Origin of the sequence: Winogradskyella sp., assembly GCF_025210595.1 — a bacterium.
Taxonomy (GTDB): domain Bacteria; phylum Bacteroidota; class Bacteroidia; order Flavobacteriales; family Flavobacteriaceae; genus Winogradskyella.
On sequence record NZ_JAOARH010000013.1, the window covers coordinates 1 to 50,156 of the forward strand.

Annotated in this window: 41 protein-coding genes; 19 read left to right on the top strand and 22 right to left on the bottom strand. The window is 32.6% G+C overall.

Annotation, left to right across the window (positions count from 1 at the left end; genetic code table 11):
• From N4A42_RS00955 to N4A42_RS00965, 3 genes are all read left to right on the top strand, one after another.
• On the top strand, positions 1 to 870 hold an 870-nt coding region (locus tag N4A42_RS00955; RefSeq protein WP_294068644.1), incomplete at its 5' end, for a branched-chain amino acid aminotransferase.
• On the top strand, positions 870 to 2,933 hold the full coding sequence (locus tag N4A42_RS00960) for a thiamine pyrophosphate-dependent enzyme (protein WP_294068646.1): 2,064 nt from the start codon (positions 870 to 872) through the stop codon (positions 2,931 to 2,933). The genes N4A42_RS00955 and N4A42_RS00960, both read left to right, overlap by 1 nt.
• Positions 2,934 to 2,962: 29 nt before the next feature.
• Positions 2,963 to 3,298, top strand: a complete 336-nt coding sequence (locus N4A42_RS00965) for a thermonuclease family protein (protein WP_294068648.1) — start codon at positions 2,963 to 2,965, stop codon at positions 3,296 to 3,298.
• A 9-nt stretch (positions 3,299 to 3,307) separates the two neighbouring features.
• Here N4A42_RS00965 and N4A42_RS00970 read toward each other — a convergent pair whose 3' ends face one another.
• The 4 genes from N4A42_RS00970 to N4A42_RS00985 all read right to left on the bottom strand — a co-directional run bounded on the left by N4A42_RS00970 (position 3,308) and on the right by N4A42_RS00985 (position 7,805).
• Positions 3,308 to 4,951 (bottom strand): SulP family inorganic anion transporter, encoded by a 1,644-nt coding sequence (locus tag N4A42_RS00970; RefSeq protein ID WP_294068650.1) that lies wholly within the window; start codon positions 4,949 to 4,951, stop codon positions 3,308 to 3,310.
• Between the two features lie 117 nt (positions 4,952 to 5,068).
• Complete coding sequence (locus N4A42_RS00975) at positions 5,069 to 5,623, bottom strand: DUF4136 domain-containing protein (RefSeq protein WP_294068652.1); 555 nt, start codon at positions 5,621 to 5,623, stop codon at positions 5,069 to 5,071.
• An 11-nt stretch (positions 5,624 to 5,634) separates the two neighbouring features.
• Positions 5,635 to 7,644 (bottom strand): urocanate hydratase, encoded by a 2,010-nt coding sequence (locus N4A42_RS00980; protein WP_294068654.1) that lies wholly within the window; start codon positions 7,642 to 7,644, stop codon positions 5,635 to 5,637.
• A complete protein-coding gene (locus tag N4A42_RS00985) occupies positions 7,644 to 7,805 on the bottom strand; it encodes a DUF5522 domain-containing protein (RefSeq protein WP_294068656.1) in 162 nt (53 codons plus the stop codon). The genes N4A42_RS00980 and N4A42_RS00985 overlap by 1 nt, the downstream gene beginning before the upstream one ends.
• Positions 7,806 to 7,920: 115 nt before the next feature.
• Here N4A42_RS00985 and N4A42_RS00990 point away from each other — a divergent pair, with 115 nt between their 5' ends.
• On the top strand, positions 7,921 to 8,250 hold the full coding sequence (locus N4A42_RS00990) for a hypothetical protein (RefSeq protein ID WP_294068658.1): 330 nt from the start codon (positions 7,921 to 7,923) through the stop codon (positions 8,248 to 8,250).
• On the opposite strand, the gene N4A42_RS00995 is transcribed toward N4A42_RS00990, so the two are convergent.
• Positions 8,240 to 11,821, bottom strand: a complete 3,582-nt coding sequence (locus N4A42_RS00995; RefSeq protein ID WP_294068660.1) for a hypothetical protein — start codon at positions 11,819 to 11,821, stop codon at positions 8,240 to 8,242. The two genes, N4A42_RS00990 and N4A42_RS00995, sit on opposite strands and share 11 nt — an antisense overlap.
• A gap of 127 nt (positions 11,822 to 11,948) precedes the next feature.
• Between N4A42_RS00995 and N4A42_RS01000 the strand changes: the two genes are divergently transcribed.
• From N4A42_RS01000 to hemL, 3 genes are read left to right on the top strand one after another with little or no spacing between them, the layout of a single operon-like run.
• A complete protein-coding gene (locus N4A42_RS01000; protein WP_294068662.1) occupies positions 11,949 to 12,845 on the top strand; it encodes a 1-aminocyclopropane-1-carboxylate deaminase/D-cysteine desulfhydrase in 897 nt (298 codons plus the stop codon).
• On the top strand, positions 12,842 to 13,645 hold the full coding sequence (locus N4A42_RS01005) for a glucosaminidase domain-containing protein (RefSeq protein ID WP_294068664.1): 804 nt from the start codon (positions 12,842 to 12,844) through the stop codon (positions 13,643 to 13,645). Before N4A42_RS01000 ends, N4A42_RS01005 begins: the two co-directional genes overlap by 4 nt.
• A 3-nt stretch (positions 13,646 to 13,648) precedes the next feature.
• The gene (gene hemL, locus N4A42_RS01010; protein ID WP_294068666.1) at positions 13,649 to 14,935 is read left to right on the top strand and encodes a glutamate-1-semialdehyde 2,1-aminomutase; all 1,287 of its coding nucleotides are present in this window, start codon (positions 13,649 to 13,651) and stop codon (positions 14,933 to 14,935) included.
• A gap of 55 nt (positions 14,936 to 14,990) precedes the next feature.
• Here the strand turns inward: hemL and N4A42_RS01015 are convergent, their stop codons facing one another.
• The 3 genes from N4A42_RS01015 to N4A42_RS01025 form a co-directional block, all read right to left on the bottom strand.
• Positions 14,991 to 15,329: a hypothetical protein gene (locus N4A42_RS01015; RefSeq protein ID WP_294068668.1), complete on the bottom strand. Its 339-nt coding sequence runs from the start codon at positions 15,327 to 15,329 to the stop codon at positions 14,991 to 14,993.
• Positions 15,330 to 15,409: 80 nt separating this feature from the next.
• Positions 15,410 to 15,823, bottom strand: coding sequence for a hypothetical protein (locus tag N4A42_RS01020; protein WP_294068670.1), 414 nt, complete (start codon positions 15,821 to 15,823; stop codon positions 15,410 to 15,412).
• A gap of 63 nt (positions 15,824 to 15,886) precedes the next feature.
• Positions 15,887 to 17,383 carry a hypothetical protein gene (locus N4A42_RS01025; RefSeq protein WP_294068672.1) on the bottom strand — a complete coding sequence of 499 codons (1,497 nt, stop codon included), beginning with the start codon at positions 17,381 to 17,383 and terminating at the stop codon, positions 15,887 to 15,889.
• A 151-nt stretch (positions 17,384 to 17,534) separates the two neighbouring features.
• Between N4A42_RS01025 and yiaA the strand changes: the two genes are divergently transcribed.
• The 3 genes from yiaA to N4A42_RS01040 all read left to right on the top strand — a co-directional run bounded on the left by yiaA (position 17,535) and on the right by N4A42_RS01040 (position 19,890).
• Positions 17,535 to 18,020, top strand: coding sequence for an inner membrane protein YiaA (gene yiaA, locus N4A42_RS01030; RefSeq protein WP_294068674.1), 486 nt, complete (start codon positions 17,535 to 17,537; stop codon positions 18,018 to 18,020).
• A 102-nt stretch (positions 18,021 to 18,122) separates the two neighbouring features.
• The gene (locus N4A42_RS01035; RefSeq protein WP_294068676.1) at positions 18,123 to 19,208 is read left to right on the top strand and encodes a toxin-antitoxin system YwqK family antitoxin; all 1,086 of its coding nucleotides are present in this window, start codon (positions 18,123 to 18,125) and stop codon (positions 19,206 to 19,208) included.
• On the top strand, positions 19,198 to 19,890 hold the full coding sequence (locus tag N4A42_RS01040) for a CPBP family intramembrane glutamic endopeptidase (RefSeq protein ID WP_294068678.1): 693 nt from the start codon (positions 19,198 to 19,200) through the stop codon (positions 19,888 to 19,890). Before N4A42_RS01035 ends, N4A42_RS01040 begins: the two co-directional genes overlap by 11 nt.
• A gap of 105 nt (positions 19,891 to 19,995) precedes the next feature.
• Here the strand turns inward: N4A42_RS01040 and N4A42_RS01045 are convergent, their stop codons facing one another.
• Both N4A42_RS01045 and N4A42_RS01050 read right to left on the bottom strand, forming a co-directional pair.
• Complete coding sequence (locus tag N4A42_RS01045; protein ID WP_294068680.1) at positions 19,996 to 22,488, bottom strand: zinc-dependent metalloprotease; 2,493 nt, start codon at positions 22,486 to 22,488, stop codon at positions 19,996 to 19,998.
• A gap of 94 nt (positions 22,489 to 22,582) precedes the next feature.
• Positions 22,583 to 23,860, bottom strand: a complete 1,278-nt coding sequence (locus N4A42_RS01050; protein WP_294068682.1) for a fibronectin type III domain-containing protein — start codon at positions 23,858 to 23,860, stop codon at positions 22,583 to 22,585.
• 199 nt (positions 23,861 to 24,059) lie between these two features.
• Between N4A42_RS01050 and N4A42_RS01055 the strand changes: the two genes are divergently transcribed.
• The gene (locus N4A42_RS01055) at positions 24,060 to 25,463 is read left to right on the top strand and encodes a hypothetical protein (protein WP_294068684.1); all 1,404 of its coding nucleotides are present in this window, start codon (positions 24,060 to 24,062) and stop codon (positions 25,461 to 25,463) included.
• A gap of 80 nt (positions 25,464 to 25,543) precedes the next feature.
• On the opposite strand, the gene lysS is transcribed toward N4A42_RS01055, so the two are convergent.
• From lysS to N4A42_RS01075, 4 genes are all read right to left on the bottom strand, one after another.
• The gene (gene lysS / locus N4A42_RS01060; RefSeq protein ID WP_294068686.1) at positions 25,544 to 27,232 is read right to left on the bottom strand and encodes a lysine--tRNA ligase; all 1,689 of its coding nucleotides are present in this window, start codon (positions 27,230 to 27,232) and stop codon (positions 25,544 to 25,546) included.
• An 82-nt stretch (positions 27,233 to 27,314) separates the two neighbouring features.
• Complete coding sequence (locus N4A42_RS01065; RefSeq protein ID WP_294068688.1) at positions 27,315 to 28,205, bottom strand: thioredoxin family protein; 891 nt, start codon at positions 28,203 to 28,205, stop codon at positions 27,315 to 27,317.
• A 213-nt stretch (positions 28,206 to 28,418) separates the two neighbouring features.
• Positions 28,419 to 28,826 (bottom strand): DUF1573 domain-containing protein, encoded by a 408-nt coding sequence (locus tag N4A42_RS01070; RefSeq protein WP_294068690.1) that lies wholly within the window; start codon positions 28,824 to 28,826, stop codon positions 28,419 to 28,421.
• Positions 28,827 to 28,933: 107 nt separating this feature from the next.
• The gene (locus N4A42_RS01075) at positions 28,934 to 29,992 is read right to left on the bottom strand and encodes a LuxR C-terminal-related transcriptional regulator (protein WP_294068692.1); all 1,059 of its coding nucleotides are present in this window, start codon (positions 29,990 to 29,992) and stop codon (positions 28,934 to 28,936) included.
• A 107-nt stretch (positions 29,993 to 30,099) separates the two neighbouring features.
• Here N4A42_RS01075 and N4A42_RS01080 point away from each other — a divergent pair, with 107 nt between their 5' ends.
• From N4A42_RS01080 to lipB, 3 genes are read left to right on the top strand one after another with little or no spacing between them, the layout of a single operon-like run.
• On the top strand, positions 30,100 to 30,258 hold the full coding sequence (locus N4A42_RS01080) for a YqaE/Pmp3 family membrane protein (protein ID WP_294068694.1): 159 nt from the start codon (positions 30,100 to 30,102) through the stop codon (positions 30,256 to 30,258).
• Between the two features lie 39 nt (positions 30,259 to 30,297).
• Positions 30,298 to 31,104, top strand: a complete 807-nt coding sequence (locus N4A42_RS01085; RefSeq protein ID WP_294068696.1) for a hypothetical protein — start codon at positions 30,298 to 30,300, stop codon at positions 31,102 to 31,104.
• A 3-nt stretch (positions 31,105 to 31,107) separates the two neighbouring features.
• Positions 31,108 to 31,809, top strand: a complete 702-nt coding sequence (gene lipB, locus N4A42_RS01090; protein ID WP_294068698.1) for a lipoyl(octanoyl) transferase LipB — start codon at positions 31,108 to 31,110, stop codon at positions 31,807 to 31,809.
• Here lipB and N4A42_RS01095 read toward each other — a convergent pair.
• From N4A42_RS01095 to N4A42_RS01130, 8 genes are all read right to left on the bottom strand, one after another.
• Positions 31,802 to 32,734: an ion channel gene (locus N4A42_RS01095; protein WP_294068700.1), complete on the bottom strand. Its 933-nt coding sequence runs from the start codon at positions 32,732 to 32,734 to the stop codon at positions 31,802 to 31,804. The genes lipB and N4A42_RS01095 overlap by 8 nt on opposite strands.
• 102 nt (positions 32,735 to 32,836) lie before the next feature.
• Positions 32,837 to 33,178: an AraC family ligand binding domain-containing protein gene (locus N4A42_RS01100; protein WP_294068702.1), complete on the bottom strand. Its 342-nt coding sequence runs from the start codon at positions 33,176 to 33,178 to the stop codon at positions 32,837 to 32,839.
• On the bottom strand, positions 33,178 to 33,558 hold the full coding sequence (locus N4A42_RS01105; protein ID WP_294068704.1) for a group III truncated hemoglobin: 381 nt from the start codon (positions 33,556 to 33,558) through the stop codon (positions 33,178 to 33,180). The genes N4A42_RS01100 and N4A42_RS01105 overlap by 1 nt, the downstream gene beginning before the upstream one ends.
• Before the next feature lie 161 nt (positions 33,559 to 33,719).
• Positions 33,720 to 34,373, bottom strand: a complete 654-nt coding sequence (locus N4A42_RS01110; RefSeq protein ID WP_294068706.1) for a hypothetical protein — start codon at positions 34,371 to 34,373, stop codon at positions 33,720 to 33,722.
• Between the two features lie 84 nt (positions 34,374 to 34,457).
• Complete coding sequence (locus tag N4A42_RS01115; RefSeq protein WP_294068708.1) at positions 34,458 to 35,507, bottom strand: nucleoid-associated protein; 1,050 nt, start codon at positions 35,505 to 35,507, stop codon at positions 34,458 to 34,460.
• A gap of 109 nt (positions 35,508 to 35,616) precedes the next feature.
• On the bottom strand, positions 35,617 to 37,170 hold the full coding sequence (locus tag N4A42_RS01120) for an OmpA family protein (protein WP_294068710.1): 1,554 nt from the start codon (positions 37,168 to 37,170) through the stop codon (positions 35,617 to 35,619).
• Between the two features lie 81 nt (positions 37,171 to 37,251).
• Positions 37,252 to 39,609, bottom strand: coding sequence for a ribonuclease HII (locus N4A42_RS01125; RefSeq protein WP_294068712.1), 2,358 nt, complete (start codon positions 39,607 to 39,609; stop codon positions 37,252 to 37,254).
• A gap of 31 nt (positions 39,610 to 39,640) precedes the next feature.
• Positions 39,641 to 40,243, bottom strand: a complete 603-nt coding sequence (locus tag N4A42_RS01130) for a ribonuclease HII (protein ID WP_294068714.1) — start codon at positions 40,241 to 40,243, stop codon at positions 39,641 to 39,643.
• A gap of 215 nt (positions 40,244 to 40,458) precedes the next feature.
• On the opposite strand from N4A42_RS01130, the gene N4A42_RS01135 reads away from it, so the two are divergent.
• The 5 genes from N4A42_RS01135 to N4A42_RS01155 all read left to right on the top strand — a co-directional run bounded on the left by N4A42_RS01135 (position 40,459) and on the right by N4A42_RS01155 (position 49,972).
• Positions 40,459 to 43,497, top strand: coding sequence for a SusC/RagA family TonB-linked outer membrane protein (locus N4A42_RS01135; protein ID WP_294068716.1), 3,039 nt, complete (start codon positions 40,459 to 40,461; stop codon positions 43,495 to 43,497).
• 12 nt (positions 43,498 to 43,509) lie between these two features.
• A complete protein-coding gene (locus N4A42_RS01140; RefSeq protein ID WP_294068718.1) occupies positions 43,510 to 44,997 on the top strand; it encodes a RagB/SusD family nutrient uptake outer membrane protein in 1,488 nt (495 codons plus the stop codon).
• A gap of 13 nt (positions 44,998 to 45,010) precedes the next feature.
• Positions 45,011 to 45,820, top strand: coding sequence for a hypothetical protein (locus tag N4A42_RS01145; RefSeq protein ID WP_294068720.1), 810 nt, complete (start codon positions 45,011 to 45,013; stop codon positions 45,818 to 45,820).
• A 91-nt stretch (positions 45,821 to 45,911) separates the two neighbouring features.
• Positions 45,912 to 47,882, top strand: coding sequence for a S8 family serine peptidase (locus N4A42_RS01150; protein WP_294068722.1), 1,971 nt, complete (start codon positions 45,912 to 45,914; stop codon positions 47,880 to 47,882).
• A 128-nt stretch (positions 47,883 to 48,010) separates the two neighbouring features.
• Positions 48,011 to 49,972 carry a putative porin gene (locus N4A42_RS01155; RefSeq protein ID WP_294068724.1) on the top strand — a complete coding sequence of 654 codons (1,962 nt, stop codon included), beginning with the start codon at positions 48,011 to 48,013 and terminating at the stop codon, positions 49,970 to 49,972.
• Positions 49,973 to 50,156 lie beyond the last annotated feature (184 nt).

Genomic DNA, 50,156 nt, shown 5'->3' on the forward strand with positions numbered 1-50,156 from the left:
CAAGCTATTTTTGAAGGTATGAAAGCCACTGTTGATGTAGATGGTTCACCAATGCTTTTTAGACCAAAGAAGAATGCAACACGTTTAAACTTTAGTGCAGATCGTATGGGAATGCCACATTTTCCAGAAGATTTATTTGTAGAAGGTTTAAAGCAATTAGTAGCCATGGAGCAAGCGTGGATTCCTCCTCAAGAAGGAAGTGCCTTGTATTTGCGTCCATTTATGTATGCCGATGAGCCTTTTATAGGGATGCGAGCTGCAACTAGCTATAAGTTTATCATTATGGCATCTCCAGCTGGTACTTTCTTTAGTAACCGTATAAAATTATATGCTGAAACGAAATATATAAGAGCTGTTGATGGCGGAACAGGAGAAGCTAAAGCAGCAGGGAATTATGCTGCAGCAATCAGACCAACCGAATTAGCTAAAGCTAAAGGTTATGATCAAGTATTGTGGTTAGATGCTGTAGAACATAGATATATTCAAGAAGTAGGAACGATGAATATCTTTTTTAAGATCGATGGAAAGTTCATTACTCCGCGACGTGATGGCGCTATTTTAGATGGTATTACCCGAATGAGCGTGATAGACTTATTACGTCATAAAGGATTTGAAGTTACTGAACGTGCGATTACTATTGATGAAATTATTGAAGCTTCAAATAATGGCACTTTAGAAGAAGCTTTTGGTACAGGAACTGCAGTAGGTATTGCGTACATTCAAGAAATAGGTTATAAAGATCAGGTAATCCATGTATCTGATGAAAGTCCGGTTGGACTTGATGTTAATGATACATTGAATGGGATTAAAACAGGTCAAATAGAGGATCCATTTAATTGGATGGTTAAAATTGAAAAAGAGCTAGCTTAATGAAAAAAGAGATTCTAAAAAAAGGGTTTTCCAATTTGTGTACTGCCAAAGCTATGGCAGAATTATATGAAGCAAATTTTAAGCAAGTATCAAAATATGTACATGCGACTTCTCGAGGTCATGAAGCAGTACAAACTGCTTTAGGATTACAATTATTACCACAAGATTATGCCTTTCCGTATTATCGTGATGATGCTATGCTTTTAGCTTTCGGAATGCAGCCTTATGATTTAATGTTGCAATTATTAGCTAAAAAGAACGATCCATTTTCTGGAGGGCGTACCTATTATTCGCATCCGAGTTTAAAAGATGTAGATAAGCCAAAAATCCCACACCAATCTTCAGCAACAGGAATGCAAGCGATTCCTGCAACTGGTGTTGCTATGGGAATGCAGTACTTGGAAAAGCAAAACCTTGAAAATACTATTCTTAGCGGAAACGAGGACTCTAAAGAAAATCCAATAGCAGTATGTTCTCTTGGAGATGCTTCTGTTACAGAAGGTGAGATTGCAGAAGCCTTTCAAATGGCAGCTTTAAAGCAAATGCCAATTTTATATTTAGTACAAGATAACGGTTGGGATATTTCGGCAAATGAAGCAGAAACAAGAGCACAAAATGCCTATGAATATGCAAGAGGATTTAATGGATTAGATGCGATTTCTATTGATGGTGCAAACTTTATGGAAAGTTACAAAGCCATAGAAGAAGTCATTGCAACGATTAGAAAAGAACGACGTCCATTTGTAGTACATGCAAAAGTTCCTTTATTAAATCACCATACCTCTGGTGTTCGTATGGAGTGGTATAGAGATGACCTAGAAGAAGCACGCTCTAGAGATCCATACCCAGTTTTAAAGCAACAATTATTAGATAACGGATTTACTTTAGAAGAAGTAGAAGCGATTGAAAAAGACGCCCAAGGCAAAGTGGCTTCAGATTTCGAAAACGCTTTAAAAGAAGACGATCCAACTTCTGAAGACTTATTTACCCACGATTTTGCACCAACACCAATTACTGAAGAAGCAGGAGAACGTTCTCCAGAAGATGGCGAGCGTGTCGTGATGGTAGATTGTGCATTACATGCTATTGAAGAATTAATGCGAGACAATCCACGTTGTTTATTGTACGGACAAGATGTTGGTGGACGTTTAGGAGGAGTGTTTAGAGAAGCGGCAACCTTAGCGCAAAAGTTTGGAGATGATCGTGTATTTAATACACCAATCCAAGAAGCCTTTATTGTAGGATCAACAGTTGGGATGAGTGCTGTAGGTTTAAAACCTATAGTTGAGGTACAATTCGCTGATTATATATGGCCAGGACTGAATCAGTTATTTACAGAGGTGAGTCGTAGTTGCTATTTATCAAATGGGAAATGGCCAGTAAGCATGATACTTCGTGTGCCTATTGGAGCATATGGTAGTGGAGGACCTTACCATTCGTCATCGGTAGAAAGTGTGGTGACTAATATTCGCGGTATAAAAATAGCTTACCCAAGTAATGGAGCGGATTTAAAAGGATTGATGAAAGCAGCGTACCATGATCCAAATCCAGTAGTGATTTTAGAGCATAAAGGTTTATATTGGTCTAAGGTAGCAGGAACAGAAGGCGCAACATCTATAGAGCCTTCAGAAGACTATGTGTTGCCTTTTGGTAAAGCTTGGGTCTTACAAGAAATTTGGAAGCAGGAAGAAGTAGAAACTGCAACTATTGTTACTTATGGAATGGGTGTACATTGGGCATATAATGCAACAGAAGACATGAGAGATCAGGTTGAGATTATTGACTTAAGAACTTTAGCGCCTTTAGATGAAAATACGATTATGAATTCTGTTAGGAAAACAGGAAAGTGTTTAGTAGTTACTGAAGAACCTTCAAACAATAGTTTTGCGAGAGCTTTAGCAGGAAAGATTCAAGAAGAATGTTTCCAGAGCTTGGATGCACCAGTAATGGTTATTGGTAGTGAAAATATGCCAGCAATCCCATTAAATTCAACCTTGGAACAAACCATGATTCCATCCACAGAAAAAGTTAAAGCTAAATTAATGCAACTGATTAATTATTAGTTTATATTTAGTCTGTAATAAATTATATTATGGATTTCAGATATCAATACAAAGCAAAAATTATCGATGTTTATGATGGTGATACGATTACAGCTCTAGTAGATTTAGGTTTTTTGGTTTCTCGTGAAATGAAATTTAGACTCTATGGTATAGATACACCAGAGTTGCGTGGTGTTGAACGCGAAGAAGGAATTAAGGTTAGGGATATTTTACGAGAACGTATACTAGATAAAGAAGTTGTTATCTATTCATTTAAAGATAAACAAGGTAAGTATGGTAGATATCTAGCATCTGTTTTATTAGATGGTGAAGATATAAACCAATGGCTTGTAGGCAACGGTTATGCTAAGCCTTATTTTCCTTAAGGTTATAACTTATAACTGATATTCGGATAGTGGTTTTGTGAAACTTTCTGGGTCTTCGGCTAGGTGATATCTTGGGTCATCAACATCTTCAACAATAACATCTTCAAATTTCGAATTTGCTTTTCTAAGTAGCACTTTACAATCTTTGCTTAGGTGTTTAAGCTTTATGGATTTGCCTTCAGCTTCATACTTGTTAACAAGATTAAAGATAGCTTCCAGAGCAGAATGGTCGCTTACGCGAGATTCTACAAAATCAATTTCAACGTTATCAGGATCATTTTTTACATCAAACTTTGAGTTGAAATTTTGGATAGAACCAAAAAATAGTGGGCCCCAAATTTCATAAGTTTTTGTTCCGTCAGGTTGCATACGCTTTCGAGCTCTAATCATAGTGGCATTTTTCCATGCAAATACCAATGCAGATATTATAACACCAGCAATTACAGCTACTGCTAAATCTTTCCAAACTGTAATTGCGGAAACAGCAATAAGTACGATGGCGTCTGAAATAGGTATTTTTCTTAGGATTCTAAAGCTAGACCATGCAAACGTGCCAATTACTACCATGAACATTACACCAACTAAAGCAGCAATAGGGATTTGTTCAATTAATGGTGCGCCAAATAAAACAAAACAAAGTAATGCTGTAGCTGCTATTGCTCCAGATAAACGACCACGTCCTCCAGAATCAACATTTATAATGGACTGGCCAATCATGGCACAGCCGCCCATACCTCCGAATAAACCATTTAAAATATTAGCACCACCTTGTGCTATGCATTCGCGATTACCGTTACCTCTGGTTTCGGTAATTTCATCCACAAGATTTAAGGTCATTAAAGATTCTATTAAACCAACTGCAGCAAGTATAAATGCTGTTGATAGAATAGTGTCCCAATGTCCTTGAAGCGTTCCGAATAAGCCAAAAATTTGATCTTGAAATGTTGGAAGGCTTCCTTGCAGACCTTCACCGCCTCCATCTTTAATAAATGAACCCACTGTGCTTACATCTAAATTACCAAATATTGTAATTGCAGCTACTATAATGATAGCTGTTAATGCTGCTGGGATTTTTTTAGTTAGTTTAGGTAATCCAAACATAATGCCCATGGTTAATGCAATAAGCCCAAGCATTGTCCAAAGCGATACGCCTGTCATAAATACTTTTTCGCCATTAACAGTTTCTTTAAATAGACCAAGTTGAGATAAGAAAATAACAATTGCTAAGCCATTAACAAATCCCATCATTACTGGGTGTGGAATGAGCCTCACAAACTTACCTAGTTTAAAAATACCAGCTAAAATTTGTATGCCACCAACAAAAAGTAAAGTGATAAATAACCATTGTAATCCCAGATTATCTATAGGTGTATCTAGAGCTAAGCCAACTTCATTTCCTTTTTGTATAAGATGCACCATTACTACAGCCATAGCGCCTGTAGCTCCAGAAATCATGCCAGGTCGTCCACCAAATAAAGCGGTTACAATTCCCATCATAAAAGCACCGTAGAGACCAACTAAAGGGTCTACTCCAGCTACAAATGCAAAAGCTACAGCTTCAGGAACTAATGCTAAAGCAACGGTTAATCCTGAAAGGATGTCATTCTTTGGGTTTTGAGTAAAATTCTTTCTTGTAGTGTGACCTAATATCATAATATTTTACCTTTTAAAAGTCGGCAAATATATGATATTTAGAATAATCTAATATTTTTAAATAGTAAACAAAAAAGCACTGAAAAACCAGTGCTTTAAAATATGATGTGATATTTATTATTTTGATGGAGGAAATTGCTCCATAGTTTTAGCAACAAATTCTTTTATTCTTGCTTCTTTCTTCTCTACATTTTTAGTTACGAGATAACCAGTGCCAGAGCCTTGCCATATTAATTCTTTTTTTTCAGTATCAATTAAATCAATGAAAAGCATACCTTCTGTAGATGTAGAGACGCTGTTTCCGCTCCATCCAAATCCAGATCCCCAGCCCCAACGATTAAAACCTCCCCAGCCCCAGCCACCATAGCCCCAGGCATTATTGTAAACGTCTACACGTTGATTGGATTTTGTGAAAATGCTAACTAACATATCTGGGTTTTCAGATTTTGTCATTCCTTTTGCTAATAATTCAGCTTCTATTGCACGTAGTATTCTACGTTTATCTATGTCGCTAATTTCTGCTTTATCAATGCCTGGCTTAAAGAAAGCAAAGGTTTTGTATTTGTCAAAATTAGCTTCTCTATCATAATCTGCAGCAACTCTAACAGAACTGCATGAAGATAAGATGAAGGCTAGTATTAAAATCGGAATTTGTTTAATTAACGTTTTCATAAGGCTTTTTTTTAAATGGTTTCAAATAAGCTGTCATCAACACTATTTGGTAATGTAACTTTAAGCTTGGGTTCATTTTTCATGGCGCGTTCTATTGCAAAAATAGCACCTTCATTTCTAGCCCAGCTTCGTCTAGATATTCCATTGTTGACATCCCAAAAAAGCATTGATTTTAAGCGTCTTTCAGCATCTAAACTACCATCAAGAACCATGCCGAAACCTCCATTTATAACTTCTCCCCAGCCAACACCACCACCATTGTGTATGCTAACCCAAGTTGCTCCTCTAAAACTATCACCAATAACATTATGAATTGCCATATCTGCTGTGAATCTAGATCCATCATAAATGTTGCTTGTTTCTCTGTATGGTGAATCTGTTCCAGAAACATCATGATGATCACGTCCTAATACCACATAACCAATATCACCTTTATTTATGGCGTTATTAAATGCTTCAGCAATTTTCATTCTGCCCTCTGCATCAGCATACAAAATTCTTGCTTGCGAGCCAACTACTAATTTGTTTTCTTGAGCTCCTTTTATCCATTGAATATTGTCTGCCATTTGTTGTTGGACTTCTTTAGGGGAATTTTTCATGATTTCCTCTAAAACTTGGCATGCAATTTCATCTGTTTTTAATAAGTCTTCAGGTTTGCCAGAAGCACATACCCAACGGAAAGGTCCAAAACCATAATCGAAACACATAGGTCCCATAATATCTTGTACATAACTTGGGTATTTAAATTCTCGGCCAATACTTGGGTTTTCTGACATTACATCTGCACCAGCCCTTGATGCTTCAAGTAAAAAGGCATTACCATAATCAAAGAAATATGTGCCTTTAGCAGTATGTTTATTAATGGCTTTAGCGTGCGCTCGTAAACTTCTTTGAACTTCTTCTTTGAATTTTTCGGGCTCATTAGCCATCATTTCATTTGAATCTTCAAAAGATAAGCCAACAGGATAATAACCACCAGCCCAAGGGTTATGTAGCGATGTTTGGTCGCTTCCTAAATCTATATGAATATTTGCTTCATCAAATTTTTCCCAAACATCAACAATGTTACCTAAGTAGGCAATAGATACAGTTTCGCTATTTAATTTTGCTGTTTTTACTCTTTCAACGAGAAGATCTAAATCGGTGATTTTTTCATCAATCCAACCTTGATCTAATCTTACCTGAGTTATTTTAGGGTTCACTTCTGCGCAAACAGTTATACAACCTGCAATGTTTCCTGCTTTTGGTTGTGCACCCGACATACCACCTAAACCAGAAGTTACAAAAAGGTGTCCTTTAGGTGATTTGCCAATTTTTCTAAAGCCATTTAATACTGTGATTGTTGTGCCATGTACAATGCCTTGAGGGCCAATGTACATATAACTACCAGCAGTCATCTGCCCGTATTGTGTAACACCAAGTGCATTAAATTTTTCCCAATCATCTGGTTTAGAGTAGTTAGGAATCATCATGCCGTTAGTAACAACAACTCTTGGTGCATCTTTATGAGATGGAAATAATCCCATTGGGTGTCCAGAATACATTACTAAAGTTTGTTCATCAGTCATTTCTGCCAGATATTTCATAGTTAATCTGTACTGTGCCCAATTAGAAAATACACCACCATTTCCACCGTAAGTTATAAGCTCATGAGGATGTTGCGCAACAGCATAGTCTAAGTTGTTTTGAATCATTAACATTATAGCTGCAGCTTGCTTGGATTTTGCAGGATAATCCTCAATTGGTCTAGCGTACATTTTATAGTCTGGACGTAAGCGATACATATAAATACGACCATAAGTATCTAGCTCATTCTTAAACTCTGGTAATAAAATCTCGTGATGCTTTTTGTCAAAATAGCGTAATGCATTTTTAAGAGCTAACTTTTCTTCTTCAACATTAAGTATAGCTTTTCGTTTTGGGGCATGATTTATACTAGATTCGTAAGGTTTTGGTTGTGGTAAAATTTCTGGTATGCCTTCTAATATTTGATTTTTAAATGATAATTCTGTTGTTTGCATTACTTCTTTTTTAAATTTTGTTTATTAAAACCATAAGGGCAATGTCTGCATCCGCTTTCGCAACAATAGCCACGTTTTAAGTGGTACTGTTCTGTAAAACAGCGATAGCCTTCAGGTGTTAAATAGTAATCTCCTTCTTCTATTGGGACATATTTTTTCATGTTTTACAAAGATAGCGTAAATTAGAGAAAAGATTCCTTAACAAAAATTGAGGTTATAGATTAGTTATTGTGTAGATGAAAGAGAGTGTGGTTTGATTTTTGAATAGAATGATTTGTGATATTGATTTCGAAATATTTAGTGCCTAAAGGTTATTTAGGAATGGTGGTTTTTCCTTTTATTTTTTTAAAGAATACAACTTTGAAAAATAATAAGGTTTTGATTAATCATGAAAAGATTCATTTAAAGCAGCAGATAGAGTTGTTAATTATACCCTTTTTTATAGTTTATTTTTTTGAGTTTTTAATCCGAATGCTCCAATATAAAAATTGGCAATTAGCATATCTAAATATTTCATTTGAGCGTGAGGCTTATAAAAATGAAAAAAGCCTTGATTATTTAAAATCAAGGCCTTTATGGAATTTTGTAAACTATTTTAAAAAATAATTTTCACAATTTTTTGTTTACTATCAATTAATCGAATTTTTAAGAAAAGTGTTAATTCGCTAGGTGTAATAGCATCAATATTAAACCTGTTAGAGTTGATGGACTTGCCCGAGAAAAGCGTTCTTCCTAAAATGTCGTAAACTTCAATAGATTCAATAATTTCATGGTTAGATTTTACTACAATTTTATTATTATCTTCAAAAACCTGAATTCCATTTAATGAATCAATATCTTCAATACTTAGAGTAGTGTTTGTGTATCTCAATATGAATCGATCATTAATAAGGCCTAATTCACTTGTAAATGTATAAGGTGCATTTTTGAGATTATGAATTAATCCTGTTAGTAAATCTTCAATAAAAATATCTTGATTAGAGTTATTAAATAACCCTTGTAATGTATTTATTGCAATGGTTTGTGTACCAGATTCTGTAATATTTACTCCAATAGGAACTAAATCTGCATCATTAAAAGGTAATTGACGTCCTTGAATAAGGTATGTTTCTTCATTTATTAAAGAATAAAGATTTAGCCCATTACCAGTTGTTGTAGATGCATCAAACATTCTGTCTTCATCATTAGTAGCTCCATCAATATAGGCTACTAAAGTTGTGTTGGTTTCACCTGAAGGAGTAATAAAATCTAGCCATATTCTATTAGCAGAAGAAGTGTTGGTGTTAGATGTATTACTATTTCTGAAAAACTGATTATTGGCATAGGCACTACTTCTCATTGAGTTATCAAAAGTTATGGTTTCATTAGTAGTTGCTGTGTCAGTCATTAAAACAAAAAAGCCCTGACCAGATCCTATATTTCCATTAAATCCAGAAGGTGTTGAGACACCACTAGAGTTGTATGCAATGTAATCAGCAACATTATAATTATAGGCATAATCTTCATAGAATGGATCTGTGTTTAAAGTGCCAATGTCAGTACCATGAGTCCATAAATAAACACTGCCAGAAATATTACTGTTATTAATGTGGGTTAAAAAGTCAATAGCATTAATAGCCGAAGGGTAAGGATTGCCTACTAGGTTCCAGTTGTCATCATCACTTGTTACTTGTAAATTATCTCCGCCTGGATTTGGTTGGTAGAAATAATTAGCACCTGTGTAACCACCTCTTTCTATGGGTTGTGTTATTAACCCATTGTTTGGCGATCCTGTAAAAGTAGCTGTGTAATTTGTAGGAGTAGCTGGATGTCCTGTAGGACCTTTTACAATGTAGCCTTTACCAATATCCATAGTGCCTGTATTGTGCGCTTGCCATTCTCCAAAAACCATATTTCCAGGAGGGCCAATACCTTGAAATAAAGTTGGTATCCATTCATATTTATACCCGTTTGGTGTTAGAGGTGAAACGTTTTCAATATTAAAACTTGTAGTAGGAGAAGACCAATATACATAATCGTTTGCTCTAATGTTGGTGTTTCTGTCCATGGTAAAGGTACCATTAACAGTGTTGGCTATATTATCAACTTGAATTAAACTAGAACTATCTTCCATGTTATATGTGCCACCAGCTTGAACATCTATAAAGTTAACTATAGTTAGAGTTGAGTTTGGTTGTTGGGTTAATGTAGCTCCATTTTCTATGGTTAGGTTAAGGCCATCACCATCATTTGCTGCGTATATTACTGGATCGTTTCCGGTATTAGGAATAACTACACAATCGGCTGGAGTAGGAATTGCATCATCAGACCAATTAAGTGGATCCATCCAGTTGTCATTAGGTTGAGAACCGTCCCAAATTTTCGCTCCACTAGATGTAACAATAACATCATCTGTAATAACTAACGTGCTAGCATTACATAGGTTGTATGTGACTTGAGCAGTATATGTTGTCGTTGATGCAGGATTAATGGATATTGTAGTTTGTCCATCGTATGAAGCGTCTAATGTTCCATTAACAAGCCATTGAATGTTGGCTATAGAGCTGCCGCCAGAAGGAGTAAATCTCCATGCTTCATCCGTTGTTGACCAATTGTCATCTAAGCCATTTCTACATGGTGGAACTACAGCGGCTGTTGCTCCAGGGTTTTGTATACCGACAATTGCATTGCCTCCATTCCAAGGGCCACCACCATCAATTACTTTTTCTTCAATATGGACTTCAATAATATTTGTGTTTTCATACATAACAATCATTGAGGTGTGAAGTAATGAGTTATTGGAGAACATTGGTATATCTTCCCAAAGAATAACTAAGGCATTACATCCATTAACCATGGTTGAGCCATAGCTTATTGTGCCACCTTCACTCGGATCTATATCGTGGTAAACACCATAGATAGCATTTTCAAACAAAGCTCCCGTTGTGCTTGGGAGGTTGTTGCTGAATGAGTATCCAGATCCATTACCAGATAGGCTAGCATCAAAAGAAATTGCTCCATTAGCACCAATAACAAAATTGGTGACTGTATTGCCATAAAAACAAAAATCAAAAGGGATAGAGTAAGAAGCGTTAGACCATGTGTCATCTAATGAAAGAGGTACTGTGTTTGTGGCAGCAGCGGCAAAAGTGTTAAACACAGTTTGGTCATAAGTAATTAAATCTACGTTATAATCTGAAGTATCTCCAAGATCTGTGTAAGTAGCTGTTAAATCAACAGGACTTGATCCTGATCCACACGAACTAACTGTAGCGGAATCTGGTGAAATATCTACTATTGGGCAAGCCAATGTTGTTATTGGAGTGGGTAAAACGCATGGTTGATCTGTGCCTATACAAACATCAAATGTTGTTGCGTCTGATGCGCTGCTAAACCAGCCGTAAACTCTTACATAATATAAATTGCCAACAGTTAGACCAGTTAAGTTTAAAGTATTAGGGTCACTGTCGTCAACAAAAGTGAGTGCGCCACATCCTGAAGAGCCATTATAGACGCCAATTCCCATGTCTGTACTGCCATTAATTAAAACAACATTAAGTAAGGAAACTACATGAGCTGTTTCTGTTGCTGTAAAACTAAACCACACATCATTGTTAGGGGTTCCGGTAACATCATCTGCTTGAGATGATGCTGTTGCACCTAGGGTGGTTCCTGCTGTAGTCACTCCGCAATTTAAATCAGGGTTTACGGTAAGCGTAATGGCATCTGCACATTCATCATTACTTAAAGGTGGAGGAGGATCTGCGATTAGTGTAACGGTAATATCTCCAGTTTCGTTAAAGGAAGGAGTAGTTGCACAATTATATTCATTAACTTGAATACGATAATCTCCATCAGCAGGAGGTATAAAGTCTATTGAAGCAGCTGTTCCTGTACATGCTGGTCCGTTGTCATCATTGTAAGCAACAACTCCGCCAGCTATATTTCTAATAGTCATTTGTGTGTCAACACCAGCGCCACAATTTGAAATTCTATATGTAGCATTGGCAATCATATTATTTACTCTAAAATTGTTTCTTCCGGCATTGTTTAGAGGAGGGTTGCAGTAAATAGAATTTCCTATAATTGTTGGTGCTGGTGTTGTGCATGCGTTAGTTGGGAAGTTAGCACATTGTGCAATAACATTAGTTGTAAATAATAATAAAACAATTATTGGAGCTAGTAAAGTTTTCGTCATAATCTATATTTTTGACAAGCAACAATAACGTATGAGTTATGTGTTGGTCTAGGTAAGATAAATAATAGATTATGTAGGGAATACAATCTAAATGTATAAAAATTAATATTAATTTAATGTTATTTTAATGGATTTGTTAAAAAAAATAGATTCAAGTAATATTTTTCTTGGTGATCAGGTGTTTATGAAGTCAGAATATCTGATACATCCTTTTATTTCGGGTAATAAATACAGGAAACTTAAATACAATGTTTTAGAAGCAAAAAAGAATAAACAAACAAAGTTGCTAACTTTTGGCGGAGCTTACTCTAATCATATTGCAGCAACAGCTTATGCAGGAGAAGCTTTTGGTTTTAAAACTATTGGAATTATTAGAGGTGATGAGTTAAAAGGGGAAATCGCTACTAATCCAACTTTAAAATTTGCAAATTCTTGTGGAATGCGTTTTAAGTTTATTTCTAGAGAAGATTATAGAAAAAAAACAGAATTAGATTTTATAGATAAATTGAGGTCTGAGTTTGGCGATTTTTATTTAATTCCAGAGGGAGGAACTAATTCTTTGGCTGTTAAAGGTTGTGAAGAAATACTAACTAAAAATGACCAAGATTTTGATTTTATTTGTTGTTGTGTTGGTACAGGTGGCACGATTTCTGGATTAATAAATGCATCTGCATCTCATCAGAAAATTTTAGGTTTTCCGGCATTGAAAGGTGATTTTTTACGTGAAGATATTCGTAAATTCGCAACTAATAATAATTGGGATTTAATAACGGATTATCATTTTGGTGGTTATGGAAAAATAAAGCCAGAATTAATTACGTTTATTAATAAGTTTAAAAAAGAACATAATATTCCTTTAGACCCTGTTTATACAGGTAAAATGATGTATGGTGTGTTTGATTTATTAGATAAAGGATGTTTTTCTGAAAATTCAAAAATACTAGTAATACATACTGGTGGTTTGCAAGGAATTTCAGGAATGAACATTAAATTAAAACAAAAAGGGTTACCTATAATAGAATGAAATTAAAGCTAAAATATATTGTATTAATTCTGTCTGTGCTTGCTTTCGGTTGCGGACCTAAAAAAGGTATTGTAACTAAAGAGAAGAAGCAAAAAAGTAAAACGGAAACTGTTGAAATCTCAGAAACTAAAACAAAAGATACAAAGGTTGAAGAAACGGTTGAAATAAGGCCGCCTTCATCTACAGATATGTATATTGAAACGTATGCAGAAATTGCCAAAGATGAAATGCGGAAATCTAAAATACCAGCAAGTATTACCTTAGCTCAAGGTATTTTAGAGTCAGGATCTGGTAAGGGAAGGCTTGCTGTAAAAGCTAATAATCACTTTGGAATTAAATGCCATGGCTGGAAAGGAGCAAAAATTTATCATGATGATGATCGTTCTCAAGAATGTTTTAGAAAGTACAACGAAGCAAGAACGTCATATGAAGATCATTCTAAATTTTTAACTGGTCGTGGTCGTTATGCAGGTTTGTTTAAATTAAAGCCAGATGATTATAAAGGCTGGGCAAGAGGATTGAAAAAAGCAGGATATGCTACTGATAAAAAGTATCCGCAAAAACTTATTAGTTTAATAGAACGATATAGGTTGTATGAGTATGATAATGAAGTTCTAGGTAATGAAAATGTTAAAGTTGTGCGTGTTAATAGTGGAGTTGTACGACATATTATTGAAAAAGGGGATACGCTTTATTCTTTAGCAAAACGTTACAATACTACTGTAAAAGCTATAAAAGATTTAAATAATCTAAGTTCTAATAACCTGGCTTTAGGTCAGGAAATAATGATTCCTAATTAATTTATGTTATATCAAAGAAGTAGTGCTTTGTTTAAAGAGGCACAACAAGTAATACCAGGTGGTGTAAACTCTCCTGTAAGAGCATTTAAAGCTGTAGGTGGTACACCTATTTTTGCAAAATCAGCTAAAGGAGCTTATGTCTATGACGAGGATGGAAACCGATTTATTGATTATATTAATTCTTGGGGACCTATGTTGTTAGGTCATGCATTTCCGCCTGTTGTAGATGCAGTTATAGAAAAAACCAAAGAAGGGACTTCTTTTGGAATGCCAACAGCCTTAGAAACTGAAATTGCGGAATTAGCAGTGTCTATGGTTCCTAATATTGATAAGATTCGTTTTGTTAATTCTGGTACAGAAGCTTGTATGAGTGCAATACGTTTGGCTCGTGGTTATACCAAAAAAGATAAGATTATAAAATTTGCTGGTTGCTATCATGGGCATAGCGATTCTTTTTTAATTGCTGCCGGAAGTGGTGCTGTAACTTTTGGGACTCCAAATAGTCCTGGTGTAACACAAGGAACCGCAAAGGATACTTTGTTAGCAAGATACAATGATCTAGAAAATGTAAAAGAATTAGTTGAGGCTAACTCTAGTGAAATAGCAGCGATAATTATTGAGCCAGTTGCAGGTAATATGGGTTGTATTCCGCCTATTGAAGGGTTTTTAGAAGGGTTGAAAGCAATTTGTGATGCTAATAACATGCTTTTGATTTTTGATGAAGTAATGACTGGTTTTAGATTGGCTAAAGGTGGTGTGCAAGAATTAAAAAGTATTGATGCTGATATTGTTTGTTTTGGAAAGGTTGTAGGTGGTGGATTGCCAGTTGGAGCATTTGCATCGAGAAACGAAATAATGAATCATTTAGCTCCTTTAGGGCCAGTTTACCAAGCAGGAACATTAAGTGGTAATCCATTAGCAATGGCGGCTGGTTTATCTATGCTCAGAGCTATTAATAATGATAGTGGTTTAATGAGTAGGTTAGAAGAGAAGACGAAATACCTACATAATGGTATTGCTCTTGCGCTGAGTAAGAATAACATAACACATTCTATTAATAGAGTAGGTTCTATGATTTCAGTTCATTTTTCTGAAGATCCAGTTGTTGATTTTGAAAGTGCAGCAAAAGGGAATAATGATACATTTAAGAAATTCTTTCACGGATTGTTAGATAAAGGTATTTATATCGCGCCTAGTGCATTTGAAACATGGTTTATAACAGATGCGTTAACTTACGAAGATTTAAATGAAACCATTGCAGCAATAGAGGAAGTTGCCAAAACATTATAAATAAAAAAAGCTTCGCGTTTAGCGAAGCTTTTTTTTGTGATTTAATTTTTATCGACTATTCTTCAAGTGATTTATATTTAGAGAATTGTTCGTCAGTTAAAATCTCTTTCATTTTATTCTCAAGTCTCGTTTTATTTTTTTCTATTTCAGCTGGTAAAGTATTTTCGTTTCTAGATAAACTAAGCTCAGTGTTAAGATATAATTTAAAAGCTTCGTAAACTTCATCCTTTTGGTTGTTATAAAGTTTTAAGCTTCTTCCTAAAGTTTCAGTTTTTTCTAATGCTTTACCATTAATTTCTAATTTGTCTTCTAATTTGTTGCTTTGAGCGGTAAGCGTTTGGTTGCCAATGAACATTGCAAAAACAAATAATGCAAGCGTAATTATCTTCTTCATGTTGGATTGTTTAATTATTTAGGTTACTAAAATAATAATTTTATTTAAACTCTGTAAAGGTTTTCTGTTATATGGAATATTTAATTCTTTAATTGTAGCTTTTTCTTGTTTTGTTTTTTACTGAAAGGTTCTTTGTTAATGTAACTTGTGTATTGTTCTGTGGTTAAAACTTCTTTAAGCTTAGTATTTAAAGCTGTTGTTTTAGCACTTTTTAGTTTGGCTGTTTTTTCTTTACTGCTTTTATCTTTTAAAGTGATTAGCTTTTTTGTTTTTAGTTCATTCTCAAAATGATCTATATAGATGTCGTAAACTCTTTTTTGTTGTTCATATGAAAGCTCTAGTTGTTTGGTGAGTTTTTGAGTTTCTTTATTGGCTAAAGCTTCAGCGTTATTATTTTTTATTGACAACTGCTGTTCTTTTTTAGGTTGCGTTTTTTCTTGTGCGTTAATGTTAAATACTAAAAACGATAAAATGATTAAAAGTAATTGTTTCATTGTTTCTGAATGATTAATTTGAAATCTAAAAATAATGATTTTTATGTTGCATCTGTATAATATTTAGGATTTTATGAGTTTAAGCGTGGTGTGGTAAAGGTTGTTTTTCTCTGTTTTGTTTTTAAGCCAAGCATAAAAACTTATGACAAAAATGTCTTCTTTTTGAATAGAAGTTTCCTCAAAAGTTGTTCTTAATTGTAACGAGAAACCATTGTTTTTAATAAGATTAGGATTGTAATATATGCGTTCTACATAGCTTATAAATGTAAGTATTCTCGATTGATTAATTTGTTTAAGGTAAGAGGTGTATTTGCGTTTAAAGCTTTTTAATCTTGAGTAAAATAAATCGTCATCTTCTAATTCAATATAGAGTAAGATTTCGGCTAAGTTTTTTTTAATTACCCAATCTATTCCAGCTTTTTCAATGTAGTATTTGTCTGTGTGGTAAAATTTAGAGAGTATGTGTTTGGCTTTAGTAAAATCTTCTTTTTGAAAATAAAACATTAAAAGTGATAAGTGTAAATCCAAAAAAGATTCAATATCGTTATGTTTATTGTTAATTAGATTTTCTGCCAGCTGAATAGCTTTGTTTTGTTGGTTGTTGTAGTTGTAATTTAAAGCTTCAACTAAGGTTTTCTTTAAAATGAATTGTTTGTAATAAGTGCTTTTTTTCAATTGCATTAGCCCTTCCATTTCATTAATATATTTCAGTGATTTTTTAAATTTTTTGTTTCTGAAAAGCGTATTTGCAATAATGTAAACAATATGAATTTGATAAAACAGCTGTTTGTTTGTGTCTTTCTTTTCCTTTAGAATTTTATAGCTTTTTAATACAAAATTTTCAATTTCAAAATACCTGTTAGTAACCAATGCAGAAATATTTACAATGGCTAAAATCTGATATAAAGACTTAAAGGAAAGGGATTCGTTAAGTTCAATGTCGTAGTCTTTTAGGATGGTTTTAAGTTCACTTTCAAAATTGATGGCTTTGCTTTGGTGATTAATGGAGTTTAAAACGGATTTTAATTTGGCGTAGACCATATTTAGCTGGTCTTCTAGCAGATGTTTTTTACGATTTTCGTTTTGTTTAATAATGAGTTTTTCTAGATTTATTTTCGGATAATTAGGAGCGTACTGAATTTTGGTGTGGTATATTTCATTAAGAATAGGGTAGAGTAAATGCTCATCGGCTAAGCGTTCTGCTTTGTCTAATATTTTGTAAGCAATGTCATAGTTTTTTTGAAGTAGATAAGTTCTGGAGGCTAGAATATATTTTATAATCTGCATGTCAATAGAATTTTCATCCTGAAGATTTTTGTTAGCAGTAAAGTCTATCAAAGAATTAAATAATCGTTTTCTTAATGCATGGTATGCATTGCTGTTATCAACGTTATATAGTTTTTGGCAAATTGCTTTTGGGTCTAAATCGACTTTTGTCATCAACTTGAATAGTTGAATGTTCTTAGCGTCTTTTCGTTTGTTTTTTTGTTGTAGATACATAACGAATTTTTGCTGATCTTCTAAACTAAAAGTTTCTATAATTGATTTTAGCGCTATCATTTAATCGTCATTATATTTTATTAAAATATAATAAAAATGATTGTTTTATGATTATAGATATAAAATATATCGTCATTTTTTTAAATAATTTGATTTTTATGTAAATGCCTTTTGTTTCAAATTTGTCCTGTAATCATTAAAACAAAATATTATGAATTATCAAACAACAGTATCCTTAAAGGATGATGAAAAAGCAAAAGAAAAAAAGAAAGAGAATAAAGTTTACGACCAAAAACCAACACCAGCTTTTATTGGAGCTTCTTGGGCAGCTTTGTGTATAGGCATGGTGTCTTATTGTATTGGTTTGTGGAATGCTACTATGGAGCTCAATGAGAAGGGCTATTATTTTACAATTTTGCTTTTTGGTTTGTTTTCGGTTATTTCTGTTCAGAAGGCTGTAAGAGACAAATTAGAAAACATACAAGTAACCGAAATGTATTATGGAATAAGTTGGTTTACCACAGTAGCTGCAATTGTTTTATTAGTGGTTGGGTTATGGAATGCAGATTTAGAATTAAGCGAAAAAGGATTTTATGGTATGTCTTTTACATTAAGTCTTTTTTCTGCAATAGCTGTGCAAAAAAACACAAGAGATGTAGCTTATATTGATAAGGAAATTGAAACTAAAAAAGACTAAAATTAGTTTTGATGATTGGTTAGTTGGTAACCCAAAACCTCGCAGATTGGTTTAGAGCTGCGAGGTTTTAAATCAAATTATTAAATTAACACTATGAAAAATATGTTCTACATATTATTAATATCGGTATTCTTCTCTTGTAGTAAATATGGTGATGATGGTGATGGAAAAGGTAATTTAAAGTATCAATTCCTTAAAGAAGAATGCCATAGTAGTACAGATGTTATGAGTTTTTTCTTTCTGCGCCCAGAGAAAACTACTAAATGTTATATGACTTATAATGGAGAAAAATTTACTGGTAGCGCAGTTGAATATCATGACAATGGAAAGCTAAAACTTTATGCAGTGTACGATGAAGGGCACGAGAATACAGATTTAAGAAAGGAATATTTTGATAATGGTCAATTGATTTATGAAAATATTTGGTCTGACGATACAAGAGAGATGAAAGAATACTACAAGAATGGTAATCTGGCATATCATAAAAAAGAAAATTTTATGAATCCGTCAAACAATTTTGAAATATCCTATCATGAAAATGGAAAAGAAAAATCGGTAGCAAAAGACGGTAAGTATTTAGAGTATTTCTATAATGGTTCTCTAAAGCAAGAACGTATAGAGCTTATAGATAATTTTAAGCACGTCCAGTATTTTAAAAATAATCAATTAAAACATAAGGAAATTATTAATGATACTGTGCATATAAGAGAGTCTTATGCAGAAGATGGGAGTTTAGTCGAAATTTTAGATATGGATTCTAAACACGTAAAATACGATTCCATTACAGGTCTTTTGTTGTTAAAAGGGCGTTATCAAAATGGTTCAAAGGTTGGTGAATGGATTTCATACTACGACAATGGTAAGTTAAAGAAAATTGGTAGTTATTCAGATGGAGTAAAAACAGGAAATCATATTTATTATCATAAGAATGGTGTGCTGAACAAAAGGGTTAATTATCAAGAAGGGATTTTAATAGGTGAGGTGAAAGAATATTATAATAACGGAAAGCTGAAAGTAAAGATGAGGTATTCAGATGGATTTTTGTTTGGAAAATATTTGGAATATCATGACAACGGAAAATTAAAAACCGAAGGTTATTACCAAAGAGGATCCGAAATAGGACTTTTTAAATACTATAACGAAAAAGGAGAATTAGAGTCTGCAGAAACGTTTGGTGATGAAAAGTAAACTAACATCTTATTTAATTCAGTATTCCAATTTAAAGCTGATAAGGCCAATCTCAGATAAAGTGAGGTTATTGGAAATTTGTGGTGTAGTACTCACTGGAATAGGAAAATTTGTATTTATGGACTATCTTAATTGGAGGCTTCCATTTGTAATTGTAGCCATTCTGATTTGGGCTTTTTATGTGGTTTATCGTTACAAAAAGGATAAAAATGTGCTTAAGGATTGGGGTTTTAGATGGGATAATTTTAAATCTGTAATGCGATTAATGTTACCATTTGCAATAATTTCAATTTTATCATTCTTTATAATTGGTTATGCGCAAGGCACAATTAATCTTACATGGCATATTGTTCCATTGTTAATCACTTACCCTATTTGGGGAAGTGTTCAACAATTTTTAACTATAGGATTATTGGCGGGAAACCTTAAGGATTTAAAGAGAATAAGGCTAAACAAAACCTTTGTGATTTTGGTGACAGCAGTATTCTTTTCTGTAGTGCATTATCCATCTGTTTGGCTAATGGTTGGAACATTTATTCTTGCATTATTCTATGGATATATTTATTTAAAATCTAAAAATATTTATGTTCTTGGTTTATTTCATGGATGGTTGGGTGCTTTGTTTTATTACACGGTTGTTAATCAAGACCCTTTTGCAGATGTTTTTTTGAAGTATTTGTAGTGTTCATTTTATAGAGTATTATTTACTAATAGATAAGGTTTTAAAACTAAAAAAGGCTTCAAAATTAATTGAAGCCTTTTAACCCTAATGAGCTATTATACTACATTAGTTCTTAGGATCTAAAATATCGTTAATACGTTCTATAGCATCAGCTATGTGAATTCTGCTAATAGCATCACCACCACGAGCAGATCTTAACTGACTACGTAATGTTTTTAGCTCTGCTCTTACTATGGCTCTAATATCTGACTGACTAGTGTTTACAGCAGTAGATTTTCTATAACCGCCAAAATCAGGACCTTTTGTTTGATTTTTAGCAGTCATTAAATATGCTAATCTATCAATATGAGCACGTTGTAAGTTACGTCTGTAAGTATCAATTTTTTTACCTGTACGTAACTCGCTCCATACACCTCTACGAATATCACGCATCATGTCTGTTAAGGCATAAGCTTTATTGTCGTATGTATAAGCTTCAGTTAAGCGTTGCATTTTACCTAAGCTTAAGATGTTGTTTAATGTTCTAGCTTGTAATCCGCGAATACGCTCAACAGAACCAGAATACTCTATACGATCAAAGATGTTCTTATCAATTAACCACTTTGGCGTTGAAAATAAATGATCTTGTATAAATTGCATAGCTTCTTTTTGATGTGCTTTTGGTACTGGAGTATAAACTACACCATCTTGTTCAGAAGTTTTATAATGCTCATACACACCTCCAATGTTGTTAGAAACATGTCCCATATAACGATTAAACTGAGATACAACATGACCATACATTTCTTGTAAATCATCATAATCTTCTCCAGCTTCAGTAGTCCATTCAATTAAGTTAGGAACGATACGTTTAAGGTTTTTAATACCATACTCGCTAGCAAGCATAGCATTATCACCTAAATCTTCTGTTTGTGAACTAGGATCGTGTACATCACCTACTTGTTGGTGTCCAAAACGATACATTGGGTCACCAGCATGCGCAGTAATCCATTGGTTTAATGTTTCTTTTTCTTCTTCTGCAGTTTTGTCTAAAATAGGTTTGTAACCCCAAGCTATAGAGTATTTATCATAAACACCAATGTTTGGCATTAAAGCAACACCTTCATCACCAGGTTGTGCTACATAGTTAAAACGCGCATAATCCATTATAGATGGTGCAGTACCATATTTTTGAGTAAAAGCAGCGTTACGAAGATCTTCTACTTTATATGCACAAGAACTTCCCATATTATGAGGTAATCCAAGGGTATGACCTACTTCGTGAGCAGATACAAAACGAATTAAGCGTCCCATAACTTCATCTTTAAATTCTGGGCTTTGTGCTTCAGGATTTATAGCTGCAGTCTGTACAAAGAACCATCCTCTTAGAAGCGACATTACATTATGATACCAGTTGATATCACTTTCTAAAATTTCACCAGTTCTTGGATCACTAACATGAGGTCCATTAGCATTTGGAATCGGAGACGCTAAGTATCTTACTACAGAATAGCGAACATCTTCTGGAGTCCATTCAGGATCTTCTTCAACAGATGGAGGATCTTTAGCTATAATAGCATCTTTAAATCCAGCAGCTTCAAAAGCAACTTGCCAATCTTCAATACCTTGCTTAATATATTTTCTCCATTTTTTTGGAGTAGCTCTGTCTATGTAATAAACAATCTGTTTTTTAGGTACAACTAATTCGCCACGTTTAAATTTTTCAATATCTTCATCTTTAACCTCTAATCTCCAACGATCTAAATAAGTTAATGACTTACTTCTTTGGTCTTCTAAGCCATAATCTGTTGTACTGCTTGTAAACCAACCCACACGCTCATCAAAATAGCGTCGTTTCATTGGGTTTTCTGGTAATAAGATCATTGAGTTGTTAATCTCAATAGAAATACTTCCTGTACTCCAATTAGATGGAGGTGAGCCAGCTGCATAAGTTTTTACATGACGCGCTTCAATATTTCTAGGGTAACTCTTTATGTTTTCTATAAACGATTTGTCGTTTTCTAATCTTGAAACTTTGTAAGGTCTTCTTCTAAACTGAGGTAAGCCTAAAGATTTTACATCTTTGCTAAATAAAGGCGTAGCATCTATAACAGTACTTGTAGAATCTTTACTGTAAGCTTTAATAGGAAAAGTGAACAATACAGGCTCAAAATTAGAATTCTTAACAGCTTCATTTACTGGTAAAGAATCTGCAGCAGTAACATTATAAGAAACAACACGTAATATTACTTTCTTTCCTTTTCTTTCCCAACGTAAAACCTGTTCGTTTTGTTTGCCACCACCAAAACCAAGTCCGCTTGCAGTTTTAGAAATACGCGTAACCATAAGCATTTCTCTATTAAATAGAGAGTCTGGTATTTCGTAATAAAATTTATCATTTACCGTGTGTACCGTAAATAATCCAGCGTCACTTTTAGCGTCTTTGGTAATAACTTTGTTGTAAGGTTTTGGGTCATTTTTTCCTGGTTTTTTACCAGGTGGTTTTGCCATAGCTGTGGCATCAGTTTTTTTTGATTTACTTGCCTTTTTAGCTGTAGAACACGAAAATGCTAAAAACGCAGAAGCTACAAGGAGTAGCTTAAAGGATATTTGTTTCACTTTGCGTTGGTTTTAATAAAATTCGCATGAAAATACGTATTCTGTTAAGAATCATTAAAAACTAAACCGACTTTAGTATTTCTTTAACGTAAGATTATTCTAATGTATCTAGATAATCTCGTATTAAAGCTACACCTTCGTCATGTAACATAGTTGTACCAATAAAAGGCATACTAAAACCTTCATTGTATTCTGAAACTCTAAGTCGAATACTCAACTTTCTTTCTATTATTTGAGAATCTTCAAGTGAAGTTTCGTACGCTAAACGCAATGTAGATGCATCATCGCAATCTCCGCCTTCTATATGACAGTGTGCACAATTAATATCAAAATACGACCTTGTTCTAGATTCTAAAGATTGTGTAGTGTCTTCCCAATTTACCATAGTAGAAATTTCAGAGCTACTAGATACACCACTTAAGTTTTGAGTATTTATAAAATCATCTATTTGATTTATGCCATCAACTATAAAGTTCATATTTCTTAGTTTTGGTCCAATTGGTGTGGCTATATTATCTGTATTATGGCAAGTAAAACAATCCATATTAGAAGGTATTTGGTAATCTATAGTATTTGTTACTCCTTCCGCATCTGTCCAAGTAACAGGCACAATACTACCTCCTAAATCTAAAACAGCTTCAGTTTGCTCTGCATTCCATTTATAATCACCTGTTTCCCATTCACCATTAATTTTTATAAGTACTCGTGTTTCAATAATTATTTTTCCTAGAGATAAATCTTGTTCATTGATGTTGTAATAAAAAGTTTTTGCAATAACTGTATTGTCAGGAAAAATAGGTAATCCATCACCATTATATTGCATTGTAGTATTTTCAGGTAGTGCAATTAAGCGTTGTTTGTGAGCGTAATCTGTAAATAATTCATTGTTGAGGTCGTATTTTAAAGCACGTGAAGAAATATTTAAATCGCTTAAATCACCAGTATACAGGTTTAATTGAGAAAGGATAGGTCTAAATTCTGGTACAATAGGTAATGTTTCAGTTGTAAAACTATAAACGTCTGTAAATAGGCTAGTGTTATTTGTAGAACAAACGGCTTGAACATAAACATCGTAAGTTGTTGAAGGTTCTAGGTTAGATAAATTAGTCGATGTTGTGGTTTCAGTTACTGTAGTTCCAGAGCCTAATACAAAACCCGAAATTCCATATTCTAGAACATATGTGCTTTCTTCGTTAGTGTCAGCCCAACTTACAGTTGCTGACGATGTAGTAATATTATTTACTTGAACATTTGTGACTTCTACGCATGCATCTATAGTGTCGTCATCATCGCTTCCACAAGAAAAAACAATAAGAAATAATACGAATAAAAATGTGATTTTTTTCATTTTAGGAATAAGTATCTGATTCATAGCGCTTGTGAAAATAATAAAAATGAATAGAATAACAAATGGGCTAAAGAAATGTATATTGAGTTTAAATAATAAAAATAAAGTTTACCAAGGGTAATGGATGGCTGTTCCATCTAAAAAAGAGTGTGGTTTAAATTAGATAAGATTAGAAATTATACAATAGATATTTTTTTATTTTTAGCTTTAAATACGAAGAGTTATGTTTTTTATAATATATGGTTTTCGGGATAACAAGCTAAAAAGCAAACCAGTTAAGGGGAATACCGTTTGCGGTAAATGTAATAGTGTAGAATCTTTTGATGTAAAAGGAACTGCAAGTTATTTTTATTTGTTTTGGATACCGATAATTCCTCTTGGAAAAATTATTGAGTTTACTTGTAGGCGTTGTGGTCAGCACCATTATAAAAAGACAGCATCAAAGTTGTTATTAGACAATTATAAAAAAGACCCTTTAAGAAGACCTTGGTGGCATTTTGTTTTTTTGATTCTTGTGGTTTATCAAGTTGTAAACTTATTGGGTTATTTGGCTTATAGTGGTGTTGATTCAATCATTGAGGAAAGTAAAAGAAATACGAAAATAGAGCAAGATAAGGATGAACAAGATTTTAACATTAGTCAATTAAAGACAGCCTTAAATAATGCAAATGAAGCACCAATCTTTAATAAGGATTCGATTTCATACCTGTTAAATAAAGAACTTAATATGAAAGATTTTGGGCTTGATAAAAGTAATATTAGTTTTTATTCTGAGATTAAAAACAACAAGGTATTGACGCTATTCAATATTAAAGATTTTAATGCTCTAGATGAGTCTGATAAAATGTTGTTTTTAAAGTCTATAAGAGATATTATAAACAAATCTTACCCAAAGCAATCATTTTTAGTTTCAATAGGTATTGATGATGGTGAACAATTAGTTGTCTCAACAAATAATAACGATTTGGTAGTGTATAATGATGATGGAAATTATGAACATTACGATTATCCATTAAAAGATTTTTATGAGAATGATAGTGTGCCAAAGTTTCTTTTAAATGCACAACTAAGACATTATAGATTCTTATATGAATATGAGGGCAAATCGTCTAATAAAACTGAGTTAGATACTACCAAGCTTATTAATGTTTGGAATAAGATTAATAACAAGTATAAGTTTAAGTATAAAGGAAAAATAAAACCATTGCCCCAAAGAGTGTATTTAACTTCTTCTGAAATTTTACTGCCAGATGATTTAAGGTTCTTTTTTAAATATCAAAATCTTAATGGGCCATTTAATAAGTTAGATAAATTAGAAGTGCGTTTAAGAGAAATGAATCTGCAATTTTACCGTACACCTCTATCAAGTTTAACCAATGAGAAATATGGAGATAAATCTAAGAGAATAATGCCAGTTGCTGTATCACCAAGATGGCTGCCTTTTTATGAAGATTACACCTATAGATATGCTATGGATATGTTACCAGATGAAAATGGTTATATAGGTCAAATTATACAACTTGGACAAAATGGTGAGCCTAATAAGTTTATAGCAAAAGATTTAGTGAGTTTCCTTGAGCTGTATTTAAATGAAAAAGTTCCAACCAATGTTGGTGATTGGAACTAAATACTTCTTTTAAATGTTTTGTTTTCTATAAACTTAACAAGCTGATGGCAATATATGACTTAAAGGATTTGTTTGCGAGATTAAACCATTTCAACAAAAAGCCCTTCTTCAGTCTTTTCAACTTTAGTTAAACCATGTTTTCCAAGGCCTTTAATGCCTTTGTCCCAGCCTTTGTTGCTTAATCCAGATTGTGCTTTTAAATCACTTAAAGTCATTCTTTTTTGAGATTTTAAAACTTCAAAAATGGCTTTTTCATTATCGTTTAACGCTACTTGTTTCTTTTCTGGTCGCATTTGCGGGAAAAATAATACCTCTTGAATACTTTGATTGTTGGTTAAGAACATAATTAAACGATCCATACCAATTCCCATGCCAGAAGTAGGAGGCATACCATATTCTAAAGCACGTAAGAAATCGTAATCGATAGTTCCAGTGGCTTCATCATCCCCTTTTTTTGCTAATTCTAATTGATGCTCAAAACGTTCGCGCTGATCGATTGGGTCATTCAATTCTGAATACGCATTAGCAATTTCTTTACCACAAACCATAAGCTCAAAACGTTCAGTTAGCTCAGCGTTTTCGCGATGCTCTTTACACAATGGACTCATCTCTTTAGGATAATCTGTAATAAAGGTAGGTTGTATATAATTGCCTTCACACTTTTCTCCAAAAATCTCATCGATAAGCTTGCCTTTACCCATTGTAGCATCTACTTCTATGTCCATGCTTTTGGCAGCAGCTCTTATTTCGTCTTCAGATTTGTTATAAATATCAAAACCTGTGAATTCTAAAATAGAATCGCGCATTGAAATACGCTTATATGGTGCTTTAAAATCTACTTTGTGCTCACCAAAAGTTGCTTCGGTTGTTCCATTAACAGCTATAGCACAATGCTCTAATAATTTTTCGCAGAAATCCATCATCCAGTTGTAATCCTTGTAAGCGACATAGATTTCCATGGCTGTAAACTCAGGATTATGTGTTCTGTCCATACCCTCGTTACGGAAATTTTTAGAAAACTCATACACACCATCAAAACCACCAACGATTAAACGTTTTAAGTATAATTCGTTAGCAATTCTCATGTATAATGGAATATCTAAACTGTTGTGATGTGTTACAAAAGGTCTTGCAGCAGCACCACCAGCTATTGGTTGTAAGATTGGTGTTTCTACTTCAAAATAACCAGCATCATTAAAAAACTGACGCATAGCATTAAATAGCTTGGTACGCTTAACAAATACCTCTTTTACATGCGGATTTACAGCTAAATCTGCATAACGTTGTCTGTAGCGTTGCTCAGGATCTGTAAAAGCATCAAAAGTAACTCCATCTTTTTGCTTCGGAATTGGTAAAGGTTTTAATGCTTTACTCAGTAGTTGAAATTGTTTTACCATCACTGTTTTTTCACCAACTTTGGTTGTGAAAAGTTCTCCTTCAATACCAACAAAATCTCCTAAATCGATCAGTTTTTTAAAAACATCATTGTATAAAGATTTATCTTCGCCAGTGCAAATTTCATCTCTGTTAAAGTATACTTGAATACGCCCTTCGCTATCTTGTAATTGTGCGAAAGATGCTTTTCCTTGAACATTGATAGCCATTAGACGACCAGCAATAGTTACCTGTTTACCTTCTTTATAATCAGATTTTATTTGTTTAGAGGTGTGATTAACAGGAAATAAATCAGCTGGATAAGGATTAATCCCTAAAGCTCTTAATTTTTCTAACTTTTCGCGTCGTACTAATTCTTGTTCTGAAAGTTGCATTCTTGTAATTTTTTTGAATCTTACCTTATGCGGTAAGCAGGTGCAAAATTACATTATTTACAATAATTTGAGAACTGCTTTTTTAATAAGATTTTATAACCTCTAAATTTTGTTTTAGATCATCGTTCTTTGGAAATAGTTCAATAGCATTTTCTAATACTTTTATGGCTTTTTCTTTATAACCAGAAGCTCCTAATGTATTGGCTAAACTCATGTATGTTCTTGGCTCTTCAGGAAACAATTCTGTGTTAAATTTAAAAACAGCAATGGCTTCTTCCACCCTTTTAGTTCCCCATAAAATGCGTCCATAAGTATTTAGTTCAAACATACTTGTTACTATATCTTTGTGTTTTTTTATCAGCTTTTTTTGTTTTCTTTTTAAGCCTTTTGCACCTTTTTTATTTAGAATTTTGTCAACAGCAGCTACAATTTGATAATTAGATTTGTAATCATTTACAGTGATGATATTCTGAATATCTTCTTCAATAGATTTTACAGGATGTTCTACAATTCTATTTACTTCCTTATCGTTTTTATAAAAAATAATAGTGGGTACACGATGAATGTTTAAACCTGCTTCTTCGTGCTGAGGGCTTTGTTTATACATGTCTGGTTGTCTACTTACTGCTACAACAGTTAATTGTTCCATAGGGAAATTACATGTTTCTAGTACTCTATATAATCTAGGCACTTCTTTTTTGCTATCACCACACCATGTGCCCATAAAAACCGTAATGTTATACGATTTTAATTTAGAAGCAATAGCATTTGTGATTTCTGTATTTGGTTGATAATCGTTATAGTTTTTTGTGAACCAGGATTTGTAGTTTTCTCCTTCTAATCCGTTTTTGTCAATTTTTCCAAGCAGGTAAGGAGTTGTTGTGTTTTCGGTTATTTCTACATTAATATTTTGAGCATTTAGTTGAAAGAATAATATAAATGCTAGTATAGTTGAAAAGATATTCGTTTTCATGATTGATTGGTTTTAAATGGAAATGGTTTGTTGTTTCTACAGCGTGTAGAATGAATGATGAGAAAGCATAAGGTTTAATATAGATGAATCCCATTTATTGAAATAAAGGTCAAAATTGTTAAACTGAACTTGTTTCGGTTTCTTGTTTATTGAAAATCTATAAAAGATTTTGAAACAAGTTCAGAATAATAAAATTGTATAAGGGTATAACTTCTATTTTGCAGCTACAATATTTCCTTTGATTTTTAGGATTTTGTTGCCTCCTTCTGAATTAGACATAACAGTTACGGTTTTAGTAAAAGCGCCTAGTTTTTTTGTATTGTATTTAATTTCTAGTTCGCCAGATTCACCAGGTAGAATAGGTGCTTTAGAGTAACTTGGCACTGTGCAACCACAACTGGTTTTTACTTTTGTAATTAGTAAAGGAGCATCACCTTCATTGATAAATGTGAAGGTTCTTACACCGTTAGAGTTTTGTTCAACGATTCCATAGTCAATAACCTCAGTAGTAAATTTTATAACTGCTACTTTGTTTTCGTGATTTACTAAATCAGCAAGATCTGCATTAAAAAAACCTACTGATAAAACTAAAATGATAATTGTGTTTAGTGTTCGTTTCATGATTTAATTTTTTTGATTAATACTGAAGCAAACATCTAAGATTATGATGTTAATTTAGAAAAATTAAGGTTGGAAATCGGTACTAGTACCTAGGTTGAATTTTGTAACTATTTAGAAAACAGGGATTTTGCGCCGCTACGAGATTGTACGTTTAATTTTTTGTAAATGTTATTTGTATGCGATTTTACAGTACTAACGCTCAAAAAAAGTGATTCTGCAATATCTTTATTGGTTTTATTTTGAAGAATATGCTCTAAAACCACCTGTTCTTGTTTAGATAATTTTGCTTTTAAATCTTCGGTTTTAGTTTGTTTTTTTCTCCAGTTGCTGTAAAGCAAATGGATGTTCAAAAAAAGTGAAATTGCTAAAAAGGTATAGAGGTAAATGTTCCAATTAGAATCTAAAGAAGCATTATTAGAAGCTGCTAACATGTAACGGTCAGAAGCTAATTCATTTCTATATTGTACTGTATAAGGAGCGTTAGGATAGGTGTTCTCTAATCGTGTTTTAAGATTGTCATAATATGAATTATCCTTTAAATCTTCAACATAATAGCTATGCAGATCACTACTTCTATCAGATAGATAGGCGTAAATCGAAAGCTCAGCGATGGGTTCATTTAATGCCTCCCCATAAGCCTGAAGCGCTTTAAACCATTTTTTGTTATTCAATTTTCTATTGGCTTCACTTCTTACTTCTCCATAGGCAAAGCGCATTTCGTTTTTTAAAGAATCGATTTTTAAGAAAGCATTAGCTTTTGGGTTACTAGATTCTACCTTGCAAAATACCTGATTGCCAAAAGAAAATGGAAGGTTGAGTGTGTCTGTATTTTTGGCAATAAATAATAGTTCTTCACTATTATTACAATGACCATTAAAATGGTTGAGGTTTTGCTGATTTTCTGAGCATTTATCTACATGTATTCTATAGATTCGATTTTCTGAGTCTAGCATATTGCCTTTAAACTCAAAAAAACCAGTTTTATCTGCTGTAGTTTTAGCAATAATTTGTTCAGAATATACGCCAGACATTTTGCGGTAATCCTCAACTACAGATAGATATACGGTGTTTTGCCATTCTTCAGGATTTGTGAATCCAGAAAACGAATATTGCGCTTCACCATAGAGTGAACACAATAAAAATGCTATTAAAAATCTAATTTGCATAAAACGAATCTACATAATTTTAAAATATTCTAAGGACTACATTTCAATTTGTGTAACAATTTTAACACAATAACGTCCTATCTGTACATCAAATCAAAAACGAAATTATGAGTATCTGGCGTGTTATTTTAGCTATTATTTTTCCGCCTTTAGCTGTTGTAGATAAAGGTTGTGGTTCATTTCTAATCACTTTTATACTTTGTCTATGTGGTTGGATTCCTGGAGTTATTGCAGCATTGATAATTCTCAATAATCCTGAACGATAAATCTGTATCTTTGTGCTTTACTAAATCCGTAAAGCAATCATGAAAAAATTATCCTTTTTATTTATTATTACTATCATTATAACAAGTTGTAATGTGACAGAGTCTATTGTTTTTGACAAAAGCATGAGTGGAAATTATGTTACAGGTTTCGATTTATCTCCAATGATGGAGTATGCAAATAAAAATAGACCTCCGTCTGAAGAAAGAGAGCGTAGAGAGAAAATGGATACTACTATAGTCTTTAATGAGTTTTTAAAAACCTATAAAGACAGTATAGCGACCTTACCTGAGGAAGAACGCTTAAAGTTAGAAAAGTTAAAAGGCATGGTTTTAGATATTGAAATGGATGAAGCAAAAAGTGTTTTTAATTTTAATATGTCAAAAGAGTTTGAAGCTTTTGATGAACTAAAAACAATTTATGAACAAACAGATGAGGCTATGAACTATGTGAAGGATATAGGGAATAAAGATGGACAGGCTCCTCAACAGCAATTAGACGAATTTACAAAAACAGAGAAAGTAACATTTTCCTTTAAGAATAATACTTTTTCTAGATTTCAACCAGCAACACTAGATTCTAATAATAGTGTGGAAGACGATAAAGGTGAAGAAGAAGAAAGTGCCGAAGATGACCAGATGAAGGACATGATGATGATGCAGTTTGAAGATGTGCTTTCTAATTCATTTTATACACTTGTATACACATTTCCTAAAAAAGTGAAATCTGTGTCGAGCAAAGATGCTACAATATCAGAAGATGGTAAAACAGTGACTTATAAGGTGTCGTGGAGTGCTATAAACGGTGATGCTTCAATTATGAATTTAGATGTTGTTTTAGAGGATTAAGGTTTGAATAAGACGATAAAGTTAAACGATTTAGGCTTAAAAGATTACAAAGAGACTTGGGATTACCAAGAAACGCTTTTTAAAGCCATTTTAGATACAAAAATCAAAAACAGAAGAGAAGATGCAGGTTTAGAAACCGATAATCATTTTCTTTTTGTAGAGCATCCGCATGTATATACTTTGGGTAAAAGTGGTGATTTGTCTAACCTCTTACTTTCTGAAGAGCAATTGGCTCAAAAAGGTGCTACATTCTACAAAATAAATAGAGGTGGAGATATTACTTACCATGGTCCTGGGCAAATTGTAGGTTATCCTATTTTAGATTTAGAGAATTTCTTTACGGATATTCATAAGTACTTACGTCTTTTAGAGGAAATGATTATTTTAACATTAGCAGAGTATGGGTTAAAAACAGAACGAAGTCCTGGTGAAACTGGAGTTTGGTTAGATGTTGGTACTCCATTTGCTCGTAAGATTTGTGCTATGGGAGTACGAGCAAGTAGATGGGTAACCATGCATGGTTTTGCACTTAATGTAAATGCAGATTTAGGTTATTTTGATAATATTATTCCTTGTGGTATTAGAGGAAAAGCAGTGTCTTCTTTAAACAACGAGCTTGGTGTAGATAAGGTTGATGAGGAAGAAGTAAAACAGAAGCTTTTAAAGCATTTTAAAGTGCTTTTTGAAGCTGAGTTTTCTAGTTAAGCTCTGCTTTCTCACTTTCATTAATTTTACTTACATCTATATAGGTTTTTCCGTTAGATTGTTTTGCTGCATATACAAATTTTTGTCCCCATTCAATTTCTTCAGGTTTGTAAGAAGATCTTGAATAGACCATTTGTCCTGAGGATTCGTCAAAAGCTCTTAGCATAGCTATAAACTCAAAATCTTTTTTATTATAATCTTCTGTGCTTAACCCAAAAAGAGGGCTGTTGTTGTCAATAGGATGAACAATTGTCCACATAGAAGGGAAAAATCTAACTTTTTCACGTTCTAGATTTAAAATATGGAAATCTCTTAGTTCTGAGTTTTCACGTTTCATAGATACGCTTACATTAATTTCTACATCGAGCAGTTCATTTTTTTGTGGGTTGATTAATCTAAACATAAAACCATTAATTTCTTGATAAGGGGAGATAATAGCTTTATCGCTGTATCTAATTTTAGATACAGGTTTAGAGAATCTACCATAAAGCAGACCTGTTGCCAAAGCAAAAAACAGCAAGCCTAAAAGTGATTCTATTGCAGCCACAATATTAGCTGGTAATCCTAATGGTGCTACTCTTCCATAACCTAAGGTAGTGATGGTTTGTGCACTAAAAAAGAAAGCTTCCATAAACTGCTCAAAACTTGTCATTCCTTGAGTTCCAGTTAAGTTTTCTACACCAATGATGGTGTATATTACGGCAAATATTATATTAACTGTAAAGTAACCAAGAAAGATGAAGCCAAAGAAATGTGACCATTTCATAGTCACCAATGTGTGGAAGAAGTTAAGGCGTTCAAATAAAGGTATGTTTGTTTTTTCGATATTAAAACTTCCATCTTTATTTAAAGCACGAAAACCTTTAGAAGATGATTTTTCTCCTAAACCAAAGTCATTGAACTCTCTTTTTTGTCGTTTTGCCATAGTAAAGCCTCTAAATTAGCAAAAAGAAAAATAAGTGTTTTAATCTATGCTTTGGTATTTAAAATATATGTAAGTAGTACGCTTTATGTTTACTCTTTTAATTTAATCTTTAGCAACTTTTTCTACGCGTTGGGTTGTATCGTTTTTAGTTAAAGTTAGCCTTATAATACTGTTTTCGTTTGCTTTTAAATCGTGAGGTATGCCTCCTTCTAAGGCAATAATACTTCCTTTATTTAAGTTGTTTGTTTTTTGTTGAACGCCAAAATCAATATTTCCTTCAATTATTTGTACAACAATTGAGTAAGATGTTTTATGTTCTTTCATTACTGTACCTTTTTTCATGGCAATTCTTATTTCTTTGGTGAAATCTGTTTCAAATAAGACAGAAATTACAGGTTTACTATCGTTGTATTCTATGTCTTGAAGTATGTTTGCTGTTTTCATTAATTTTTATTTATATATTCTAGTTTGCTTTGAAAAACGTAAGCTATAGATTTTGCTCTTAATTTTGTGTTATCTGCAACTTCGCCTTTAAAGTGCTCGTCTATATTTATATCGAATAGTTGTATCCAGCGATCAAAATGAGTTTTATTAACGGGTAATGAGATATGAGAGTCAAAAGGACTGCCCTTGTAGGATTGTTTGCCAAAAATTAGGGTGTTCCAAAAGCGATACATTTTTGGTAAATGTGCTTTCCAATTTACTTTTGAAAAGTCATTAAATACATAAGAAAGCAACTCATCTTTATTAACTTTATCGTAAAAAGAATTTACCATCAATTCTACATCTTCTTCGGTTTGTATGTCTTGTTTGATTTTTCGCATAGATTTTTCAATCATTTGTTGAATTTGTATTTTAAACTGAGCTTGCAAAATCACAATTTAGAATGGTTCAAAATTAAGATTTCCAAACATATAGAAACATGATAAATATCATTTAAAAGAAAGTCTTTGAGTGTTTTTTAAAAAAACTAAAAAGGCACTAACTAATTGGTTTTAGGTGGTTTATTTGTGATTGTTGTTTTTCTGTAATTGTTAATTAGAAATAATGACGAGCTTAAAAACCACAATCCAAACCAATAGTACGGAATTGAGGAAAACGATTGAATATACATTCCAAGAATAGCAAAAAATACACCAATTATCCCTAAGAACTTAAGTGCGATATAGGAGAGTCCACTTTGTTTAGGTATCATCATTACTAGCATAAATGATGCAACCATAGGAAGCCAAAAACTAATATCTCTTATAAAGGAATGTAGTAATAAGACGTTTTCTGGGTTTTTGATGTTTCCTGTAAGTAGTGAAAAACTTATTGAATTTTCACTAAGGTCTAAAAGTGCGCCAGCTATACTCAATCCAAGGCATAATCCTATTCCTTTTACATTTAATGATTTAAAATGTAAATACAATCCAGACCAAGAAGCTATCCAAGAAAAAATGAAAATAGTATCTAAGGCATAATTAATGCCTATTGATTGAATAATATCACCCTTTTCAAGGTCAGATAAATTTACATTTCCTAATATTACATCATATAAAGAATATGCTTTTAAAGGCCAAGAAAAGTGCATGATTACTAGCAGTATAAAGGCAATTAAAGAAGCTATTCCTGTATTAAGATATAAGTTTTTGGTCATTATATTTAGGATGATTTTAATCGCATGCAATTATATGTAGCTGAGTATACTACTAAAGTAATCGGATTTTTTTACAAATTAAAGTTACGATTCATCATTGAAAAACACTTTGTAGTAGTGCATTTTTTTATCTTCGTCGTAACCACGTTCTAGATATTCTGCAGAGGCATCTGGTGCATCAACATCGAGTTTTATCTGTATGTTGGTGTCTAATTTTATTTCGGTTTTTATTTTTTGTTTTTGCTTTTTTAACACGCGTTCAGAAACATCAAATTGGTTTCTAATAAGCACTTTGTTTTCGGATTCGTATGTTTTTTTATAATCTTCAAAGAGTTGAATTTGGTCTTCCTCTTCAAAGACTTCTTCTTTAAAGGTTTCTATATTTACAATTTCATTTTCTTTAAAGAAATCAACAGTGTTTGCCAAGAAGCTACTTTGAGCTTGCCCACCAAAATTGGGTTGTAGTACTTCTTTAGAGAATTCTCTACATAGCTCTATGCAATTTTTAGTATGCTGGTTGCTGTCATCTGGGTATTTGATGTTTAAAAAACTTTTAATCCAGTACTGCGTATCATAAGTGTTGTTATCTACACTAAATACAATTTTACCTTCTAGGTCTGATGTATTTAGTACCAAACATCCTTTATCAACTTTTTTTGCCTGTATGCCTTTTTGAACAAAAACGTCGTAGTTGCCTTCCTCTAAATAAGTTTGAAAAAACTCGATCTTATTTTCAATTTTATAAATACCAATGGCATCTGTGAAATAGTCTTCGTATTGTATGTTTTCAAAATGGCAAACGAGTACATCTCCTGTTTTTATTTGTGCAGAATTACTTTGTTCAAATAAATGAGTTACGATATGTTTAGAAACTTCAATAAAATCGGCTTCATCTTTAAAAAGTTGATTTGTGTAGGTGTTAATTTCGTTTAAACCAACATCACTATGGTGATGAAAACGATAACTTTCGGCTAGGTTTACAAATGGCTTTAAAAGATAGGGTAGCATTAAGTTATAAGTGGCTTCGTCAAAGTTTACTATGGCATCTGAAAATGCATTTTTAGTATCATTAAATTTATTACCTACTTTATGAATAATGCAGCTTTTTATAGAGGCTTTTTGTCGTTTAATCATTGCAAAACTATTAGTTTACAATACTACAAAAGGAAAGGCTTAAAACTAAAGAAAACGTCAAAATAAATTTGACGTTTTCTAGACTCAGGGACTCGAGATTTGGTTGTCGTTATATTTTTATAAACTCAACACGTCTGTTTTTTGCTTTTCCGTCTGTAGTACTATTGTCGCTAACAGGTTTGGAGTCTCCTTTACCATCTGTAGTTAAACGATCTTTAGAGATTTTGTAGATGTTTATTAAAGCGTCTTTTACAGCTTCTGCTCTAGCTTTAGATAACTTTAAGTTGGCTTCATCTGAACCATCTGAATCTGTATGACCAACGATGTTGAGTTTTATGTTTTCGTCTTGCATTAGTACTTGCGAAATCTGACGAACAATACCCAAGGATTGTGGTTGTATTTTATCTGAACCTGAATCGAACAAAATGCCATTGGTAGAAATTTTACCATCGCTCATTAATTTGCGTCTAAGGTCTACACCTCCTTCTGCAACTTTTAGATTTTTAATAAACACGCGTTCTTCTCCATCTTTAAGTCTGTCAATATGAAATTTTAGATAATTGAGTACGTTTAATTCTTCAATAAACTTTGGAATATCAACATATTTAACTTCATTTACCCAAAGTCTAAATCGTTTTTTTGTTACTGAAATAGATATGTGAGGTTGATTTTTAACTTCATCTCGTATATCTGCTATAAGTCCAGAGTTAATCATTCCTCCTCTTTCGTGAAAATGATTGTAAGTATCTATGTTACATACCTTGTATTGAGCAATAGGTAGTGCAACTTTAGCGTAATGTTTTTTACCATAAACAAAAGTATTAGAGTCGCTAAGCACTACTTCTAATCTAGAACTAGAGGATGTTTTATTGGTTATGCCAGAGGTGAGTAAATCAAACTCAATAGTGTAGTCTTCGGGTAGTTGATTAAATTCTGGTATTATAAACAAAAGGTAACCAGCTTTTAATTCAAACCAATTGCCTTCTACTTTATTGAACTTCACAATTGCGCCAGATCCGTTAGTGTTCCATTTACTTGGTAAATCACCAATAAAATCTTGAGAAAAATCATCGAAAAAGATAAGTTTATCACCTGGTACAAAATCGAATTTACTATATACTTCTAAATCATCTGAGATATTGGATGGAGCTTCTTCTGTGTTTTTGGTTGATGAGTCGTTGGTGTTTTTGGTGTCTTTAGAATCTTTTTTGTTGTCACTGTCCTTAGTAGTGGGACTATCGTTTTTTTCTTCTTTAGAATCTCTTTCTCTCTGTCCTAGTAGTAGTTGTTTAGAGGTTTTAATGCTATACTTTAAAGCTTTTTTGGCTTTATTCATTTGCAACGTAGCTTTACCTTGCTTTAACATACCAACACCATCTAAATCATTTATAATGTTTGGGGCGGAATCACTTAGCAAAGACATTTCTTCTAAAGCGTCTTCTAATACATCAATATCTTCGTCGTCTAAAGATTTTCCAGAAGCTGCATAGCCATCGTATTTATAGACTTTATCATATAAGTCGAAAGATTCTTGAACAAAATTGTCTACACTCGAAATGCCAACGCGACTTTTTGGACGTTTGATTTTTTTTGTTTGTGCATTAAGAGTTGGTAAAATAAAAATTATAAGGGGAATTGCTAAGAGTAATTTTGAAAATTTCATTTTAAGTCATTGATTAATAGCGCTATAAAATTAATAATAACTATTGTGACTTAAAAATAAAATGTATAGATGGCAGAAAATTTAGTATAGTTTGTAGGTAACTATGGTTTTATTGTCTGCTTGGGTTATTAGCTCTAAACCGTTTTCTTTATCTAAATTTTCTATTGTTGCAGCTGAGGTGCCAAAAACAGGGAAATTAGGAATTGGTTTTGCTTGGCTGTCAAACAAATAAACTTTTTTAGATTGTAAATCAGTTGTGGTGACATAAATTTTATCGTTTAGATAAAATATTTCTGGTTGGGTATATTCTCCGTAATCTAAATCGATGCTTCGGGTTTTAATATTTAGTTTATTATCGGTCATAGATACCAATGTTTTACTCGTGGTGGTAACCTTATGTTTGTCTGTTAAATTTAAATCTCTGGTCCTTGCATTGCCTTTGGTATCTACTTGGATAAGTTGACCAAGGGTGTTTGTTGAGGTGAATTTGTTTTGATAAAGAAATAGTTCATTTTTCGAAAAACGAATTGTTTCTTTTACATCAACTCTAGTACGACCTTTGCGATTAAGAATTTTAAGTTTGTCTTCGGTAGCAAAAGCTATGTAGTCTTTGCTAGCTATTCTAAAGTGCTTAGGTTGTGTGGTGATTTCTTTGTTGTTGTTTTTGTAATTGAACCCAGTAATGGCTTTTCCTTTAGCATCATACATTAATAAGTTTTTACCTTGGGTTACTAGTAATCTGTAGTTTTTTCTCTTATCATAATCAAAAACCGAAAGCGGCTGTGTTATTTCGTCGTTGAATTTTCTAGGAAAAGGAGAAACATCATTCCCGTTTCTGTCTAAAACATAAAGGCGATGAGGTGTTGTAAAGGCTAACTGTAACCTTCCGTTTTTAAACATGTCTATTTGTTTAATGTCTCCAAGAATCTTGCCTTGTAGTTCTTTTTTCCAAAGAATATCTCCAGAGCTAGATATGAGGTATAATACATTATTAACATCTTGCACAACAATATCGTGAGCTTTAGTAATATGATTTTTTACCGTTTGAGGAGGTGAAATTATTGAAGCATCAATTATGGTGTTAAAACTTTCGGCAACTGTGTTAGAAGCGGCTTTTTTCTTATACTCTTGTATAATTCCGTTGATATGAGCGTAATTGTCTTCATAAATATATTGTACAACATTTGCTTTGTATCTTTTGGTGTCAGAATTAAGAATATCATTTAAACTTTCGTTGTTTTTAAATATAAAAACCGAAGCGTCATCACTTAGTTTTTCGCTTATATTTTTAAAAGCATTAGAGTTGGCAATTGTATTGTTGTTAAGTGCGTCTGAAATAATAGCTTTTAAAGCTTCAATAGAATGTGAAAAAATAATAAACTCATCATATTCGCAAAAGTAATTAGCGTTCTCAAAAGCTATAAATGGCTTTAGTCTAGAGCTAAAGAAATCTGGATTTTTAAATTCATAAATATCAACATCTCTAAAGGTCTCTACATTAGTTTTTTCTTCAATTGCTTCTGTAGCCATATCAGTATTTAATGAGTGAAGAATTAACGCGTTGTTTGTCTCAGCAATCTCATTAGTGAAATTTAAAAATGTTTGAGAGCTATCAATAGGTTGTTTGTTAAACTCGGATAGGTTTTTATTAAATGTAGAAAAATCATCGTAGGTAACACTTAGTAATGATTTTGTGTTAGATGGGGCAACGTTAATTGAATTTGTTTTTTGTGGAATACTGTTTTTAAAGCAATCTATTTGTTGTAAGATAGAATCGTTAGATGTTACAATGCCATTGTAATTAAGATTATTATTAGAGAAATTTAAATCTAACATTGCATAATTACTGCTAGTACTATTGTTAATTGGAGAAAAGAGTAATTTAGAATAATTAGGAGAATTGGGTTTAAAAACTAAAGATGCAATAGATTTTTTATCAGTAGACTCAATTAAACGAATCAATTCATCATTCTTGTTTTTTGTGTTGAGTGTTTTTAATATCTCTAAATTATTTGAAGCGGCAAATACCTTGTTGAAGGTTTTGTGATAAAAAATTTCAGAATCAATTTGTGTTTTATTAATGTTTTCTGGATTCTCTGGAATGGTATTAGAAATAGAGTCTATAGTAAATAAAGAAGAATCGTTTTTAGTTAAAATTAAATAATCTGAATGTGATGGATTTAAAAAAGCTATATAAACTTGCTTAGTTGTGCTAAGATTTTCTAAGAGTTTAGAAGTAGCTTTTAACTCCTTATTATATATAGCAGATAAAACAGGATGATTTTCGATGCTTTTAGTAAAATCGTTAAGTTCATTTACTAAGATTACAGAATTAATTTTAGAAGGTAAAAGCTTATATGGTGATTTAATTTTGTCATAATCTCTTTGACAAGAGACTAACACAGAAAGTACAACCAATAAAAAACAAAATTGTTTCATTAAAAGTAATTATATCTACAAATATAAAAAGTTATAAATCTAAACGGTATTGCTCAGGTAATAATCTAAATGATTTTCTGTGGTATTTTGTAATTCCGTATTTTTCTATGGCAGCTCTATGTTCTTTTGTGGGATACCCTTTGTTTTGTTTCCAGTTGTACATAGGGTATTCATTATGGATTTTTTCCATATATGCATCTCTGTAGGTTTTAGCTAAAATTGATGCTGCTGCTATATTTAAGAATTTGCTATCACCTTTTACTATTGTTTTATAAGGTATAGAATTAAAAGATTTAAACTTATTGCCATCAACTATTATATAATCTGGAACTCTACTGAGTTTAGAAATAGAACCATGCATGGCTTTTATTGAGGCGTTAAGAATATTAATAGTATCTATTTCTTCTTCAAAAATATGTTCTACACCAAAAGCGATTGATTGAGATTCTATAATTGGTTTTAAAGAAGTTCGTTTTTTTTCAGAAAGCTGTTTAGAATCATTTAGTATATCGTTGTTAAATCCTAATGGTAAAATAACAGCGGCTGCAGTAACAGGGCCAGCTAAACAGCCTCTTCCAGCTTCATCTGTGCCGCATTCTAAATTGAAAGTTGAAAATTGAGATTTTAATGCCAAAAGTTAAAGTTTTAAACAAAGTTAAAATTTTAACGCAACCCTTTTACAGTTTTTACATCTATAAGTTGAGTTAGGGTGCAAAAAACACTAATTAAATTATAGTTGTGTTTTGTTGATGAAATCGCAAAAGCATTAACATTTTTTTGGCAAAAACCCTTGTTTATTTAATATTTAATTAAGATGTTTGCAACTAGACTAACTCAAATAATTGTTTTATGAAATTAAAGTTAACATGGTTATTAACGCTTTTTATGGCGTTCGTGATGCAATTTTCTTTCGCACAAGAAAAAATGGTCACAGGTACAGTTACTACAGCTTCGGATGGTTTACCCCTTCCTGGTGCAAGTGTAATTGTAAAGGGTACTACAAAAGGTGCTCAAACAGATTTTGATGGTAAATATACTATTGAAGTCAATATAGGGGATGTTCTAGTAATATCTTATGTTGGTATGGCGCCTTCTGAAATAACAGTAGGGGCGGCTAATGTGTATGATGTCGCTTTAGAAGAGGGGAATGCTCTTGATGAAGTGGTTATTGTAGGATCTGTTTTTGATGTAGGTAAGGAGAGAGCTAATGGTGTTTCTACTGTTGGTGAAAAAGAACTGAAAAATGTTATTGCTACAACATCAATTGATAGAGCTTTGCAAGGACAAATGTCGGGTGTTAATGTGGTTGCGTCTTCTACAGCTCCTGGTTCAGCTGCACAAGTGTCAGTAAGAGGTGCTTATTCTTTAAGTCCTAGTCAGACAGGTGGTACTGTTAATCCTTTATATGTTGTGGATGGAACATATATGAATGCAGCAGATGTTCCTGCTATTAATTCTAATAATATTGAATCGGTGCAGGTGTTAACGGATGCCGCTCAAACAGCGATCTATGGTGCTAGAGCTGCTAATGGTGTTGTTGTAATTACTACTAAAAAAGGAGTGAAAGGTAAAACGCGTGTGACTTTAAATACTCGTACAGGGTGGACTAGTAGATTTCCTATACGTGTGGATTTGATGAATTCAAGACAGAAGTTGAATTATGAGAATGATTTAGCTCAATTGAATATAGGTTTGGGTAGAGCTCGTACACAAGAAGAAATTGATTTAGCTGCACGTAATGAAGTTGATTGGGGCGATATTTTATATAAAACAGGTTTGACAACTTCATATAACTTAGCAATATCTTCTGGTGGTGAGAATTCAAATTCTAGATTTTCTTTAGGTTATGATAGTGATGAAGGTATAGCTGTGGGATATGAGGGTTTTTCACGTATTTCAGCATCTTTAGCTAATGATACTAAAATAAATGACAGAATGAATTTTGGTTACACTTTAAATGGAGTGTATACTGAAAGAGATGATCCAAGAGACCGTTTTAATGTGCAATCGCCATTTTGGTCTGAGATAAATAATAATCCATATGCGCCATTGTATCAGCTTGATGATGATGGTAATAGGATTCTTGATGCTAATGGTGATCCTATTTATAATATTAGTGGTACGTTAAATAGCTTTGGTTATCAAGTTTTAGATGAAATTTTAGGCACAGATCAGGAAGTGCGTAATTTTAGAGTTTTCGGTAATGCTTATTTTGAATTATTTGTGTTGAAAGATTTAAAAGTACGTACTCAGTTTGGTGGTATCTATGATAGAAGACAATCAGAAAACTTCTTGAAACCATCAGCTAGACTTAATTCGTTTATTGGTACAACTGGAACAAAGACAGATTCATCTATCGATGATTTAGATTATAACTGGCGTAATGAGATTACTTATGGACGTTCGTTTGGTGATCATGACCTTAAGTTTACTTTTGCTACAGAATATCAAAGTGAGAATTTTTATAGAGTGCAACTTAATGGTAGAACTTTTCCAAATGATATTTTTGATACACAGAACGTAGCTGGTACGATTGATCAAGACTCTTTCTCTGATAGATCAAGAGTTACTAGAACTGGACTTGTTGGTGTGGTAAACTATGATTATGATAATAAGTATTTCTTAAATGCGTATATGCGTCGAGATGGTTCTTCTCGTGCTGGTTTTAGTAATCAATATGGTAACTTTTTTGGGGCATCAGCTACATGGGATATCGGTAGAGAGAGTTTTATGAACGATGTGTCTTGGGTAAATAGCTTAAGATTAAATGCTTCGTACGGTACAATTGGAGATGATAGCGCATTGGCTTTGTATTCTAATTTCACGTCAATCAATTTGGGTGGATTGTTAGGAAATGATCCAACTGCTTTGCCTAGTACTACAGTTGCAAATCCTAATGCTACTTGGGAAACTAATGAGAAGATTAATGTAGGAATTTCTTTTGAGTTATTAGAAGGTTCTAGATTAAGAGGTAAAATTGATTGGTTCCAGGATACGCGTAAAGATTTTATATTACAAGACATATTGCCTACAGAATCAGGAAGTTTTAATACTTTTATAAATGCAGGTAATACAAGAAATAGAGGTATCGAAGTAGATTTAAATTATGATGTTTTAAGAAATCCAGAAGGTTTAAACTTAACTGTATTCGGTAATATTACGACTTTAAATGCTGAAGTTACAGAGTTGAATGACGATCAAATTAGAGGATATGGTAGCGGGCAAGTAATTTTACAAGAAGGGCTAGAGCCTTTTACACATTTTTTAGTGCGTTATGCAGGTGTAGATCCAGCTAATGGTGATGCTTTGTATTATGATATTGATGGTAATATTACTAACGTTTACAGCGCTTCTGATGCTGTGCCTATTAAAGATAAGTCTACTTTGCCAGAATTTTTTGGTGGATTTGGATTAAGGGCTAATTATAAAGGTTTTGATTTAGCTACAAATTTCAACTATTCAGTAGGTAATTATATTTTTAACCGTCAATCATTAGAGTTACATGACCCTGCTAATTGGCAAAATAATAGAGCTACTAGTGCTGTTAATTATTGGCAACAACCTGGAGATACTAATGTTTTAGCAAGACCTACGGCACTTGGAATATTAACAGGTACTACTCAATTTTTACAAGATGCTTCTTATTTGTCATGGCGTAATTTGACATTAGGGTATACTTTTGATGAAAAAGTATTTGGTAATTTACCTATCAACTCTATAAGAGCTTATGTTCAAGCTCAAAATTTGGCAATATGGTCAGATTTTGAAGGAAATCCTGAAGTAGGTGTTGGATCTTCAGAAAATGCGGCTACTGTAAATGGATCAGTATACATAAATGCTTATCCTCAGGTGAGATCTTACAGCGTAGGATTTGATATTAATTTTTAAAAAAAAAGAACTATGAAATTTAAACATTTTTTAATCTTATTTATAGCTGTATGTTTTACAACAGCTTGTGATGATGAGGATATCTTTCAACCAGATCCTGATAGTATAGTTATTGACAATTTTTTTCAAACAGAAGAAGAGTTTGAAAATGCAATTAGAGGTGTGTACAGCCGAATGAAAACTGTAGGTTATTATGGAGGTTCAGGTGCATCAGGCGATTTAATTATAGTAGGTGATTTATTAGCAGATAATTTAGTAAGCAATGCAAGTGGTAGAGGATCAAATCGACAAAGTCATAGTTGGTTATATAATGATAATTTAACACCAACATCTATTTATACACAAGCATACATAGGTATAGCAAGAGCTAATCTTGTTTTGGCAAGTATAAATAATTTACCTGAAGGAGCAACTAGAGATGGAATACAAGCTGAAGCTTTAGCTGCTAGAGCTATGTTGCATTTTGATGTAGCAAGATTTTATTCACAAATGCCAACGCAATCATCAAATGCATTAAGTTCAATAGGGATTGTTTATAACGATACTTATGACCCATTAGCATCACCATCAAGATTGTCTACTGTTCAAGAAGTATATGACAAAATTAATGCAGATTTAAATCAAGCACTTACTTTAATTGGGTCATATAATTCAAATTCTACTACTAGAATTAATGTAAATGTAATTAGAGGATTGATAAGTAGAGTAGCTCTTGCAGAAGGCGACTATTCTCGTGTAATAGCTAATGCTCAGCCTCTAGTAAGTTCTGTTTCTCCTGCTATGGCTTCAGAGTTATCTAATCTTTGGACATCAGCTTCTAATCCAGGTGTATTATTTGAATTACCATTCATCTTAGGTGATGGATTAATGGACTCTAATTATAGCCAAGGTTCTGGTCAAAGTTTAATACCAGAATGGAGTGTAGATAAAGATTTTTATGATTTATATAACCCTGCAACAGAGCCAGAGCGTATCAGTGCATATTTCTTAACTTTAACTAATAATAGTTTAGGTGAGACATGGAATTTAGTAAACAAATACATAAATGGTGCTTTACAGCAAGGTCTTAATAATGGACGTTATTTACGTGTTGAAGAAGTTATTCTAAATTTAGCTGAGGCACAATATTTAAGCCCATCCGCGACAGATGCTCAGGCATTAGCTACTTTAGATATATTGCGAAATGCAAGATATTCTTCATTTACAGGTGGCGAAACTGGTGATAACTTGTTTAATGCTATTATGTTAGAACGTCGTAAAGAATTAGCTTTCGAATCTAGTGATCGTTGGTTTACTCTTAAAAGGTTACAAGGAGTATCGGGAATACCTGCTATTCATACTCAAGGTGTGCAAAGAAATGGTAATGGTCATCTATCGGATGGTTCTGGTGTAGTACCTCCAGGACAAACTTTAAATGCTGGGGATCATAGATTTCAATTGCCAATTCAGCAAACGGATATTATTGAAAATCCTAATATAGAACAAAACCCAGGTTATTAATAAAATTTAAGATATGAGAACAAATAAATATTTATTATTCATTTTGTCTATTACTTTCATTTTTAATGTTAGTTGTAATGATGAGCTAGATGTATTTAAAACAGCTGAAGGCACTTTATTATCATTTAGACAAACTAGTTACGAATTGTCAATCCCTCAGGAAGACATAACTTTAACAATTCCTGTTTCAATTTCAAATGTTTCTGACACAAGTAGAACATTTAATGTTTCTATTCTTAGTGCTACAGAAGGTACGGCTAACGAGTATTCTATAGGGTCAATTATAGTTCCCGCAAATGCTAATGAAGGATCCTTGGATATAGATTTTGATTTTTCAGAAATTCTTGGTGAAGATGGGGATTTAAAGAACCTAAGTGTTGGTATATCAGAATCAGATGACGCATCATCTTATAGTGATGTTGTAGATATAACATATTTTAGAGAAATTGTATGTAATGATTTAACTCTTACGGTTATTTCTGATGTATGGGCTTCAGAAACTTATGTTACATTAGAACAGGCAGATGGTACAGTTTTGATAGATAGATTTTTTCCATTTGGAGGTAATTCTACTCAACCACAGACTTTTACACAAGATTTTAATTTGCCTGATGGTGATTATGTTTTAAAAATTGGTGATAGCTACGGAGATGGAATGCAAGGAACTGGTGGTGGAGTAACATTGACAGGTAGTTATAGCCTCACATGTTCGATCATTACCCATGCTTCTGGGGAAGGTACCTTTGATGTTGCTGAAGCAGACCCATTTGCTGGATTTCCAAATGCAACTGTAGAGGTTACTGAATTTTCAGTTAATCCCTAATTAAGCTTAATAATACATTATTGGTAAAATAGAAAGACTGCTTTTTTTTGGCAGTCTTTCTTTTTAATATTACTTTAGTAAAAAAAATAGTATGAAAAGATTGTTATTCGTTTTAAGTTTACTATTAATTAATATTACAGCTAGTGCACAAGTAATTGAGATTAGTAAAGAGAAATTTGAAACATTGCCAAAAGAGCAAAAAGAACTTTATTTAAGAATTAAAACTTCAGATTCAATAAACTCAATAAATATTGATAAATACCTGAAAGATAATGGTTTGGATAAGGCTGTTATTAGAGAAAACAATAAAACATTTGTGTTGACAGATTTATTTAATGGATATCCAATCTATACGACTACAGATAATGAAGATGCTGCTATTGCGACAAGAACAAACCATCTTCAAGTAGGCGGGAGTTTAGGATTAAACCTTGATGGTTCTGGGATTACAGTTAGAGTATGGGATGGTGGACCTATTCAGTCTAATCATGTAGAATTTCAAAATCAATCCAACACTCAATCTAGAGTGCAAAATGCTGAAGGTCTCAATACTGAGGGGAACCCTGTTCAGGATCAACATGCAACCCATGTTACAGGCACAATTTCCGCAAAAGGGGTTAATTCTAGTGCAAAAGGAATGGCTACGGCAGTTGATGTAAGAACTTTTAATTTTAATAATGATACGGCTGAAATGATTATTGAATTGAATAATACTTTTCAACCAATGATAATTTCTAATCATTCTTACGGTGTACCTATTGATCAACCAAATGGAGGGCAAATTGACCCCTGGAGAATTGGCGCTTATACTGCAGATGCACGAGAATTAGACGACCTTTTAAGTAATAATCATCATTATTTAGTAGTTGCATCAGCTGGTAATTCTGGTAATACTGCATACCCAGGCGGAATGGCCTTTGGGTTTGATAAATTAACAGGGGATAAGAATGCTAAAAATAATTTAGTTATAGCTAATGCATCTCCAACATTAAACCCTTTTACAAATCAAATAGATTTTTCGATAAATTCTGGAAGTAGTCAAGGACCTACAGATGATTTAAGAATTAAACCTGATATAGCTGGTGATGGAACTGCGCTTTTTTCACCAGTTCCAGGTGATGCTTATGGTACATTGACTGGAACATCAATGTCTGCACCAAATGTTACAGGTTCACTTGTTCTTCTTCAACAGTATTATAATCAATTGCATGGTCAATACATGATGGCTTCTACTCTTAAAGGGTTGGCTTGTCATACAGCCACTGACGATACAGATAATATTGGTCCTGATCCATATTTTGGATGGGGTTTGTTAAATTCAGAATTTGCTGCAGAAACGATAACTGACGCAAATAGCGGTGTCGCTATTATTGAAGAGTTGACTCTCAATAATGGTAATACTTATTCAAGAACTTTTAGTGCTCAAGCAGGCGATAAGTTAAGTGCAACTATTTGTTGGACAGATGTACCAGGTGTTTCTGTTAACAACGCTTCTGAAATTAATAATCAAACTCCAAGATTGGTTAATGATTTAGATGTTAGGATTACAAAAGATGGTGTTACTTATTTACCATGGAAGTTAAATTTTTCTGGAACTGTGTTTAGTAGTTCAAAAGGTGATAATATTGTAGATAATATTGAAAGAATAGATATTGATGTACCAACTTCGGGGAATTATACACTTGAGGTTTCTCATAAAGGAAGTATAGTACCAATTACTCCTTTTCAACCCCAAAGCCAAGATTTTTCTTTAATCATAACAGGAGATAATCTTACTCTTAGTATAGATGAAAATGATTTGTTAAGAAAACTAGCAGTTTATCCTAATCCATCAAAAGGGGAATTTACTATTAGTTTCGAGTCTAATTTAAGAAGTAATGATAGTAATGTTAACGTAGATGTATATGATTTACAAGGAAGATTAGTTTATAATAATAGTTTTATAAATGCTTCTTCAATATTTAAAGAAACAATTGCATTAAATAATGCTAAAGCAGGTGTATACATGGTAAATATTTCTGAAGGAAATAGAACCACATCTCACAAGCTTATAATAGAGTAGAATAGAATTTTTATTACAAAAAAAGACCAACAAGTAATTGTTGGTCTTTTTTTGTTAAGTAATTTGTAAATCTGTTCGATTAAACAATAATTTATAGTTTACTTTGTTTTTTGTTTATAATTAAATTCATGAGATTTAGGTTCCTTATAATTCTTACTTTTTCTTTTTACGTTCTCAATATTAATGCTCAAGCTAAGTCTAGTGGTGCAAATTCGAGAAATGCACTAGGTAATAGAGATTCTTTAAATGTTAAAAGATCTAGGGGGTTTAAAAATGTGGCTACAATAGATATGTATTTGCAATTTAATACAGAAATAGACACAATTGAAGTAGATACTACCATATCAATTAACAAAGATTATAAATTTAATTACCTTCAAAGAGATATTTTTGGTTTAATGCCGTTTGCCAATATAGGTCAGACCTATAATTCTCTTAGTTTTAATTCTGTTATTAATCAAACTAATCCGCTGTTTGGGGCTAGAGCAAGACATTTTAATTATATAGAAAAGGATAGTATTAAATATTATGAAGTACCAACACCTTGGACGAGATTAACATATAAAACAGCATTTGAACAAGGACAAATGTTAGATGCCTTTTTTACAGTTAATCTATCAAAACAATTTAATTTTTCTATAGCATATAAAGGCTTAAGGTCACTTGGGAATTACCAAAACGCACTAACAAGTTCAGGTAATTTTCGGTTTACATATAATTACAAATCAAAAAATAGTAGGTACAAAACAAATGGACATATTGTTCTTCAAGATTTATTAAACCAGGAAAATGGTGGAATAAAAGATGAAGATATAGAAAATTTCACTTCAGGTGATGAGGAGTTTATAGATAGATCTGTTTTTGATATGAATTTTGAAAATGCTGAGAGTGTCTTAGAAGGTAGAAGATTCTTTTTTAATCATTCCTATGATATAATAACAGAAAAAGATTCGCTCACTAATAATAAACTAACCTTAGTAAATGAAATTTCATTTGAAGATAAATATTTCCAATATTCTCAAAGTTCACCAACAAGTGGTTATTTTGGAGACTATTTTAATAATAGTATAAATGATAAAGTCACTTTAGAAGATTTTAAATCTAAATTATATATTGAATATTTTAATAATGTTTTAGGAGAATTGAATTTTGGTATTAATTACAGTGATGTTAATTATGGTTACAATAGTGTTGTTGTATTTCCAGATGAAATAATACCCAACCGAATAAAAGCTAATTATTTTGGTGTTGATGCATCTTATAAAAAAAATATTAATTCATTTTTACTAGAAAGTAAAGCAAGTTTAAATTTGTCAGATGAGTTTGTTGGAAGTTTTATTGATGCTCAACTAGGTTTAAAACTAAATGATGATATAAAAATTTCCGCAGGTATTAATATAAGCTCTAAACTTCCTAATTATAATTATCTACTTTATCAGAGCGATTATACTAATTATAATTGGTATAGTTTTGATGATTATAAGAATATTAATACGCAACAATTTAGGTTCAATATTAAATCAAGAAAGTTTTTTAATGCCTTTTTAGATATTTCAAATATTGAAAACTACACCTATTTTAACTTAGAAGAAATAAACGAAGGAAGACGAATAATAAAACCACAACAGTATAATAGTTCAATACAATACATTAGGTTAAAAGGTCAAAGAGAATTTCGTTTAGGCAATTTTGCTTTAGATAACACAATAATGTATCAAAATGTTATAAGTGATTCAGATGTGCTAAATGTCCCCTCTCTTATTACAAGAAATACATTATACTATACAAATGATATTTTTAAAAAAGCAATGAAATTGCAAACAGGTGTCACATTCAATTATTTTACAAAATATAATATGAATGGATATGATCCTGTTTTAGCAGAATTTTATACTCAAAATGAAACAGAGTTAGGTGGGTTTCCTAGGCTAGATTTTTTTATTAATGCTAAGATTAGGCAAACCAGAATTTTCTTCAAAGCAGAACATTTCAATTCTTCTTTTACCGGCTATGATTATTTTTCGGCACCTAATCATCCATATAGAGACTTTACAATTCGTTTTGGATTGGTATGGGATTTTTTCTTGTAACAAGTAAAACGAATATATAGATGAAGAGTTTAAAACTTTTTTCAAGTGTAAACATCTGTATATAAGAGGTGTAATTATTTCTTTTAAAAAAAACCAAAAAAAGTTCTTGTGAATAAAGAAAGTAGTTCTATATTTGCACCCGCTTTTAAGAGCAACAGTAATTAAAAGCAGACGTTCATTTCCA

What these genes read in the sequence shown, in the direction of transcription:
- N4A42_RS01120 (WP_294068710.1), bottom strand. Translation starts at nt 37,170, where the DNA reads ATGAAATTTTCAAAATTACTCTTAGCAATTCCCCTTATAATTTTTATT.
- hemL (WP_294068666.1), top strand. Translation starts at nt 13,649, where the DNA reads ATGTTATATCAAAGAAGTAGTGCTTTGTTTAAAGAGGCACAACAAGTA.
- N4A42_RS01075 (WP_294068692.1), bottom strand. Translation starts at nt 29,992, where the DNA reads ATGCAAATTAGATTTTTAATAGCATTTTTATTGTGTTCACTCTATGGT.
- N4A42_RS01050 (WP_294068682.1), bottom strand. Translation starts at nt 23,860, where the DNA reads ATGAATCAGATACTTATTCCTAAAATGAAAAAAATCACATTTTTATTC.
- N4A42_RS01135 (WP_294068716.1), top strand. Translation starts at nt 40,459, where the DNA reads ATGAAATTAAAGTTAACATGGTTATTAACGCTTTTTATGGCGTTCGTG.
- yiaA (WP_294068674.1), top strand. Translation starts at nt 17,535, where the DNA reads ATGAATTATCAAACAACAGTATCCTTAAAGGATGATGAAAAAGCAAAA.
- N4A42_RS01125 (WP_294068712.1), bottom strand. Translation starts at nt 39,609, where the DNA reads ATGAAACAATTTTGTTTTTTATTGGTTGTACTTTCTGTGTTAGTCTCT.
- N4A42_RS00995 (WP_294068660.1), bottom strand. Translation starts at nt 11,821, where the DNA reads ATGACGAAAACTTTACTAGCTCCAATAATTGTTTTATTATTATTTACA.
- N4A42_RS00975 (WP_294068652.1), bottom strand. Translation starts at nt 5,623, where the DNA reads ATGAAAACGTTAATTAAACAAATTCCGATTTTAATACTAGCCTTCATC.
- N4A42_RS01015 (WP_294068668.1), bottom strand. Translation starts at nt 15,329, where the DNA reads ATGAAGAAGATAATTACGCTTGCATTATTTGTTTTTGCAATGTTCATT.
- N4A42_RS00960 (WP_294068646.1), top strand. Translation starts at nt 870, where the DNA reads ATGAAAAAAGAGATTCTAAAAAAAGGGTTTTCCAATTTGTGTACTGCC.
- N4A42_RS00980 (WP_294068654.1), bottom strand. Translation starts at nt 7,644, where the DNA reads ATGCAAACAACAGAATTATCATTTAAAAATCAAATATTAGAAGGCATA.
- N4A42_RS00985 (WP_294068656.1), bottom strand. Translation starts at nt 7,805, where the DNA reads ATGAAAAAATATGTCCCAATAGAAGAAGGAGATTACTATTTAACACCT.
- N4A42_RS01040 (WP_294068678.1), top strand. Translation starts at nt 19,198, where the DNA reads ATGAAAAGTAAACTAACATCTTATTTAATTCAGTATTCCAATTTAAAG.
- N4A42_RS01000 (WP_294068662.1), top strand. Translation starts at nt 11,949, where the DNA reads ATGGATTTGTTAAAAAAAATAGATTCAAGTAATATTTTTCTTGGTGAT.
- N4A42_RS01095 (WP_294068700.1), bottom strand. Translation starts at nt 32,734, where the DNA reads ATGGCAAAACGACAAAAAAGAGAGTTCAATGACTTTGGTTTAGGAGAA.
- N4A42_RS01105 (WP_294068704.1), bottom strand. Translation starts at nt 33,558, where the DNA reads ATGCGAAAAATCAAACAAGACATACAAACCGAAGAAGATGTAGAATTG.
- N4A42_RS01100 (WP_294068702.1), bottom strand. Translation starts at nt 33,178, where the DNA reads ATGAAAACAGCAAACATACTTCAAGACATAGAATACAACGATAGTAAA.
- N4A42_RS01070 (WP_294068690.1), bottom strand. Translation starts at nt 28,826, where the DNA reads ATGAAACGAACACTAAACACAATTATCATTTTAGTTTTATCAGTAGGT.
- N4A42_RS01155 (WP_294068724.1), top strand. Translation starts at nt 48,011, where the DNA reads ATGAGATTTAGGTTCCTTATAATTCTTACTTTTTCTTTTTACGTTCTC.
- N4A42_RS01140 (WP_294068718.1), top strand. Translation starts at nt 43,510, where the DNA reads ATGAAATTTAAACATTTTTTAATCTTATTTATAGCTGTATGTTTTACA.
- N4A42_RS01065 (WP_294068688.1), bottom strand. Translation starts at nt 28,205, where the DNA reads ATGAAAACGAATATCTTTTCAACTATACTAGCATTTATATTATTCTTT.
- N4A42_RS01020 (WP_294068670.1), bottom strand. Translation starts at nt 15,823, where the DNA reads ATGAAACAATTACTTTTAATCATTTTATCGTTTTTAGTATTTAACATT.
- N4A42_RS01145 (WP_294068720.1), top strand. Translation starts at nt 45,011, where the DNA reads ATGAGAACAAATAAATATTTATTATTCATTTTGTCTATTACTTTCATT.
- N4A42_RS00965 (WP_294068648.1), top strand. Translation starts at nt 2,963, where the DNA reads ATGGATTTCAGATATCAATACAAAGCAAAAATTATCGATGTTTATGAT.
- N4A42_RS01115 (WP_294068708.1), bottom strand. Translation starts at nt 35,507, where the DNA reads ATGATTAAACGACAAAAAGCCTCTATAAAAAGCTGCATTATTCATAAA.
- lysS (WP_294068686.1), bottom strand. Translation starts at nt 27,232, where the DNA reads ATGCAACTTTCAGAACAAGAATTAGTACGACGCGAAAAGTTAGAAAAA.
- N4A42_RS01110 (WP_294068706.1), bottom strand. Translation starts at nt 34,373, where the DNA reads ATGACCAAAAACTTATATCTTAATACAGGAATAGCTTCTTTAATTGCC.
- N4A42_RS01005 (WP_294068664.1), top strand. Translation starts at nt 12,842, where the DNA reads ATGAAATTAAAGCTAAAATATATTGTATTAATTCTGTCTGTGCTTGCT.
- N4A42_RS01085 (WP_294068696.1), top strand. Translation starts at nt 30,298, where the DNA reads ATGAAAAAATTATCCTTTTTATTTATTATTACTATCATTATAACAAGT.
- N4A42_RS01025 (WP_294068672.1), bottom strand. Translation starts at nt 17,383, where the DNA reads ATGATAGCGCTAAAATCAATTATAGAAACTTTTAGTTTAGAAGATCAG.
- N4A42_RS00970 (WP_294068650.1), bottom strand. Translation starts at nt 4,951, where the DNA reads ATGATATTAGGTCACACTACAAGAAAGAATTTTACTCAAAACCCAAAG.
- N4A42_RS01080 (WP_294068694.1), top strand. Translation starts at nt 30,100, where the DNA reads ATGAGTATCTGGCGTGTTATTTTAGCTATTATTTTTCCGCCTTTAGCT.
- N4A42_RS01055 (WP_294068684.1), top strand. Translation starts at nt 24,060, where the DNA reads ATGTTTTTTATAATATATGGTTTTCGGGATAACAAGCTAAAAAGCAAA.
- N4A42_RS01150 (WP_294068722.1), top strand. Translation starts at nt 45,912, where the DNA reads ATGAAAAGATTGTTATTCGTTTTAAGTTTACTATTAATTAATATTACA.
- N4A42_RS01035 (WP_294068676.1), top strand. Translation starts at nt 18,123, where the DNA reads ATGTTCTACATATTATTAATATCGGTATTCTTCTCTTGTAGTAAATAT.